The 57671-nt window shown below is 59.9% G+C and carries 52 protein-coding genes, 1 tRNA gene, 1 rRNA gene and 1 pseudogene (1 of these 55 running past the window's edge); 36 read left to right on the top strand and 19 right to left on the bottom strand.

From position 1 onward, the window contains the following. Both HBH25_RS00270 and HBH25_RS00265 read left to right on the top strand, forming a co-directional pair. On the top strand, positions 1 to 621 hold the 3' portion of the coding sequence (locus HBH25_RS00270) for a cyclic peptide export ABC transporter (RefSeq protein ID WP_168080352.1). It extends 1047 nt beyond the left edge of the window; only the last 621 of its 1668 coding nucleotides appear in the window; the start codon falls outside the window, past its left edge; its stop codon occupies positions 619 to 621. 222 nt (positions 622 to 843) lie between these two features. After that, a complete protein-coding gene (locus HBH25_RS00265) occupies positions 844 to 2970 on the top strand; it encodes an ATP-binding protein (RefSeq protein ID WP_168080350.1) in 2127 nt (708 codons plus the stop codon). A 76-nt stretch (positions 2971 to 3046) separates the two neighbouring features. Here the strand turns inward: HBH25_RS00265 and HBH25_RS00260 are convergent. Further along, positions 3047 to 3137 (bottom strand) — tRNA-Ser (locus tag HBH25_RS00260). Positions 3138 to 3370: 233 nt separating this feature from the next. Here HBH25_RS00260 and HBH25_RS00255 point away from each other — a divergent pair. The 6 genes from HBH25_RS00255 (at position 3371) to HBH25_RS00230 (ending at position 6552) form a co-directional block, all read left to right on the top strand. Next, complete coding sequence (locus HBH25_RS00255; RefSeq protein ID WP_168080348.1) at positions 3371 to 4042, top strand: Bax inhibitor-1/YccA family protein; 672 nt, start codon at positions 3371 to 3373, stop codon at positions 4040 to 4042. 133 nt (positions 4043 to 4175) lie between these two features. Next, positions 4176 to 4568 carry a sulfurtransferase complex subunit TusD gene (gene tusD / locus HBH25_RS00250; RefSeq protein WP_168080346.1) on the top strand — a complete coding sequence of 131 codons (393 nt, stop codon included), beginning with the start codon at positions 4176 to 4178 and terminating at the stop codon, positions 4566 to 4568. A gap of 1 nt (position 4569) precedes the next feature. Continuing rightward, on the top strand, positions 4570 to 4929 hold the full coding sequence (gene tusC / locus HBH25_RS00245) for a sulfurtransferase complex subunit TusC (RefSeq protein ID WP_168080344.1): 360 nt from the start codon (positions 4570 to 4572) through the stop codon (positions 4927 to 4929). Beyond that, positions 4929 to 5222, top strand: a complete 294-nt coding sequence (gene tusB, locus HBH25_RS00240) for a sulfurtransferase complex subunit TusB (protein WP_168080342.1) — start codon at positions 4929 to 4931, stop codon at positions 5220 to 5222. The genes tusC and tusB overlap by 1 nt, the downstream gene beginning before the upstream one ends. Beyond that, the gene (locus HBH25_RS00235) at positions 5219 to 5554 is read left to right on the top strand and encodes a TusE/DsrC/DsvC family sulfur relay protein (protein ID WP_168081393.1); all 336 of its coding nucleotides are present in this window, start codon (positions 5219 to 5221) and stop codon (positions 5552 to 5554) included. The genes tusB and HBH25_RS00235 overlap by 4 nt, the downstream gene beginning before the upstream one ends. Beyond that, positions 5551 to 6552 (top strand): glycosyl transferase family protein, encoded by a 1002-nt coding sequence (locus HBH25_RS00230; RefSeq protein ID WP_168080339.1) that lies wholly within the window; start codon positions 5551 to 5553, stop codon positions 6550 to 6552. Before HBH25_RS00235 ends, HBH25_RS00230 begins: the two co-directional genes overlap by 4 nt. On the opposite strand, the gene cysG is transcribed toward HBH25_RS00230, so the two are convergent. From cysG to HBH25_RS00200, 6 genes are read right to left on the bottom strand one after another with little or no spacing between them, the layout of a single operon-like run. Beyond that, positions 6549 to 7934: a siroheme synthase CysG gene (gene cysG / locus HBH25_RS00225; RefSeq protein WP_168080337.1), complete on the bottom strand. Its 1386-nt coding sequence runs from the start codon at positions 7932 to 7934 to the stop codon at positions 6549 to 6551. The two genes, HBH25_RS00230 and cysG, sit on opposite strands and share 4 nt — an antisense overlap. Continuing rightward, positions 7935 to 9215, bottom strand: a complete 1281-nt coding sequence (gene serS / locus HBH25_RS00220; RefSeq protein WP_168080335.1) for a serine--tRNA ligase — start codon at positions 9213 to 9215, stop codon at positions 7935 to 7937. Positions 9216 to 9231: 16 nt separating this feature from the next. Further along, on the bottom strand, positions 9232 to 9606 hold the full coding sequence (gene crcB, locus HBH25_RS00215; RefSeq protein WP_168080333.1) for a fluoride efflux transporter CrcB: 375 nt from the start codon (positions 9604 to 9606) through the stop codon (positions 9232 to 9234). Then, positions 9603 to 10928 carry a replication-associated recombination protein A gene (locus tag HBH25_RS00210; protein ID WP_168081391.1) on the bottom strand — a complete coding sequence of 442 codons (1326 nt, stop codon included), beginning with the start codon at positions 10926 to 10928 and terminating at the stop codon, positions 9603 to 9605. Before HBH25_RS00210 ends, crcB begins: the two co-directional genes overlap by 4 nt. Before the next feature lie 15 nt (positions 10929 to 10943). Then, positions 10944 to 11567, bottom strand: a complete 624-nt coding sequence (lolA, locus tag HBH25_RS00205; RefSeq protein WP_168080331.1) for an outer membrane lipoprotein periplasmic chaperone LolA — start codon at positions 11565 to 11567, stop codon at positions 10944 to 10946. Between the two features lie 51 nt (positions 11568 to 11618). Further along, positions 11619 to 14426 (bottom strand): DNA translocase FtsK, encoded by a 2808-nt coding sequence (locus tag HBH25_RS00200; RefSeq protein ID WP_168080329.1) that lies wholly within the window; start codon positions 14424 to 14426, stop codon positions 11619 to 11621. Positions 14427 to 14848: 422 nt separating this feature from the next. On the opposite strand from HBH25_RS00200, the gene aat reads away from it, so the two are divergent. The 3 genes from aat to infA all read left to right on the top strand — a co-directional run bounded on the left by aat (position 14849) and on the right by infA (position 16612). Next, the gene (gene aat / locus HBH25_RS00195) at positions 14849 to 15529 is read left to right on the top strand and encodes a leucyl/phenylalanyl-tRNA--protein transferase (protein ID WP_168080327.1); all 681 of its coding nucleotides are present in this window, start codon (positions 14849 to 14851) and stop codon (positions 15527 to 15529) included. 57 nt (positions 15530 to 15586) lie between these two features. After that, on the top strand, positions 15587 to 16294 hold the full coding sequence (locus HBH25_RS00190) for an arginyltransferase (RefSeq protein ID WP_168080325.1): 708 nt from the start codon (positions 15587 to 15589) through the stop codon (positions 16292 to 16294). Between the two features lie 99 nt (positions 16295 to 16393). Further along, entirely contained in the window at positions 16394 to 16612 is a 219-nt protein-coding gene (gene infA / locus HBH25_RS00185; protein WP_002553999.1) for a translation initiation factor IF-1, read from the top strand. Positions 16613 to 16710: 98 nt separating this feature from the next. Here infA and clpA read toward each other — a convergent pair whose 3' ends face one another. Beyond that, positions 16711 to 18981, bottom strand: coding sequence for an ATP-dependent Clp protease ATP-binding subunit ClpA (clpA, locus tag HBH25_RS00180; protein ID WP_168080323.1), 2271 nt, complete (start codon positions 18979 to 18981; stop codon positions 16711 to 16713). Positions 18982 to 19011: 30 nt separating this feature from the next. Then, the gene (clpS, locus tag HBH25_RS00175; protein WP_168080321.1) at positions 19012 to 19419 is read right to left on the bottom strand and encodes an ATP-dependent Clp protease adapter ClpS; all 408 of its coding nucleotides are present in this window, start codon (positions 19417 to 19419) and stop codon (positions 19012 to 19014) included. Between the two features lie 225 nt (positions 19420 to 19644). Here clpS and cspD point away from each other — a divergent pair, with 225 nt between their 5' ends. The 24 genes from cspD (at position 19645) to nuoN (ending at position 48426) form a co-directional block, all read left to right on the top strand. Beyond that, positions 19645 to 19896: a cold shock domain-containing protein CspD gene (gene cspD, locus HBH25_RS00170; RefSeq protein WP_168080319.1), complete on the top strand. Its 252-nt coding sequence runs from the start codon at positions 19645 to 19647 to the stop codon at positions 19894 to 19896. A 358-nt stretch (positions 19897 to 20254) separates the two neighbouring features. After that, positions 20255 to 22480 (top strand): NADP-dependent isocitrate dehydrogenase, encoded by a 2226-nt coding sequence (locus HBH25_RS00165; protein WP_168080317.1) that lies wholly within the window; start codon positions 20255 to 20257, stop codon positions 22478 to 22480. A 60-nt stretch (positions 22481 to 22540) separates the two neighbouring features. Further along, entirely contained in the window at positions 22541 to 22981 is a 441-nt protein-coding gene (locus HBH25_RS00160; RefSeq protein WP_168080315.1) for an NUDIX hydrolase, read from the top strand. Positions 22982 to 23049: 68 nt separating this feature from the next. Beyond that, positions 23050 to 24195, top strand: coding sequence for a tRNA 2-thiouridine(34) synthase MnmA (gene mnmA / locus HBH25_RS00155; protein WP_168080313.1), 1146 nt, complete (start codon positions 23050 to 23052; stop codon positions 24193 to 24195). Then, complete coding sequence (gene hflD, locus HBH25_RS00150; protein WP_168080311.1) at positions 24192 to 24818, top strand: high frequency lysogenization protein HflD; 627 nt, start codon at positions 24192 to 24194, stop codon at positions 24816 to 24818. Before mnmA ends, hflD begins: the two co-directional genes overlap by 4 nt. 103 nt (positions 24819 to 24921) lie before the next feature. Continuing rightward, a complete protein-coding gene (purB, locus tag HBH25_RS00145; RefSeq protein WP_168080309.1) occupies positions 24922 to 26292 on the top strand; it encodes an adenylosuccinate lyase in 1371 nt (456 codons plus the stop codon). A gap of 76 nt (positions 26293 to 26368) precedes the next feature. Continuing rightward, positions 26369 to 27535, top strand: a complete 1167-nt coding sequence (locus HBH25_RS00140) for a ribosomal protein uL16 3-hydroxylase (protein WP_168080307.1) — start codon at positions 26369 to 26371, stop codon at positions 27533 to 27535. Beyond that, on the top strand, positions 27528 to 27953 hold the full coding sequence (locus HBH25_RS00135) for a GNAT family N-acetyltransferase (protein WP_168080305.1): 426 nt from the start codon (positions 27528 to 27530) through the stop codon (positions 27951 to 27953). Before HBH25_RS00140 ends, HBH25_RS00135 begins: the two co-directional genes overlap by 8 nt. Before the next feature lie 83 nt (positions 27954 to 28036). After that, on the top strand, positions 28037 to 28777 hold the full coding sequence (locus tag HBH25_RS00130; protein ID WP_168080303.1) for a secretin N-terminal domain-containing protein: 741 nt from the start codon (positions 28037 to 28039) through the stop codon (positions 28775 to 28777). A gap of 477 nt (positions 28778 to 29254) precedes the next feature. Further along, on the top strand, positions 29255 to 30580 hold the full coding sequence (aceA, locus tag HBH25_RS00125; protein ID WP_168080301.1) for an isocitrate lyase: 1326 nt from the start codon (positions 29255 to 29257) through the stop codon (positions 30578 to 30580). A gap of 366 nt (positions 30581 to 30946) precedes the next feature. Next, complete coding sequence (locus HBH25_RS00120; RefSeq protein WP_168080299.1) at positions 30947 to 32986, top strand: M10 family metallopeptidase C-terminal domain-containing protein; 2040 nt, start codon at positions 30947 to 30949, stop codon at positions 32984 to 32986. A gap of 496 nt (positions 32987 to 33482) precedes the next feature. After that, complete coding sequence (locus HBH25_RS00115) at positions 33483 to 33896, top strand: NADH-quinone oxidoreductase subunit A (RefSeq protein ID WP_168080297.1); 414 nt, start codon at positions 33483 to 33485, stop codon at positions 33894 to 33896. 10 nt (positions 33897 to 33906) lie between these two features. Continuing rightward, positions 33907 to 34593 carry an NADH-quinone oxidoreductase subunit B gene (locus HBH25_RS00110; protein ID WP_168080295.1) on the top strand — a complete coding sequence of 229 codons (687 nt, stop codon included), beginning with the start codon at positions 33907 to 33909 and terminating at the stop codon, positions 34591 to 34593. An 86-nt stretch (positions 34594 to 34679) separates the two neighbouring features. Next, complete coding sequence (gene nuoC / locus HBH25_RS00105; protein ID WP_168080293.1) at positions 34680 to 36464, top strand: NADH-quinone oxidoreductase subunit C/D; 1785 nt, start codon at positions 34680 to 34682, stop codon at positions 36462 to 36464. Positions 36465 to 36466: 2 nt separating this feature from the next. After that, on the top strand, positions 36467 to 36964 hold the full coding sequence (nuoE, locus tag HBH25_RS00100; protein WP_168080291.1) for an NADH-quinone oxidoreductase subunit NuoE: 498 nt from the start codon (positions 36467 to 36469) through the stop codon (positions 36962 to 36964). Continuing rightward, on the top strand, positions 36961 to 38328 hold the full coding sequence (gene nuoF / locus HBH25_RS00095) for an NADH-quinone oxidoreductase subunit NuoF (RefSeq protein ID WP_168080289.1): 1368 nt from the start codon (positions 36961 to 36963) through the stop codon (positions 38326 to 38328). Before nuoE ends, nuoF begins: the two co-directional genes overlap by 4 nt. Positions 38329 to 38432: 104 nt before the next feature. After that, entirely contained in the window at positions 38433 to 41150 is a 2718-nt protein-coding gene (gene nuoG, locus HBH25_RS00090) for an NADH-quinone oxidoreductase subunit NuoG (RefSeq protein ID WP_168080287.1), read from the top strand. Further along, complete coding sequence (nuoH, locus tag HBH25_RS00085) at positions 41147 to 42148, top strand: NADH-quinone oxidoreductase subunit NuoH (RefSeq protein WP_168080285.1); 1002 nt, start codon at positions 41147 to 41149, stop codon at positions 42146 to 42148. Before nuoG ends, nuoH begins: the two co-directional genes overlap by 4 nt. Before the next feature lie 11 nt (positions 42149 to 42159). Beyond that, complete coding sequence (nuoI, locus tag HBH25_RS00080) at positions 42160 to 42708, top strand: NADH-quinone oxidoreductase subunit NuoI (protein ID WP_168080283.1); 549 nt, start codon at positions 42160 to 42162, stop codon at positions 42706 to 42708. 9 nt (positions 42709 to 42717) lie between these two features. After that, on the top strand, positions 42718 to 43218 hold the full coding sequence (gene nuoJ, locus HBH25_RS00075; RefSeq protein ID WP_168080281.1) for an NADH-quinone oxidoreductase subunit J: 501 nt from the start codon (positions 42718 to 42720) through the stop codon (positions 43216 to 43218). 3 nt (positions 43219 to 43221) lie between these two features. Continuing rightward, complete coding sequence (gene nuoK, locus HBH25_RS00070; RefSeq protein WP_168080279.1) at positions 43222 to 43530, top strand: NADH-quinone oxidoreductase subunit NuoK; 309 nt, start codon at positions 43222 to 43224, stop codon at positions 43528 to 43530. Further along, complete coding sequence (gene nuoL, locus HBH25_RS00065; protein ID WP_168080277.1) at positions 43527 to 45377, top strand: NADH-quinone oxidoreductase subunit L; 1851 nt, start codon at positions 43527 to 43529, stop codon at positions 45375 to 45377. Before nuoK ends, nuoL begins: the two co-directional genes overlap by 4 nt. A gap of 40 nt (positions 45378 to 45417) precedes the next feature. Further along, positions 45418 to 46950, top strand: coding sequence for an NADH-quinone oxidoreductase subunit M (nuoM, locus tag HBH25_RS00060; protein ID WP_168080275.1), 1533 nt, complete (start codon positions 45418 to 45420; stop codon positions 46948 to 46950). Positions 46951 to 46956: 6 nt separating this feature from the next. Continuing rightward, positions 46957 to 48426 carry an NADH-quinone oxidoreductase subunit NuoN gene (gene nuoN, locus HBH25_RS00055; RefSeq protein WP_168080273.1) on the top strand — a complete coding sequence of 490 codons (1470 nt, stop codon included), beginning with the start codon at positions 46957 to 46959 and terminating at the stop codon, positions 48424 to 48426. Between the two features lie 84 nt (positions 48427 to 48510). Here nuoN and HBH25_RS00050 read toward each other — a convergent pair whose 3' ends face one another. The 9 genes and pseudogenes from HBH25_RS00050 to HBH25_RS00015 form a co-directional block, all read right to left on the bottom strand. Next, on the bottom strand, positions 48511 to 48909 hold the full coding sequence (locus HBH25_RS00050; RefSeq protein WP_168080271.1) for a VOC family protein: 399 nt from the start codon (positions 48907 to 48909) through the stop codon (positions 48511 to 48513). A gap of 37 nt (positions 48910 to 48946) precedes the next feature. Next, complete coding sequence (wrbA, locus tag HBH25_RS00045) at positions 48947 to 49546, bottom strand: NAD(P)H:quinone oxidoreductase (protein WP_168080269.1); 600 nt, start codon at positions 49544 to 49546, stop codon at positions 48947 to 48949. Positions 49547 to 49685: 139 nt separating this feature from the next. Further along, positions 49686 to 51578 carry a penicillin-binding protein 2 gene (gene mrdA / locus HBH25_RS00040; protein ID WP_168080267.1) on the bottom strand — a complete coding sequence of 631 codons (1893 nt, stop codon included), beginning with the start codon at positions 51576 to 51578 and terminating at the stop codon, positions 49686 to 49688. Between the two features lie 69 nt (positions 51579 to 51647). Then, positions 51648 to 52724, bottom strand: a complete 1077-nt coding sequence (locus HBH25_RS00035; protein WP_168080265.1) for an AI-2E family transporter — start codon at positions 52722 to 52724, stop codon at positions 51648 to 51650. A 95-nt stretch (positions 52725 to 52819) separates the two neighbouring features. Further along, positions 52820 to 53575 (bottom strand): methyl-accepting chemotaxis protein, encoded by a 756-nt coding sequence (locus HBH25_RS23630; RefSeq protein ID WP_420708418.1) that lies wholly within the window; start codon positions 53573 to 53575, stop codon positions 52820 to 52822. Between the two features lie 102 nt (positions 53576 to 53677). Next, a pseudogene (locus HBH25_RS23625) lies at positions 53678 to 54499 on the bottom strand (cache domain-containing protein); the annotation flags it as partial. Between the two features lie 47 nt (positions 54500 to 54546). Beyond that, positions 54547 to 55875: an ATP-binding protein gene (locus HBH25_RS00025; protein ID WP_168080261.1), complete on the bottom strand. Its 1329-nt coding sequence runs from the start codon at positions 55873 to 55875 to the stop codon at positions 54547 to 54549. Further along, the gene (locus tag HBH25_RS00020; RefSeq protein ID WP_168080259.1) at positions 55872 to 56540 is read right to left on the bottom strand and encodes a response regulator transcription factor; all 669 of its coding nucleotides are present in this window, start codon (positions 56538 to 56540) and stop codon (positions 55872 to 55874) included. Before HBH25_RS00020 ends, HBH25_RS00025 begins: the two co-directional genes overlap by 4 nt. Next, complete coding sequence (locus HBH25_RS00015; RefSeq protein WP_168080257.1) at positions 56541 to 56846, bottom strand: PepSY domain-containing protein; 306 nt, start codon at positions 56844 to 56846, stop codon at positions 56541 to 56543. 158 nt (positions 56847 to 57004) lie between these two features. On the opposite strand from HBH25_RS00015, the gene queD reads away from it, so the two are divergent. Beyond that, positions 57005 to 57361: a 6-carboxytetrahydropterin synthase QueD gene (queD, locus tag HBH25_RS00010; RefSeq protein WP_168081389.1), complete on the top strand. Its 357-nt coding sequence runs from the start codon at positions 57005 to 57007 to the stop codon at positions 57359 to 57361. 116 nt (positions 57362 to 57477) lie between these two features. On the opposite strand, the gene rrf is transcribed toward queD, so the two are convergent. Further along, positions 57478 to 57593, bottom strand: a 5S ribosomal RNA gene (rrf, locus tag HBH25_RS00005). Between the last annotated feature and the right edge of the window lie 78 nt (positions 57594 to 57671).

Genomic DNA, 57671 nt, shown 5'->3' with positions numbered 1-57671 from the left:
TTTCACCTAGGGCCGATGAACCTGGCCTTTGTGCCCGGTGAACTGGTATTCCTGGTGGGCGGCAACGGCAGCGGCAAAACCACCCTGGCCAAGTTGCTAACCGGGCTGTACGTGGCCGAAGAAGGTGAAGTGCGCCTGAATGGGGTAGCGGTCGATGCCACCAACCGCGATGCCTACCGCCAGCACTTCAGTGCGATTTTCTCGGACTTCCACCTGTTCGACTCGCTGGCCGGGTTGCCGGCTGCAGGCTTGGACCAGTTGGGGAACGAGCTGCTGAAAAAACTGCAGCTGGACCACAAGGTGCAGGTGGTGGACGGGGCGTTCTCCACCCGCGACCTGTCTCAGGGCCAGCGCAAGCGGCTAGCGCTGGTAGTGGCCTACCTGGAGGATCGCCCCTTCTACCTGTTCGACGAATGGGCTGCGGACCAGGACCCCACCTTCAAGGAGGTGTTCTACCAGACCTTGCTGCCTGAACTGCGCGCCCGTGGCAAAACGGTGTTGGCCATCAGCCATGATGATCGTTATTTCCACCTCGCGGATCGGCTGATCAAACTCGAGGACGGGCAGCTGGTAGCGGATGAGACGGTGCAGGGTGTGATGCGTGAGGGCGGCATGGCCTGAGGGGCAGCTAAAAACCTCGGCAGGCGCCTAGAACGACGTGAGCGACTGTTTACGCAGGCTGGCGCCTACCCCCACAGGGCTAGCCCCTAATCACGGCACAGGAACCATTTGTTCAGAAGAGGCTTCAAAATCGGTGTACCGCATGGGTTAAGCTACCTGGTGCGCCTGCCAAGTGTGAGCGCTAACGGCCCTGGCAAGGAAGACCACATAGGCATAGGCTAGATGCAGACACTTGAAGACCCTCACTTCAAAGAAGGTTCCGGCCACCCTGATGAGCCTTACGATCACTATGCCCCTCGCAGCTACAACGTTCAGGTAGTTGCCTGGCTTCTAGCGGCCATACCCATAGCGATTGGCTTTATCACCTGGGTTGAGTGCGCAGCCTCTGTGCATATTCTTGACCAGATAGTGCCGGGCTCGACACGCATGTCGCCGCTTACGGCGCTGGCCCTGATCATCACGGCGCTAGCCCCTCTGCTGTATCCGCGGCGCCGGTTGTGCTGGTTACTTGTAGCGCTTGGATTGACGATAGCCCTATGTGCCTTGTCCTCTCATTTGTTGGTAGGCGAGGACCGGATCAGCCCTGCCCTGGCTAACGTGATGTTAGCCAGCTCCCACGTCCCTATTGGGCGAATGTCGCCGGCTACGGCGACCTGCCTTCTGCTGCTGTCACTGGCGTCTGGCGCTCGGCTCTGCCAGCGACCAAAACCCTGCGACATGCTGGCCACTGCGGCGTTCAGCCTGGCGGGTATTGGCCTGCTGGGGTACGTATATGGTGTAAGAGACCTCTACACGATCCCTATTTTCAGCTTGATGGCGTTCCATACGGCATTGGCCCTGCTTTGCCTGTCCGTATCGATCATGTTGCATCAGGTGAACAAGGGCTGGTTCAGGATTGTCACCTTGAACAACCGAGCGGGCTCAACAACCCGGCGCCAACTGGCCTTGACTGCGGTGTTACCGATCATTGGCTGGTTGCTGCTATGGGCGGTGAACAGTGGCGCCGTGAGCCCTTCTGCTGCCCTCACCTTAGTGGTAGCTACCGTATTTCTGCCGCTAACTGTGCTCATCATAAAGGACGGCCGCGCCAACGATCGCCTCGACCGCCAACGCCATAAACAGCAAAGGCTCGAAGGGACGATCAGGCGGCGCCTGGAACTTGAGCTGGCAGAGAAGCGCGCAGCACTGGAGCAGGAGTCTGCCCAACGCCTAGCTGCCGAACAGGCCATGAACCAGGCCAAACGCCTCGAAGCCATAGGGCAATTGACGGGCGGCATCGCACACGACTTCAACAACCTGCTGATGGGCATCTCCGGCAACCTCGAACTCTTGGAACGCCACGCGGGAGAGGATCAGAAAGCCCTCAAGCATCTACATCGAGCCGCTCTGGCGACTGATAAGGGCATTCGCCTGACCAGCCAGCTTCTCGCGTTCTCCCGTACCCAGCGGCTTAACCTTGTGGCCGTTGAACTCAAGGACAGCATCGCGGCGGCCTTCCATCTGGTGTCTAACGCGCTGGGCCCTGGCATCACCATTGACATGCGGCCACCAGATGAAAACCTGCGGGTTCAAACCGACCCATTGCAACTGGAAATGGCCATCTTGAACCTGGCCTTGAATGCCCGGGACGCCATGCCTGATGGGGGATGCTTCGCTGTCACCTGCACAGCGTCACCTGATACGGCGGGGCTGGTTTCCATCACCGTTAGCGATACCGGTACGGGCATGTCGCCCGAGGTGCTGGCCAAGGCCTGTGAACCGTTCTTCACCACCAAACAACAAGGCCAAGGCACTGGCCTGGGGTTGGCACAGGTGTACGGCCTGTGCGGCCAATGCGGGGGCGAATTGCGTATCAGCAGTACGCTGGGCAAAGGCACTACGTTCGAATTGCGGCTACCTGCTGCCAGCACAGCACCTATCACCCAGCAGGCCCCGGTTAGGCCGACGCTTACGGTTCAAGGCGTGATAACCCGCCCGATTCTGGTGGTAGATGACGATGACATGGTGCGTGCCGTGGTAGCCGATGACTTGCGCGCGCGGGGTTATGACGTACTGGAAGCCAGTGACGGCACCGATGCCCTGGCCAAGATGGAGGCCACAGGCTGCGCCGCCGCCGTGATAGATTTCCTGATGCCAGGCCTAAACGGTGCAGAGGTGGCCAAGGCCGCCAGAGGCATTCAGCCTGACCTGCCGATCGTATTTATCAGCGGATACTCCGACACCCTGCAGCTTGAGGCTATTGACCGTGCGGTACTGGTACGAAAACCCTTCGAACTGGACGAATTGAACGCTACGCTCCACCGCTTGCTGATGAATGAGGCAGTTGGGGACGGCGTGACGGTAGGTTAAAGCCAGACGTGAAGCCTACGGGAGATACCTGTAGGCCTGAACACATGCCTCGGCAATGCCCAAGCACGTAAAAAGATGGCGGGAAACCAGGGATTCGAACCCTGGAGACGCTATTAACGTCCGCCGGTTTTCAAGACCGGTGCATTCAACCACTCTGCCAATTTCCCGTAGGCGCCCGGGCATTCCGACGTTCGGTCCATGTTGGCTGACCGGCGTATGCCCTGTGGTGCGGGCGCCATAATACCCGAATGAAACAACCTGTCAAACTCTGTCGCTGGTGTTGACGCGCAGCTTTGGTATGCTCATTTGCGACTAGAAATTTCAGGGGCGGATATGGCGCTTGCCCCCGGGCCGAAAGGCCTGTTCAATCGCCTCATTCACGACCTAAAGGAGTTTCGCCATGCGCGAACAGGATTACGCCCTTCGACAAGGCGCACAAGGTACTCAGCTGGAAGTCAGCCGAGTGCTCCGCAATACCTATGGCCTGCTGGCACTTACCCTGGCGTTCAGCGCCCTCATGGCCTTCGTGGCACAGCAGATGAACGTCCGTTACCCCAATGTGTTCGTGGTGCTGATCGGCTTCTATGGCCTGTTCTTCCTCACCAACAAGCTGCAGGACTCGGTATGGGGCATCGTGTCCACCTTCGCCCTCACCGGCTTCATGGGCTTTATCCTTGGGCCGATCCTCAATCGTTACCTGGGCATGGCAGGCGGTGCTGAAATCGTCAGTTCGGCGTTCGCCATGACGGCACTGGTGTTCGGTGGCCTGTCAGCCTACGTGCTGATCTCCCGCAAGGACATGTCGTTCCTGTCGGGCTTCATCACCGCCGGCTTCTTCGTGCTGCTGGGCGCTACTGTCGCCGGCCTGTTCTTCAACATCAGCGGCCTGCACTTGGCGATCAGCGCTGGTTTCGTGCTGTTCTCCTCGGTCTGCATCCTGTTCCAGACCAGTGCGATCATCCATGGTGGCGAGCGTAACTACATCATGGCGACCGTTAGCCTGTATGTATCGATCTACAACCTGTTCGTAAGCCTGCTGCAGCTGTTTGGCCTGATGGGCCGCGACGACTGATTCGCGCTGCGTTGCATCGCAACCCCCGCCCTGTGCGGGGGTTTTTGTTTAGGGGCATTAGGGCTGGCGTGTGTAGCGGGCTTTTTTCAACACGAGGGATTAGAATCAGGCCGTTACTCTGATCGAGGCTGTCATGAAATTCGCCATTGCGGTGTTCTCTCCCCCCTATGCTCCAGCCACTCGCAGGGCGTTGCGCTTTACCGAGGCGGCGCTGGCGGCAGGGCATGAAATCGTGCGGGTGTTTTTCTACGGCGAAGGCGTGCATAACGCATCGGCCAACCTGGTGGTGCCTCAAGATGAACAGAACATCGGCGCGCAATGGCAGGCCTTGATACACGCACATGCCCTTGATGGTGTGGTCTGCATTGCAGCAGCCTTGCGCCGGGGGGTGCTAAACACTGAAGAAGCTACCCGCTGGGCGCGGCCTGCCGCCAATGCAGTGGCCACGCTGGAACTGTCGGGCCTGGGCCAGTTGCACGAAGCCGTGCAGGGCGCTGATCGTTTGATGTGCTTTGGAGGCGATTGATATGGCCAGGTCCCTCTTGATGGTTAGCCGTCGTGCCCCCTGGTCAGGCCTTGGCGCACGGGAAGCATTGGACATTGTACTGGCAGGGGGCGCTTATGAGCTTCCTCTGGCCATGCTGTTCATGGACGATGGCGTGCTCCAGCTGGTCAAGGGCCAGGCCCCCCAGCTGCTGGAGCAGAAAAACCTCGGTGCGAACCTGCAAGCCCTGCCCTTGTTCGGCATAGAAGCCCTGTTCGTATGTGGTGCCAGCCTGGCCGAGCGTGGCCTAAGCGCAGAACACCTGGCGCTGGATGCACGCATTCTGCAAGCCAGTGACCTGGCAATGTTGTTCAACCAATACAACGAGGTAATCACCCTCTGATGGCAACCTTGCATGTGGTCTCCAGCCCGCCGTCCACCGATAGCCGCTTGAACAGCTGTCTGCGAGTGCTGGGCCCCGGCGATGCCCTGCTCTTGTGCGGAGAGGCGGTGCAGGCATTGCGTGAGCCTAGCCCTATGGCGCAAACACTGAGTGCCCTGCCCGCTGGCGCCCTGTATGCGCTAGGCGAGGACTGCGACGCGCGTGAGCTTGAGCAAACCCTGGCACACCAAGTGGACTACACCGCCTTTGTGGCGCTGTCATTGGCCTATGACCGTGTAAACACATGGCTATGAACCTGTTGCACTTGGGCGGCCGGGACATTGCTGTCGATAAGCAAGGGTTTCTGCTGGACCTTAGCGATTGGTCCCCGGCGGTTGCCAGGGCACTGGCCGAAGGGGAAGGCATTACACTTACACCTGCCCACGAGGAAGTACTGGACGTGCTCAGGCGCTTCTATGCCGAGTTTCAGCTCTCGCCCGCGACCCGGCCACTGGTCAAGTACGTGGCCCTTCACCTGGGGGCGGAAAAAGGCAACAGCGCTTACCTTAACCATCTCTTCAAAGGCACCCCCGCCAAGCTTGCCGCCAAGCTCGCGGGCCTGCCCAAACCGGCGAATTGCATATGACCACCCTCGAATCCCTTCGCCTCACAACCCCAGAAGAACATCCTTTTGCCGAGTTCGTGCGCATTCTGGGCAAGGGCAAGCGCGGCGCTCGCCCATTGACACGCGAAGAGGCGGCCCGAGCCATGGGCATGGTGCTGGATGGGCAGGTAGAAGCCACCCAACTGGGTGCGTTCCTCATGCTGTTACGCCACAAGGAAGAAAGCGCGGAAGAACTGGCAGGGTTCACCGAAGCCGTGCGCGCACGTGTGGCGGCCCCCGCCTTGAACGTGGACCTGGACTGGCCTTCCTATGCGGGCAAAAAGCGGCACTTGCCGTGGTACACACTGGCCGTAAAGTGCCTGGGCCTGAACGGCCTGCGGATTTTCATGCACGGCGGCGGCGCCCATACGGCCGGCCGGCTGTACACCGAGCACCTGCTGGGCGACCTGGGGATTCCCCTCTGCCGCGATTGGGCCCAGGTAGGCCACGCTCTGGATACCACGGGAGTGGCCTTTGCGCCGCTGTCAGACTGGGCCGGCCCGCTTCAACACATGATCGACCTGCGCAATACCCTTGGCCTGCGCTCCCCTATCCATTCATTGGCACGGGTGTTGAACCCACTGAGCGCACGCTGTGGCTTGCAGAGCATCTTCCATCCCGGTTACCAGCCTGTTCATCGTGAGGCCAGCCGGTTGTTGGGCGACACCTCCATCGTGATCAAGGGCGATGGTGGTGAGCTTGAGGTGAACCCGGACGCGGCCTGCCACCTGTATGGGGCACAGGGCGGGGAAGCCTGGGATGAAGAATGGCCGCAGCTGTCTACCCAGCGCCACCTCAAGCCTGGCTTCCTCGACCCCGCACAGTTAGCCGCCGTATGGCGACGGGAAACCGAAGACCGCTATGGCGAACTTGCCGTGGTGGCAACCATGGCCCTAGCCCTGCGCGGCTTGGGCAGCCCACGTGACGAGGCCTTCGAGACCGCACGTACATGGTGGGCACAACGTGACAGCGCTGCTTAAGCGCTGCCTTCGAACCAGGCCAGTTTTTCCCTGAGCAGGACCACTTCACCCACGATGACCAGCGTTGGCGCATGCACTTCATGGCGTGCGACCAGCGCTGGCAAATCCGCCAGGGTGCCGGTAAACACGCGCTGGTGTGCCGTAGTGCCCTGCTGGATAAGCGCAGCTGGCGTATCAGGCGAACGACCATGCCGGATCATGCCTTCGCAGATAAGCGGCAGCCCCACCAGCCCCATGTAGAACACCACGGTTTGCGCAGGCGCCACCAGGTCGCTCCAGGGCAGGTCTGTGCTGCCATCCTTGAGGTGGCCCGTGACGAAGCGCACCGACTGGGCGTAATCGCGGTGAGTGAGTGGAATACCTGCATAGGCTGCGCACCCACTGGCTGCCGTGATGCCGGGCACCACCTGGAAGGGAATGCCATGTGCTGCCAGCTCCTCGATTTCCTCGCCACCCCGGCCGAAGATAAAAGGATCACCGCCTTTCAAGCGCACCACCCGTTTGCCCTGCTGGGCCAGGTCAACCAGTTGCCGGTTGATCTGGTCCTGGGGTAACGCATGGTCAGCCCGGCGCTTGCCCACGTAGACACGCTCGGCATCACGCCGACACAGGTCCAGAATGGCAGGTGCCACCAAGCGATCGTAGAGCACCACGTCAGCTTGCTGCATCAGGCGTAAGGCCTTGAAGGTGAGCAGGTCTGGATCTCCAGGGCCCGCGCCTACAAGGTAAACCTCACCTGGCGCATGGGGGGGTGCACCTTCCACCCGTTCAGCCAGCATCCGGGCTGCTTCGGTGGCTCGCCCCGCCAATTGCCGCTCGGCGATGGGCCCCTGGAAGACTTCCTCCCAGAACGCACGCCGCTGAGTCACGTCGGGAAAGCGCTGCTTGACCCGGTCTCGAAAACCGGCAGCCAGCTTGGCCAAGGCACCGTAGGTGGGAGGAATCCAGGTTTCCAGCCGGGCACGGATCAAGCGGGCCAGCACGGGCGCGTCGCCTCCGCTGGACACGGCGACCACCAACGGGGAACGGTCGACGATGGCTGGGAAGATCACCGTACACAAGGCCGGCGCATCCACCACGTTGACCGGGATGCAGCGATCCTGGGCATCGGCAGACACCTGGGCATTAAGGGGCGTATCGTCCGTGGCCGCGATGACCAACACACAATCGGCCAGGTCTGCCACGGCATACCCGCGCTCATGCACCTCACCGCCGCTATCCCGTACCAGCACGGCCAAGTGGCTGTCGACCGCCGGTGCAACGACCCGCAGCCGCGCACCCGCTTCGGCAATCAGCCGAGACTTGCGAAGGGCGATTTCGCCCCCTCCCACCACCAGTACAGTTCGCCCGGTGAGCTTGTGAAATAGCGGCAGGTAGTCCATTTAGCCAATGACCTCAAGGCCAGCCATATAGGGTTTGAGCACCTCAGGCACACGAACCGAACCATCGGCCTGTTGGTAATTCTCCAGCACGGCCACCAGGGTACGGCCTACTGCCAGGCCTGAGCCGTTGAGCGTATGAACCAGCTCAGGCTTGCCGGTTTCCGGGTTGCGCCAACGGGCCTGCATGCGCCTCGCCTGGAAATCACCGGTGTTGGAGCAGGATGAGATTTCCCGGTATTTGTCCTGGCTGGGCACCCACACTTCGAGGTCATAGGTTTTGACAGCGCTGAACCCCATGTCCCCGGTGCACAGCGACAATACGCGGTAAGGCAGTTCAAGTGCCTGCAGTACGCGCTCGGCATTGGCTGTCAGGCTTTCAAGGGCCTCCATGGATCTGGCCGGTTCCACCACCTGCACCATTTCCACCTTGTCGAACTGGTGCTGGCGGATCATGCCGCGGGTATCACGGCCCGACGCACCTGCCTCGCTGCGGAAGCAGGGGGTATGGGCGACCAGCTTGAGCGGCAAGGCCTTGGCGTCGAGGATCTGATCGGCTACCAGGTTGGTGAGCGAGACCTCGGCCGTTGGAATCAGGTACAGGTCTGCCTCACCTTCGCGGGCGATCTTGAACAGGTCTTCCTCGAATTTTGGCAACTGCCCGGTGCCTTGCAGCGCCGGCGCCTGAACCAGATAAGGGGTATAGGCTTCCTCATAGCCGTGCTCGGCCACGTGAAGGTTGATCATGAACTGGGCCAGCGCGCGGTGCAGCCGGGCGATAGGGCCCCGCAACACGGCGAAGCGGGCGCCGGAGAGACGCGCAGCACTTTCGAAATCCAGCCAGCCGAAGCGCTCGCCCAGTGCCACATGGTCCTGCACCACGAAATCAAAGGTCGGTGGCGTGCCCCAGCGGCGCACTTCCACGTTGTCGTCTTCGTCCTTGCCCACGGGGACAGAGGCGTCCGGCAGGTTTGGCAGCCCTAGCAGGATGCTGTCCAATTGGGCCTGGATATCATCCAGCTCGCTTTTGCCCTGGGCCAGCTCCTGCGCCATACGCTCAACATCGGCCATTAGCGGCGCAATGTCTTCGCCTCGGGCCTTGGCTTGCCCGATGGACTTGGAACGACTGTTGCGCTCGGCCTGCAATTGCTCGGTGCGGGTCTGCACCACCTTGCGCTGGGCTTCCAGCGCTTCGATGCGCGCAACATCCAGGGCAAAGCCGCGGGTTGAAAGGCGCTCGGCAACATCATGCAATTGGCCGCGTAACAGTTTTGAATCGAGCATGTAGGGTTCTCGTTGATCAGAGTTTTGTCAGGTACAGGCCTGCCCAGGTTGCCAGCAGGCCGCCGAACACACTGGCAACGGCATAGCCGATTGCCAGGGGCACCTGCCCGTTGTCCAGTAGGCGCAATGTGTCCAGGGAGAAGGATGAAAACGTGGTCAGCCCACCCACAAAGCCCACGATCAGCCCGGCTTTGAGGTAAAGCGGCGCATCAGGTCGCGTCAGAAACGCACCATAAAGATAGCCAATGACCAGGCAACCGACGATGTTTACCGCCAAGGTTCCCATGAAAAAATGCCGAGGGTAATGAGCTGTGACCCAATACCCTGTGGCGAACCGTAGCAGGCCACCTAGAATCCCGAAAAGACCTACAGACACGATCACAGGAATCATGGCTTTCTCCGTTGCAAGGGGCTGGCCTGATCTAGTTCGGCAAGGTGCCGAAGCTTTTCACCAATTTTCAGCTCAAGGCCACGGGGCACCGGTTGGTAATAATGCCGTGGCGCCATGCTTTCAGGGAAGTAGTCTTCACCGGCAGCATAAGCATCCGGTTCGTCATGGGCGTAACGGTAGTGCTCGCCGTAACCCAGTTGCTTCATCAGTTTAGTAGGGGCGTTGCGCAAGTGCAGCGGTACTTCCTGGGAACCCAGGGCTGCAGCATCCGCCTTGGCGGCTTTGAATGCCGTGTATACCGCATTGCTCTTTGGCGCGCAGGCCAGGTACACGATGGCCTGGGCCACAGCCAGTTCGCCTTCAGGGCTGCCCAGGCGCTCTTGTACGTCCCATGCCGAGAGGCACAGTGCCAGCGCCCTTGGATCTGCGTTACCGATGTCTTCGCTGGCCATGCGCACTACGCGACGGGCGATGTACAACGGGTCGCAACCACCATCCAGCATGCGGGCATACCAGTACAGCGCGCCATCGGCGTTAGAACCTCGCACCGACTTGTGCAGCGCGGATATCTGGTCGTAGAACGCCTCGCCACCCTTGTCGAAGCGCCGGCGGGTATCCCCCAGCAGGCTCTGCAACAGCTCGGTACCGATTTCTTCACCGTCTTCGACCAAGTCGGAGGCGTTCTCCAGCAGGTTGAGCAAGCGCCGGCCATCGCCGTCGGCCGCAGCCACGAGTAGCAAGAAAGCACTTTCACCGAGGGTAAGGCGGCGGCTGCCCAGGCCGCGTTCTTCAGTTAACGCCCGCTGCGCCAACTGTCGCATCGCGGCTTCGTCCAGGCTTTTGAGCACATACACCCGGGCCCTGGACAGCAACGCATTGTTGAGTTCGAAGGAAGGGTTCTCGGTGGTAGCGCCTACAAAAATAAGCGTCCCATCTTCAACGTAAGGCAGGAATGCGTCCTGCTGAGACTTGTTGAACCGGTGCACTTCATCTACGAACAAGAGCGTGCGGCGGCCGTACTGGGCAGCCTGCTGCCGCGCCATGTCCACGGCGTGGCGTATTTCCTTCACCCCCGCCAGCACGGCGGACACGGTTTCGAAATGGGCGTCGGACACTTTTGCCAGCAACTGGGCCAGGGTGGTTTTGCCCACGCCCGGTGGCCCCCAGAAGATCATGGAATGCAAAGCACCCTGCTCAAGGGCCTCGCGCAAGGGTTTGCCACGTGCCAGCAAATGGCCCTGCCCCACGTACTCATCCAGTGTGCTGGCGCGCAGCCTGGCCGCCAGAGGCTGGGCCGGCGGCGGCGAGCTGAACAGGTCCACCACGACAGCAGTACCTTATTCCTGAATCACGTCGGCACCCTTGGGGGGAACGAACGTAAACTTGCTGGCAGGCACGGGCTCGTTGGCCTTCACATTCATGAACAGAATATTGGTGCGCTGGCCCACCCCATCGATCAACTGCATGTCGTTGATCAAGCCACGGCGGAACGACAAGCGCAGGGAGTCGAACAAGGTATCCTTGGTTTTGGGCTTGAGCACGAAGTCGATCACATCACCGGCTTCCTTATAGGTGATGTCAAAGCTTTGGCTGATTTTCGATACATCACCGGACAGTAACAGCGCAGGGGTTTGTGTCAGCCGCTGGTCCAGGGTTTTGATGGTGACCTGCTCAAGGTCTGGGTCCCAGAGCGACACCTTTTTGCCGTCGGACACCATCAGCTGTTCTTGGGGCGCATCGGTGTGCCAATTGAACAGGCCAGGGCGCTGAAGGGCCATTTCGCCGCTGGTTTCCTGCAACTGCGTGCCGCCGCCGTCGAGGGTGAGCTGAGAGAAACGCCCGGTCAGGGTTTGGGATTTTTCCAGTAGCTGAGTCAGGGACTTCACTGCCTGGTCATCTGCCAAGGCAGACAGGCTGGTCATGGCCAGCGCAGATACCAACAACATGCGAATCAGGCGCATGGTAATCCTCGTGTCAGGTAAGCGAACCGGCGCCCTTACAGGCGCCAGTGATCAGTCGCGGGACGGGCCGGGCGCAATGACGTCACGGCTGCCGTTGGTATTCATGGGGGTTACCACCCCTGCCATTTCCATGGCTTCGATCATACGGGCAGCACGGTTATAGCCGATCTTGAGCTTGCGTTGAACGGAGGAAATTGACGCCCTGCGGCTTTCCAGTACGAAAGCCACGGCTTCGTCATACAGAGCATCGCTTTCGCTGTCATCTCCATCGCCACCGCCTGATCCCTCAAACCCTGCACCACCGCCCTCCTCGACACCATTGAGGATGTCGTCGTTATAGTCCGGGGTGCCGCGCTGTTTCCAGGCTTCCACTACCCGGTGGACTTCATCGTCGGACACAAAGGCGCCGTGTACCCGGATCGGCAAGCTGGTGCCTGGCGGCATGTACAGCATGTCCCCATGACCAAGCAATTGCTCGGCCCCACCTTGATCGATAATGGTCCGGGAATCGATCTTGCTCGACACCTGGAACGCCATACGGGTAGGGATGTTGGCCTTGATCAGGCCAGTGATCACGTCCACCGAAGGGCGCTGGGTCGCCAGGATGAGGTGAATACCGGCTGCCCGCGCTTTCTGTGCGATACGGGCGATCAGCTCTTCCACCTTCTTGCCCACGATCATCATCATGTCGGCAAATTCGTCCACGACGACCACAATGGTCGGCAGGGTCTTCAGCAAGGGGGCTTCGTCTTCCATGCTTTCACGACGGTAGAGGGGATCGCCCAATGGGTAACCAGCCTCCTCGGCATCCTTGACCTTGCGGTTGAAGCCCGCCAGGTTACGTACCCCCATGGCCGCCATCAGCTTGTAACGGCGCTCCATTTCCGCAACGCTCCAGCGCAGGGCATTGGCGGCGTCCTTCATATCGGTAACGACTGGGCACAATAGGTGCGGAATGCCTTCATAGATGGACAATTCCAACATCTTGGGGTCGATCATGATCAAACGGGCGTCTTCAGGCGACGACTTGAACAGGATCGACAAGATCATCGCGTTCACACCCACGGACTTACCAGAGCCGGTCGTGCCCGCCACCAGCAGGTGTGGCATCTTGGCCAGGTCGGTAATGACCGGTTTGCCGCCGATGTCGTGCCCCAGGGCCAGGGTAACCGGTGAGGGCGCCTCATCGAACTGCGGTGTGGACAACACCTCCGAGAAGCGCACGATCTGGCGATCCTCGTTGGGAATCTCGATCCCTACGGTAGTTTTGCCAGGGATGACTTCAACTACACGAACGCTGGTCACTGCCAGGGAGCGTGCGAGGTCTTTCGCCAGGTTGGAGATCCGGCTCACTTTCACGCCAGCCGCCGGCTGAATTTCATAGCGGGTGATCACCGGACCAGGGTGTATCGAATCCACCAGCACCTCGACACCGAATTCCTTGAGTTTGATCTGAAGGAGCTGGCCTACGCCCGCCAGGGACTCGGGTGAATACTGGACTTCCTTCTTCTGTACCGGGTCCAGAATGGACAGCGGTGGCAGCGTGCCCTGCAGGGTCGCGTCCACCTTCGTGGGCTCAGGCTTGTGAAGGAAAGCCGGCCGTGGCGGCTCGACCCTGGGGGCCGGTGGCGCAACGGCAGGCGGGTGAGCCGAAGGCGCGACAATGGGTGGCATCGCCGGGGCGGCCACTTGGGCAGGCATGCGCTCGGCTACTACGCGGGGTGCTTCAAGCACAGGGTCCCGGTCTGTAGCCGAGAAACTTTCGAACGTTTCGTCCTCGTCTTCGTCGTCCCATGGCATGCGCGAGGCAACGACCGGGGCATGGTGCTGAATGGCAGACGGCACGGGCGTGGGCGCTTTGACCGCTGTCGCAGGCACGGCCGCTGGCGTGAAAGCGGGCACGGGTACAGGCGCTGGCGGCGGCACGGGTGCGGACACCACAGGCGCAGGGGCAACGACAGAAGGCGGTGGAACGATGACCGGCGCACGTACCGTGGGAGGTGGCGCTTGGAAGCGTGGCTGATACACCGGTTCCTGGCGCGCAGGAGTAGCCGTTGCAGGCACTGCCGCCGGTGAAGGTTTGGCGTCTACACGGGGCTCCATACGGGGCTCCATTCGGCCCTCGTTGCGAGGTGCTGCAACCTCATCAGGCGCTTCAGGCACGTAAGCCGTTTCCTTGGGACGCAACCGCGCCACAAGCTTGCGCTGCTCGGTACGTTCAGCCCACCAGCGGCTGGCAGCGCCCGTTACCAGCTCGAACAGGTCGAGGGTGATCTTGCCCGTGGTGTCCATGACCCGAAACCACGACAGGTCTGTAAATACGGTAAGGCCGAACAGGAACAAGGCAATGAACAGCAATGTGCTGCCTTGGACGTTCAAGGCATTACGCGCCAGGTCGCCCAGGCTCTCGCCCAGGGCACCCCCTGACGACGCCGGCAGGTTGGTGGCTGAATGGAAGTGCAGGTGCGCCAGCGCAGCGCCGGAAAGCACCAGGAACACCAGGCCGATCAGCCGCCAGGAAAACAGCCAGCCACTCCACTGCCACGCCTGATGCCGCTCCCGAAAGATCTGCCAGGCCTTCACGCCAAGCAGTAATGGGAAAATATAGGCAAAGTAGCCTAGCACCATGAACAGGATATCCGCAGCGTACGCGCCGGCGCGGCCTGCAGCATTCTGCACCTGGTCCGCACTGGTGGCAGTGTGGCTCCAGCCGGGGTCACCCTGGTCATAGGTAAGCAGTGCCATCCACAAATAGAGGCACAACGCTGCTATTGCGATGAGCGCGCCTTCCTTCAAGCGGTAGTTGATCTGCTGCCGCCAGAGAGGCACGGGGACGGGTTTTACAGTGGACTTCTTCAAAACGCATTCTTTCCTGCGCGGGGCGCGCGATCAGAGGGCTGTATCGCGGCCGGTTCCGTTCATGGCCGACTATTGTACGGATTTACAGTACCAATGTCATAGGGTGGCCATTGGCTACCTCACAGGCGCGCTGACGGGCGTTCAGCCCAGGGCGTAAGCCACTTTACAAGGCAATGAGGTAGGCCTCGATTTCACCACGCTTTACCTGTGCTGACAAAGGCTTAAGTGAATAAATTGCGCAACTGCGCGAAGCTTCATGGACTTGTTTCATCCGGCCCGGTTCCCTGTGCCTTCCGGCCATGCAAAACAGCCGCCCCTTAGCACCTCTCGATGCTCACCCGGCAAATGGCCACCGTCGACGCTGGCACTTGGTTGGCGCAATACTGCCCTCCTCCCTTGTCGACCATTGTTACAGCCCCACCATGCTGACCTGGCTTACCCGAGACGATCTTACCTTTCCTCCCCTTGATCGCGCCCTGCGCGACCCAAACGGCCTGCTGGCCGCTGGAGGTGATCTAAGCCCTGAGCGCCTGATAGCGGCCTATAGACATGGCTGCTTCCCTTGGTATGAACAAGGCCAGCCGGTGTTGTGGTGGTCCCCAGACCCACGCATGGTGTTGCTGCCGGAAGCGCTCCACGTATCGCGCAGCCTGCGAAAGGTAATACGCGAAGAACGATTCAAGGTGACACTTGATAAGGACTTCCCCGCCGTGATCCGTGCGTGCGCTGCGCCACGCGCCTATGCTCAGGGCACCTGGATTACACCTGCCGTTGAACAGGCCTACGTAGACCTGCATGGGCGCGGGATCGCCCATAGTGTAGAAGCCTGGCAGGGCGATGAATTGGTGGGAGGGCTGTATGGCATCGCCATGGGGCGGCTGTTTTTTGGAGAGTCCATGTTCAGCCGAGTAACGGAGGCTTCGAAAGTGGCTTTCGTTACGCTGGTGGAGCATCTTCAACAGGCCGGCTTTGTATTGATCGACTGCCAGATGCATACCCGTCACCTGGAGAGCTTGGGTGCAAGGGAAATCAGCCGCTCAGCATTCGCACAGTACCTCGATACCTATCTTGATGCTCCAGCCGCGGTCTGTTGGGCCAGGTAGGCGAGTTGCTCTGCGCTGGCTTACACTCCACCTGTAAGCTCATAAAGAGGGTTGGCCATGACCGAGTTGGCGCGCTTGAAGTTTTATGCCACTCAACCTCACACCTGCAGCTACCTGCCGGATGAACAGGCAACCACATTGTTTCTGGACCCCAGCCAGCCGATGGACACGGGCCTGTATGCCGACTTGTCGGAGCTCGGCTTCAGGCGAAGTGGGGACCACCTGTACCGCCCTCACTGCCAGCGCTGCAATGCCTGTGTTCCTGCCCGCATCCCGGTCGTGCGCTTTCAGCCCAGCCGCCAGCAAAAACGTATTTTCAAACGTAATGCCGACCTTCAAGTGACGGCTGCCCGCCCCCGGTACACAGAAGAGTATTTCGACCTGTACAGGCGCTATATCGAGCAGCGCCATTCGGACGGAGACATGTACCCGCCTAGCCGTGATCAATTTGCGACGTTCCTGGTGCGCGACCTGCCTTTTTCCCGCTTCTACGAGTTCCGTGCAGGTGAGCGCCTGCTTGCAGTGGCCGTCACTGACCTCTTGCCCAATGGGCTGTCGGCGGTCTACACCTTCTACGAACCTGAGGAGGAACGCAGGAGCCTTGGGCGTTTCGCCATTTTGTGGCAAATCGGTGAAGCGCTACGCCTGGAATTGAATGCTGTGTACTTGGGGTATTGGATCAAGAACTGCAAAAAAATGAATTACAAGACCCAATACCGGCCTATCGAGCTGCTGATAAATCAAAGGTGGGTGCTGCTGAACTGAAGCCCGTGGCGCACGGTCTGTTTTTCGGGCACACTATGCGCCGGTTTTGCCTGGCGCAGTTGCACCGGGCCACTTACTGGATACCGAGGGCTTTACTGCATGTCGAAAGAAGACAGCTTCGAAATGGAAGGCACTGTCGTCGACACCCTGCCCAACACCATGTTCCGCGTGGAGTTGGAAAACGGGCACGTCGTTACCGCGCATATTTCTGGAAAAATGCGCAAGAACTACATCCGAATCCTTACTGGCGATAAAGTCCGTGTGGAACTTACCCCCTACGATTTGAGCAAGGGCCGGATCACCTACCGCGCTCGCTGACACGCTCAAAAACGAAAAAGCCCGGCAATAACAGCCGGGCTTTTCGTTTGCACCTGGAAAAAGTACAGGCGCCGGAGTAAACCTCCAGCGCCTGTGGGTCAGGCCATTTCCACCGTTGTCTCGAAGTCGAAGGTCATTTCGCCTTCCTTGACATCGATGTGAACAACACCCCCATGCTCTGCAAGCTCACCGAACAGGATTTCCTCGGCCAGGGGCCGCTTGATCTTGTCCTGGATAAGCCTTGCCATTGGGCGAGCACCCATCTGAACATCATAGCCACTGGCAGCCAGCCAGCTACGAGCAGCCTCAGAGACCTCCAGCAGTACCCGCTTGTCTTCCAGCTGGGCTTGAAGTTCGGTAAGGAACTTGTCAACGATGCTTTTGATAACCTCGTGACTCAAGCGGCCAAACTGAATGATGGTATCCAGGCGGTTGCGGAACTCAGGTGTGAAGCTCTTGCGGATCACTTCCATGGCATCGGAAGAATGATCCTGGTGGGTGAAGCCAATGGACGCCCGTGCAGCCGTTTCGGCGCCCGCGTTGGTGGTCATGATCAGGATGACGTTACGGAAGTCCGCCTTGCGGCCGTTGTTATCCGTGAGCGTGCCGTGGTCCATGACCTGCAGCAACAGGTTGAACACTTCCGGGTGAGCCTTTTCGATCTCATCCAACAGCAACACACAGTGAGGCTGCTTGGTGATGGCTTCTGTCAAGAGGCCACCTTGGTCGAACCCTACATAACCCGGCGGGGCACCAATCAGGCGTGACACTGTATGGCGCTCCATGTATTCAGACATGTCGAACCGCACCAGCTCAATCCCCAGCGCCTTGGCCAACTGGCGTGCCGCTTCCGTCTTGCCCACACCGGTCGGGCCTGCGAACAGGAACGAACCGACAGGCTTGTCAGGTGCCTTGAGGCCGGCCCGAGAGAGCTTGATGGCGGTCGACAGCGAGTCGATGGCCGCATCCTGACCGAACACGGTCAACTTCAGGTCACGCTCCAGGTTGCGCAACAATTCTTTGTCGGACGTGCTGACGTGTTTTGGGGGGATGCGTGCAATCTTGGCAATGATGTCTTCAACCTGCGCTACGTCGATGCGCTTGACACGCGCCTCCACCGGTTGCAGGCGCTGGTAGGCACCCGCTTCATCGATAACGTCGATGGCCTTGTCAGGCATGTGACGATCATTGATGTAGCGCGAGGCCAGCTCTGCAGCAGCGCGAAGGGACTCATCGCTGTACTCGATGCTGTGATGCTGTTCGAAACGGTTCTTGAGCCCCCGCAGGATGCCGATGGTGTCTTCAACCGAAGGCTCGCTGACGTCGACCTTCTGAAAACGGCGTGCCAGTGCGCGATCTTTTTCGAAGATCCCACGGAATTCCTGGAAAGTGGTTGAACCGATGCAACGGATTTCACCCGATGACAGCAGCGGCTTGAGCAGGTTGGAGGCATCCATTACCCCACCCGAAGCAGCACCCGCGCCGATGATGGTGTGAATTTCATCGATGAACAGGATGGCTTGAGGGCGTTTGCGCAACTCGCCCAGCAAGGCCTTGAAGCGCTTCTCGAAATCGCCGCGGTATTTGGTGCCGGCAAGCAGCGCGCCCAGGTCAAGGGAGTACACCACGCTATTGGCGAGCAGGTCTGGCACCTGGCTGTCTACGATGCGCTTTGCCAGGCCTTCGGCAATGGCGGTTTTACCCACCCCCGCCTCGCCCACCAGCAGCGGATTGTTCTTACGCCGCCGCGCCAGGATCTGTGCAACGCGTTCAACTTCGGTTTCACGGCCCACCAAGGGGTCGATACGGCCCTGACGAGCCAGCTCGTTCAGGTTGCTGGCGTAGGCATCGAGCGGGTTGCTGGATGACGAAGACTCTCCACCTTCCTCATCCTGCATTTCCTGCTCACCCTCGGACTGTTCACCATGCCCAGGCACCTTGGAAATACCGTGAGCGATGTAATTCACAACGTCAATGCGAGCAACGCTCTGCTGCTTGAGCAGAAATACGGCTTGGCTTTCCTGCTCGCTGAAGATGGCGACAAGCACGTTGGCGCCAGTCACTTCCCGCTTGCCGGAGCTCTGAACGTGGAACACTGCACGCTGAAGCACGCGCTGGAACCCCAGCGTGGGCTGGGTTTCGCGATCTTCATCATGAACAGGGATCAATGGCGTGGTGGAGTCTATGAACTCCTGAAGGTCATGCTTGAGCTTATCAAGGTTGGCACCGCATGCCCGTAACACGGTAGCGGCGGCTTCATTGTCCAATAGGGCCAGCAAAAGGTGCTCGACCGTCATGAATTCATGACGTTTCGACCGAGCTTCCTTGAAGGCCAGATTGAGGGTGACTTCGAGCTCGCGGTTTAACATTGCTTCACCTCATAACCCAAGTGGCCGGATTCAACCGTCCTTCTCGATTTCACAGAGTAGCGGATGCTGGCTGTCCCTGGCGTGTTGATTGACCTGCATGGCCTTCGTTTCCGCGATGTCCCTGGTGTACAGCCCGCAGACTGCACGCCCTTCCGTATGTACCGCCAGCATCACCTTGGTCGCCAGCTCGCGATTCAGGTTGAAGAACAGCTCCAGCACCTCTACCACGAAATCCATCGGGGTGTAATCGTCGTTGAACAGCACCACCTTATACATCGGCGGCGCCTGCAGCGCCGGCTTGGACTCCTGCAACGCCACGCCTGCTGAATCATCATCCAGAGGAGCAGCGTCGTCCGGGCCGAGCCTGCCTGACCGAGGCTGATCAAGGCCTGGCCGTTCCTGCTTGAAGGTTAGTCGAATATGATTGATTGCATGCATTTCGGAAGTGTTCGTCGTTAGGCGAGTGAAGGTGTGTGGTTAGACGTGTGTCCAGAATGATACTCGGCCGCCGCATGACCTTGACTATCGGCAAAACGGTGTTACAAACAGTAGAGCCCACATTGGGTAAGAAAGGTCCGCACAGTCAAATTAATTTTTCGGCCGATGCGTGAACCGCGGTGGATGATACTCCAGAGATGGGGTCCTTTGCAGAGGGATATGAGTATGGCAAGCGGTAAAGTCAAGTGGTTCAACAATGCTAAGGGGTTCGGGTTCATCATCGAGGACGGGAAGGACGAGGATCTGTTCGCCCATTTCTCGGCCATCAAAATGGAAGGCTACAAAACGCTCAAGGCAGGGCAACCCGTTAAATTCAATATCATTCAAGGTCCCAAGGGCATGCACGCCGTGGACATTTCATCGGTAACCGAGACGGCTACCCTCTCCACCCCCGCGTCTTCAACTTCGCACGCCTGACGCAGCGCCTTACCCGGTGACTGGTTACCCCTCCGGGGTGGCCAGTCCTTCTTCGCTTTCCCCTCCCTGCCCCCCCCTCCCAGGCACTGTGCCGAACCTAGGTGCGCCTTTCCACGGGTTTGATATACTCCGCCGGTGACCATGGAGTCATAGCGGCGCCTTACCCTATGCAAGTGTCGCCACCGGTAAACGTGAACCCGTTCGGGCCCGTACCTTGGCCCGGCCGTTTGACGCTCGACTGATGCACCCAACATCACCGCACGGCCTCTCGACTTTCGTCGCATCACTTACGCCGAAAGCGCCTATCCCGCGCAACGAGATGCTTAGCATGCTCAGCAAAACAGAGAGTTAACCCCACATGCCCACCCGATCCAAGATCATCTATACCTTCACCGACGAAGCCCCTGCCCTCGCCACCTATTCCCTGCTGCCTATTGTCGAGGCGTTCACCAAGACCGCCGACATCGCGGTGGAAACGCGCGACATTTCGCTCGCTGGCCGCATTCTCGCGGCATTCCCCGAGCGCCTTGGAAAGCAGGCCGTCGCTGACGACCTCGGTGAACTTGGCACCCTGGCCACCACGCCAGAGGCCAACATCATCAAGCTGCCGAACATCAGCGCTTCGGTGCCGCAGCTGAAGGCCGCGATCAAGGAACTGCAGGCCAAGGGCTTCGACGTCCCGGACTACCCGGATGCCGCCGACAGCGACGACCTCAAAGACATTCGCAACCGCTACGACAAGATCAAAGGCAGCGCCGTGAACCCGGTGCTGCGCGAAGGCAACTCCGACCGTCGCGCACCGCTGTCGGTCAAGAATTATGCCCGCAAGCACCCACACAAAATGGGTGCCTGGGCCAGCGACTCCAAGGCCCATGTGGCCCATATGGACAACGGCGACTTCTACGGCAGCGAAAAAGCAGCCTTGATCGGCGCCGATGGCGCTGTTCGCATCGAACTGGTCGGCAAGGACGGCAACACGACTGTCCTGAAGGAAAAAACTACCGTTCAGGCCGGTGAGATCATCGACAGTGCCGTGATGAGCCGCAAGGCCCTGCGCGCATTCGTCGCAGCCCAGATCGAAGATGCCAAGGCTCAGGGCGTACTGTTCTCGGTCCACCTGAAGGCCACCATGATGAAGGTCTCGGACCCAATCATGTTCGGCCAGTTCGTGGAGGAGTATTACAAGAGCGCATTGACCAAGCACGAGGCTGTGCTGGCGGGCGCCGGCTTCAACAGCGGTAACGGCATCGGCGACCTGTATGCCCGCATCAAGTCGCTGCCTGCCGAGAAGCAGGCAGAGATCGAAGCGGACATCCAGGCCGTATACGCCGCGCGCGCTGCGGTGGCCATGGTCAACTCCGACAAAGGCATCACGAACCTTCACGTGCCTAGCGACGTGATCGTCGATGCCTCGATGCCGGCCATGATCCGTGATTCGGGCAAGATGTGGAACGCCGAAGGCCAGCTTCAAGATGCCAAGGCTGTGATCCCGGACCGCTGCTACGCCACCATCTACCAGGCCGTGATCGAGGACTGCAAGGCCCATGGCGCCTTCGACCCAACGACCATGGGCAGTGTGCCTAACGTTGGCCTGATGGCTCAGAAAGCCGAAGAATACGGCTCCCACGACAAGACCTTCCAGGTGAAGGCCGATGGCGTGGTGCGCGTAGTGGCCGCCGATGGCGCTGTGCTGATGGAGCAACCGGTCGAGGCCGGCGATATCTTCCGCATGTGCCAGACCAAAGACGCACCGATTCGCGACTGGGTCAAGCTGGCGGTCAACCGTGCCCGTGCCAGCAGCACCCCGGCCATTTTCTGGCTGGACGCTGCCCGCGCCCACGATGCCGCACTGATCACCAAGGTACAGGCCTACCTCAAGGACCACGACACCAACGGCCTGGATATCCAGATCCTTACGCCGGTCGAGGCCATGAAACTGTCCCTGTCACGCATCCGTGAAGGCAAGGACACCATTTCGGTCACAGGCAACGTGCTGCGCGACTACCTGACCGACCTGTTCCCCATCATGGAACTGGGCACCAGCGCCAAGATGCTGTCCATCGTGCCCCTGATGAATGGCGGTGGCCTGTTCGAAACCGGTGCTGGCGGTTCTGCTCCCAAGCACGTTCAGCAGTTCAACGAAGAAGGCTTCCTGCGCTGGGATTCCTTGGGCGAATTCCTGGCCCTGGCAGCGTCGCTGGAGCACTTGGCGACCACTTACGGTAACGCCAAGGCACAGGTACTGGCCGACACCCTGGACCAGGCCACCGGCAAGTTCCTGGACACCAACAAGTCGCCTTCTCGCAAGGTGGGCGGTATCGACAACCGCGGTAGCCACTACTACCTGGCGACCTATTGGGCCCAGGCCCTGGCCGAGCAAACCACCGACAGCGACCTGCAGGCACGCTTCAAGCCGCTGGCCGAGACCCTTACTGCCCAGGAATCGACCATCGTCGACGAACTGAACAGTGCTCAAGGGGCGCCCGTGGACATCGGCGGCTACTACTTCGCGACACCGGAGCTGGCCAGCAAGGCCATGCGCCCAAGCGCGACGCTCAATGAGGCCATCGCTTCGCTGAAGTAAAACGCGTTTCAGCCCCGGCCCAGGCCGGGGTTTTTTATTTTCCAACCTTTTGGATTTCTTATGACCTGGCAACCCCATATCACCGTTGCGACGGTAATCGAAGACGACGAGGGGCGCTTCCTTTTCGTGGAAGAACATAAAGGTGGCCGCTTGGTGCTCAACCAGCCCGCTGGCCACTTTGAAAAAGGCGAAACCCTGCGCGAGGCGGCGTTGCGCGAAACCCGTGAGGAAACCGCCTGGGAGGTCGAGCTAACCGGTGTTGTAGGCATTTACCTGTATACGGCCCCCCACAACGGTGTGACCTACCAACGCGTCTGCTTCAGCGCCCGCCCGTTGCGGCGGCACGATCACCCGCTGGACCGCGATATTACTGCCACCCATTGGCTGACTCGGGATGCAGTGGCGGCAGACCCGGCCCGCTGGCGCAGCGACCTGGTGCTGCGCTGCCTGGACGATTACCTGGCAGGCCCGGTTTATCCGCTGGACGTTGTTCGCGACTAACACCCTTTTCCCAGCGCGGCCCGGGCCTGCTAGAATGTCGCGCTTTTCACCAGAATGTTCCCAAGCCCATGCGTGAGCCTGCCCTCTCCGATCCCTACAAGGATCCTCGTAATACGCGCGTGATCGTCGGCATGTCCGGCGGCGTCGATTCGTCCGTTTCCGCCCTGCTTCTGCTGCAACAAGGTTTTCAGGTAGAAGGCCTGTTCATGAAGAACTGGGAAGAAGACGACGGTACCGAGTACTGTACTGCCCGCGAGGACCTGGCCGATGCCCAGGCCGTGTGCGACAGGCTCGGTATCGCGCTGCATACCGCCAACTTCGCAGCCGAATACTGGGATAACGTGTTCGAGCACTTTCTGGCCGAATACAAGGCAGGGCGCACCCCTAACCCGGACATCCTCTGCAACCGGGAAATCAAGTTCAAGGCCTTCCTGGACTATGCCCTGAGCCTGGGCGCAGACCTGATCGCCACGGGGCACTATGTGCGGCGACGGGATCGGGACGGCGTGACCGAGCTGCTCAAGGGCCTGGACCCGAACAAGGACCAAAGCTATTTCCTCCATGCTGTAGGCGGCGAGCAGATTGCTCGCACGCTGTTCCCGGTGGGCGAGCTGGAAAAACCCGAGGTTCGTGCCATTGCCGACCTGCACGGGCTGGCCACCGCAAAGAAAAAGGATTCCACTGGTATCTGCTTTATAGGCGAGCGCCGCTTCAGCGATTTCCTCAAGCAATACCTGCCTGCGCAGCCTGGCGAGATCAAGACGACCGCCGGGGACGTGATCGGCCGCCATCACGGGTTGATGTACCACACCATTGGCCAGCGGCAAGGTCTGGGCATCGGCGGCCTTCAAGGTGCAGGCGATGAGCCCTGGTACGTGCTGGCCAAGGACTTGTCCACCAATGAGTTGATCGTAGGCCAAGGCAACGACCACCCTTGGCTGTTTGCAGAATCATTGCAGGCGTCGGCTATTTTCTGGGTCAACCCTGTGGACCTTTCCAGCCCCCGCCGCCTCACGGCCAAGGTGCGCTACCGCCAGGCCGACCAGCCTTGCACACTGACGCTGGGCGCCCATGGCTACACCGTAACCTTCGATGAGCCACAGCGTGCGGTCACGCCCGGCCAATCGGTAGTGTTCTATGACGGTGAGATTTGCCTGGGTGGCGGCGTGATCGAAACGGTTCAGTCTGCCGCACAGCAGAGTGCGGCAGCATGAGCAGCCGCCAGGAACAACTCATGGCGCTGGGTGCGGTTTTCCAGGCCGCCGTGCTGGTGGACCGCCTGGCGAAAACCGGGCAGATCACCGAAGGCGAACTGGGCGGCATGCTGGGTACCCTGCTAGTGCGCGACCCGAAAGACACCCTTGACGTGTTCGGCGGCAATGACAGCCAGCTACGTGAAGGGTATCGCGCCCTGGCGGCAGCCCTCGAACGGGACCCTGCCAGCCTGCAGCGCGAACCCTTGCGCTACGCCTTGTCCATGGTGACCCTGGAACGCCAGCTGGAAAAGCGCCCTGCCATGCTGGAGGTCATCGGCAAACGCCTGCCGCAGATCCAGGCACAGGTCGAGCACTTCGGCATCGCCCACGAAAACGTGGTAGCCGCCAGTGGTGCCCTGTACCAGGACACGCTGAGCACCTTGCGCCAGCGCATCCAGGTACAAGGTGACATGCGCCACTTGCAGCAGCCCAACAACGCCTCGAAGATCCGCGCTCTGCTGCTGGCTGGCATCCGTTGCGCACGGCTGTGGCGCCAGTTGGGCGGGCATCGCTGGCAGCTGCTGTTTTACCGGCGCAAGTTGCTCAGCGAGCTGTACCCTTTGCTTCGCGGCAACGACTGATTGTAACGGCCACAGCGCCCACTGGCGGATCCGCCAGCGGGCCTGATGGTTTTTCATGTATGCTATGCGCCCTTTTCGTTGCCCGACTGCCCGAGAACACCCCATGCAGCTTTCTTCGCTCACTGCGGTTTCCCCTGTTGACGGCCGCTACGCCGGCAAAACCGAGGCCTTGCGCCCCATCTTCAGCGAATACGGCCTTATTCGTTTTCGTGCCCTCGTCGAAGTACGCTGGCTGCAGCGCCTGGCTTCCCATGCGCAAATCCCCGAAGTGCCGCCGTTTTCAGAAGGTGCCAATGCCCTGCTGAACGAACTGGCCACCGGCTTTGCCGTGGAGCATGCCGAGCGTGTGAAAGAGATCGAACGCACGACCAACCATGATGTGAAAGCCATCGAGTATTTGCTCAAGGAGCAGGCCGAGCGGTTGCCAGAGTTGGCCAAGGTCAGCGAATTCATCCACTTTGCCTGCACCAGCGAGGACATCAATAACCTGTCCCATGCGTTGATGCTGCGTGAAGGCCGCGATACCGTGCTGCTGCCCCTCATGCGCCAGATCGCCGGTGCCATTCGCGAGCTGGCCCACCGTTTCGCCGACGTGCCAATGCTGTCACGCACTCACGGCCAGCCCGCCTCCCCCACAACGCTGGGCAAGGAACTGGCGAACGTGGTGTATCGCCTGGAGCGGCAAATCACTCAGATCGCTGCCGTTCCGCTGCTGGGCAAGATCAACGGTGCCGTGGGCAACTACAACGCCCACCTTTCGGCCTACCCGGACATCGACTGGGAAGCCAACGCCCGTGCCTTCATCGAGGGCGAACTGGGGCTGGTGTTCAACCCCTACACCACTCAGATCGAGCCGCACGACTACATCGCCGAACTGTTCGACGCTATCGCCCGCTTCAATACCATCCTGATCGACTTCGATCGTGACGTGTGGGGCTATATCTCCCTGGGTTACTTCAAGCAGCGCACCATCGCCGGCGAGATTGGCTCCTCGACCATGCCGCACAAGGTCAACCCCATCGACTTCGAGAATTCCGAAGGCAACCTGGGCATCGCCAATGCGCTGTTCCAGCACCTGGCCAGCAAACTCCCGATTTCCCGCTGGCAGCGCGACCTTACGGACTCCACCGTGCTACGCAACCTGGGCGTGGGCTTTGCCCATAGCGTGATTGCCTACGAAGCCAGCCTCAAGGGCATCGGCAAGCTGGAAATCAACGCCCAGCGTATTGCTGCCGACCTGGATGCCTGCTGGGAAGTACTGGCAGAACCCATCCAAACGGTGATGCGCCGCTACAACATCGAGAACCCTTACGAGAAGCTCAAGGAGCTGACCCGTGGCAAGGGTATCTCTGCCCAAGCCTTGCAGGAGTTCATCGAGGACCTGGACATGCCAGACGCTGCCAAGGCAGAACTCATTCGCCTGACGCCCGCCACCTATATTGGCAATGCAGCAGAACAGGCACGCCGTATCTGACCTGTACGGCTCGAGAGCGCCCGGCCTGGCCGGGCGTTTTTTATTCAATGTCTCTACTTTTTTCAAAGAGTTAACCATGGCTTCCAATAAACCACTTCAACTGCTGGGCGGCCTGACCGCGCAGGAATTCCTTCGCGACTATTGGCAGAAGAAGCCTTTATTGGTGCGCCAGGCGTTTACGGACTTTGAAAACCCCATCAGCCCTGATGAGTTGGCAGGCCTGGCGCTGGAAGACGAAATCGAGTCCCGGCTTGTGCTCGAACACGGTGAGCACCCTTGGGAGCTGCGCCGCGGGCCCTTTGCAGAGGATGCCTTCGCCACCCTGCCCGCCAAGGACTGGACCCTGCTTGTGCAGGCCGTGGACCAGTTCGTACCAGAGGTGAGCGCCCTGCTCGAACCCTTCCGTTTCCTGCCCACCTGGCGCATTGACGACGTGATGATCAGCTACGCGGCACCCGGCGGTGGCGTAGGCCCGCACTTCGATCACTACGATGTGTTCCTGTTACAGGGCCTAGGCCAGCGTACCTGGCGTGTGGGGCAGATGTGCGACTCGGACAGCCCTTTGCTTGAGCACGCCGACCTGCGCATCCTCGCAGGCTTCGAGGAAACCGACAGCTGGACGCTCGAACCAGGCGACATGTTGTACCTGCCCCCAAGGCTGGCTCACTTTGGCACGGCAGTGGATGATTGTATGACCTACAGCATCGGCTTCCGCGCCCCTAGCGCCAGTGAGGTACTGACCCACTTCACCGATTTCCTGAGCCAGTTCATCCCTGATGACGAGCGCTACAGTGATGCCGATATCGCACCGGCGGCCGACCCCAACCAGATTCAGCACGATGCGTTGGACCGCCTGAAAGGCCTGCTGGCCCAGCACATGAGCGACGACCGCCTGCTGCTCACCTGGTTTGGCCAGTTCATGACCGAGCCTCGCTATGCCGAACGGGTGGCCGGCAGCGAATTGGCCGAAGACGAGTTCCTTGATGCCCTGGCCCAGGGTGCCGTGATCATTCGTAACCCGAGCGCACGCCTGGCCTGGTCGGAAATGGGCAGCGAGCTGATGCTGTTTGCCAGCGGACAAAGCCGTTTGCTGCCCGGCAACCTGCGGCCTCTGCTGCAATTGGTGTGCTCTGCCGACGCCTTGCACCAGACCAACCTGGGGCCATGGCTGAAAAACGACGAAGCGGTGACGCTGCTCAACCAGTTGATGATACAGGGCAGCCTGGGGTTCGCCGATGAATGACCTACGTGTGCGCCTTGCAGACTGGCACCGCGACTATGCCGACATTCACCGCATCCGCGAAAGCGTATTCGTGGCTGAGCAAGCCGTAACGCCAGAGCAGGAATGGGATTCGGAAGACGACTCGGCCCTGCACTTCCTGGCCGAAACCGGTGGCTTTGCCATCGGGACCGCCCGGTTGTCCGCTGAGGGGTATATCGGCCGCTTGTCAGTGCTCAAGGATTGGCGTGGCCTTCACGTGGGCGATGCCCTGATGCAAGCCGTGATCGCCCAGGCCCAAGGCCGTGGCATCGGTGCACTCAAGCTCACGGCGCAGGTGCATGCCACGGCGTTCTACCAGCGGTTCGGCTTTGAAGTGGTCAGCGACGAATTCGTCGAAGCAGGCCTGCCCCACGTCGATATGCTTCGCCCCGTCACCTAAGAGGCTGGGATTCAACGGCTTCATCACCCGCAAGGCACAGCCGTGAGTCATACTCGTGGCCTAACCTTGCGGAGTAACTAGCCATGCCGCTACGCCCCTTGCTTCTCCTCCTATTGCTTGTATTCACCCCCCTTACACAAGCAGCCACCCAAGTGCTGGAACTGCATTACCGCACCAGTGACGAACTGCTGCCGCTGGTGCGCTCGTTTTTAGGCAACCAAGGTACCGTTAGCGCCCTAGGCAACCAATTGGTGGTGAATGCAGACCCTAGCAAGCTGGATGAACTCAGCGCCCTACTGGGGCGCATCGATGCCCCAGCACGAAGGCTGCTCATCAGTGTGGATACCAGTGACAGCAACCACAGCAGTGGCGCCGGCGCAGGCAATGGGCGGGTGATTCGCTACGGCACGGCCAACAGAACGGGCGGTGTGCAGCAGGTTCAAGCCAGCGAAGGCTCGCCAGCCCTGATACAGATTGGCCAGAGCGTCCCTTTGACTACCGGGCAGACGGACAGCTATGGCCGGCTGCAGACCCAGACCGAATACCGCAATGTCACCCAAGGCTTCTATGTGACCGCCAGTGTCACAGGCGAGACGGTTCATTTATCCATTAATACCAATAACGACCACATGAGCCAGGAGCGCCCGGACGTCATCAATGTTCAGAGCACCGGCACCCAGGTAAGCGGCCCCTTGGGCCAATGGATTACGGTGGCGGGTATTAACAGCCAGAGCCAGGCCGAGCGTAACGGCAGCACACGTTACTACGGTACCGCTGGCCGGGATGACATGACCCTCCGGGTAAGAGTGGACGCCCTGCCTTGAAAGGCCGACTCCAGAGCCTTTTAGTGACTTGCCAGTTCTGAATTATCAAAATTTGTAGTGCTTTATAAAAAGCACTACAAATCGTTTGACGCCTTATTTGCCCCTAGGCATGATGGCCTCGCTCCCGCTAATCAACGACCTTAAATAGAGATCTCCGGTACGTGCCCTTCCTATGCGAAGGGCCGTGCGTGCATCAGTACGGCCTAAAAAGGCATTTTTGTAGGTTGTGATGAAAGGGGCAGGCCTGAAAGGACACGTTCAGTCGCTGACAGGTTAGCCGGATGATGCAGTTTTGGAGTGAGCATAGAGCTGCACTACATGCCGCCTGTACCACGCCTTTTCCCGCGTTGACCGTAGCCTGGCCAAATGCATCTTTCGTTACACCTTGGCATTAGCCTGCTGTGCTGGTGGTGATTGGCGCCTGCCTTTCTGGTGGAGCTGGACATCCCCACAAGACCTATGCAAGAGGCTTACCCCATGGCACAGACACGCGAACAACAGATTGCAGCCCTTGAACAGGATTGGGCGCAAAACCCACGTTGGAAAGGGGTGAACCGAACCTACACGGCTGCTGATGTGGTACGCCTGCGAGGTTCGGTGCAGCCCGAGCACACCCTCGCCCGCCTGGGTGCTGAAAAGCTGTGGAAACTGGTGACCCAGGGTGCCCACCCGGCCTTTCGCCCAGACAAGGATTTTGTGAATTGCATGGGAGCACTCACAGGCGGGCAGGCTGTACAGCAGGTCAAAGCCGGCATTCAGGCCATCTACCTGTCCGGCTGGCAGGTAGCGGCCGACAACAACAGTGCAGAGGCCATGTACCCGGACCAATCCCTGTACCCAGTGGATTCGGTGCCAACGGTTGTCAAACGCATCAATAATGCGTTCCGGCGGGCAGACCAGATTCAATGGAAGGCGGGCAAAAACCCCGGCGACGAGGGCTATATCGACTACTTTGCACCCATCGTGGCCGATGCCGAAGCAGGCTTTGGGGGCGTACTCAATGCCTATGAATTGATGAAAAACATGATTGAAGCCGGTGCCGCCGGTGTTCACTTCGAAGACCAATTGGCGTCGGTGAAAAAGTGTGGGCACATGGGCGGGAAGGTGCTGGTGCCCACCCAGGAAGCCGTACAGAAACTGGTCGCCGCACGCCTGGCCGCAGACGTGGCCGGGGTGCCGACCATCATCCTGGCGCGCACTGACGCCAATGCGGCAGACCTGCTGACCTCGGATTGCGACCCTTATGACCAGCCTTTTGTCACAGGTACTCGCACACCCGAGGGCTTCTACAAGGTGCGTGCAGGCCTGGACCAGGCCATTGCTCGCGGCCTAGCCTACGCGCCTTACGCCGACTTGATCTGGTGCGAGACCGCCAAGCCGGACCTGGCAGAGGCCCGTCGCTTTGCCGAAGCCATCAAGAAGGAATACCCCGACCAGTTGCTCTCCTACAATTGCTCCCCTTCCTTCAACTGGAAGAAAAACCTGGACGACGCCACCATCGCCAGCTTCCAGCGCGAGCTGTCTGCCATGGGCTACAAGCACCAATTCATCACCCTGGCCGGCATTCACAACATGTGGCACGGCATGTTCTCGTTGGCCCACGACTATGCCCGTCATGACATGACTGCGTACGTGAAGCTTCAGGAGCAGGAATTTGCCGATGCCGCTAAAGGCTATACCTTTGTGGCGCACCAGCAGGAAGTAGGCACCGGGTATTTCGACGACATGACCACGGTGATCCAGGGCGGCGCCTCGTCCGTTACAGCCCTTACCGGGTCGACCGAAGAAGAACAGTTCCACTGAATCATGCCTGCCCTTGGTGTATAGGAATTTCAAACTTTCCTACACACCAAGTGAAGGCGCCCACCCTGGCGTAGCACTCTTCAGCGCCTCCCTACACCTTCGCCAGGCACTGCCCGCAGACCCGGCTGGCCAAAAGCCCAAAGTACCGGATCATCCGAAACTGCTTTTTCAGAGTGGGCAGCAGGTCATGTGAAAAAGCTGACCGTTACTCGGATACCGTTGCGCTTATATGGCCTTGGGCCGTAAAGGGGCTAACTGTCAGCTACAGTGGGTGCTCCAACAGCACTTTCAAAGGATTCGATCGTGGCAACCTCTCCAAGCAATACAGTAACGACCCCAATTACGCGCACTGCTCCCGGCAGCATAATGGTCCAGCTCAGCGGCATTGGCGCCCCTAATGAAAGCCTGAGTATTCAAGCCGACGGCAAGGTATTGGTGGGGGGTTATAGCAGCTACGTTGACGAGGGTTATGTCGGTGGCCCAGGGGAGTATCCGTATTCCATCGCGTTGGAACATTCGGTCATCCGGCTGAACGCCGATGGCACCTTGGATACCCATTACGGCACAGGTGGCGTCGATATTTTCGACCCCGCCAACGGCGATAAGGTGCCCTATGACTCGGATTATGGCCCTGAAGCTAGGGTGGCCGTACAAGCCGACGGCAAGGTGCTTTCAGTCTACAGCAGTAGGGATGGCTTGACGGTGGAGCGTTACAACGGCGACGGCAGCCTGGATACCCGCTTCGGCCAGGGCGGCGTATTGACCTTGGACGTGCCCCATGTGTATGACGGTTACGGGTTGACCATCAATGCCGATGGCACCTTCTACGTCACGGCCCGCAGCGAGACCCAAGCCACCGTGACCAAGGTCAGCGCAAGCGGAGCGCTGATCGATGGCTTTGGAAATCACGGCGAGCTGAGCATCAGCTCCTCGGAAACGTACTACAGCGGCGATGTCAGCAGCCATGTACTGCCCGATGGCGGGGCGTTGCTGGGCAGCACCCTCTATGTAGGGGGCTACACCAACCCTGATAGCGGCGTGACTATCACCGGCGACCCGCTGTACAGCCTGGAACGCTTCAAGGCCGATGGCAGCGTGGATACCCGGTTCGCCGACAACGGCGTGTTGCATTTCGACAAAGCCCTGGGCCTGAACTACTTCTCAGCCGTGACGGTGCAGGCCGACGGCAAGATCCTGGTGGTCGGGGACAGCTCCAACTTTCGCGTGCCAAACATCATTCGCCTCAATGCCGACGGGTCTTTCGACGAAAGCTTCGGCAACCACGGCATCGCCGGGTTCTCGGTATTGCCCAACGGTTCCAATACCGCGACTGCGGTCACGGTGCAAGCGGATGGGAAAATCCTGGTGGCCGGGCAAAGCACCGATAGAGGCGTTACCGGCGCCAGCATTATCCGCCTCAACGCCGATGGCAGCATAGACACCACCTTCGGCAGCCAGGATGGCAAGGCTCACTTGGACGGCTATGCTGGCAACGATACCTTGTTAGGCACGGACAGCGCCGAGATCATCCACGGCCAGGCTGGCAATGACGTGCTGCAAGGCAATGGCGGCCGCGACATATTGCTGGGCGGGGCCGGCGCGGACATCTTCCGCTTTACTCAGGTCAGCGACAGCTACCGTACCGCGACTCAGAACGCCAGCGACCTGATCCAGGACTTCGATGCCACCCAAGACCGCATCGATCTGATCGACCTGGGCTTCACCGGCATTGGAGATGGCCGTCACGGGACCTTGGCCATTCAAGCGAACGCCGAGGGCACCCGCACTTACCTCAAAAGCTTCGAGGCGGATGCTTCTGGCCACCGTTTCGAACTGGCCCTGGACGGCAACCTGGTGGAGCAATTGAACACGAGCAACCTGGTGTTCACCCCGCCGACCATCGAAGGCACAGCCGGGCGTGATGTGCTGACGGGCAGCGCGCTGGCGGAGATTCTTGTGGGCGGTGCGGGTAACGACCGTATCGACGGCGGCGCCGGCAATGACGTGCTGATCGGCGGCAGCGGTGCGGACTGGCTTACCGGCGGCGAGGGCAAGGACGTCTTCCGCTATACGTCCACCGACGACAGCTATCGCACCGCCAACCAAAGCTTCGTGGACCTGATCGACAGATTCGAGGAACGCCAGGACAGTATCGACGTCTCGGCGCTGGGCTACACCGGCTTTGGGGACGGCACCCAGGGCACTTTGAAGCTGGTCTATGACCGCGAGAACGACCGCACCTACTTCAAGGACCTGAACGCCGATGCCCAAGGCCATCGGTTCGAAATCGCGCTCACTGGCTATTGGCTGAACGACCTCCACAAGGAAGAGGTAGTGTTCGCCCAGCCGCAGGTTACGTTGGTCGGGGTGGCACAGGACGCGGAGCAGCACCAGTTGGCCGGGTAGCACCCTTTGATTCACGTATCGGGTGTAGCTGGCAGTCTCAAACGGGGGGCTTTATGCATCCCTGTTTGAGTACGTTCAAACCGCCCTCGGGCGGTTTTTTATTTGTCAGAGGCATGAGCCGTGTTGGAACCCGGCAAAACATTGACCCAGGCCCTTATGCCGAAATGAAATCGGCCTACACTCAAACAGGGACTATAGTGATTTGGAGAAGATAAAACGCTGTACGGGTGCTTAATTGAGATCAATTATCATTCACATAGTTTGTTACCGCTAAAAAGAAACAGTGTTTGCCAAATAGCCCCAAGACCCAGCTTTCCGGGGGTTACAAGGCCATAGAGAGGCTCTTGCATAAGGATTGGTCGAATTAATTTGATATAGCAAATTTACTTGCTGCGGGTTTGCCCATAAAATCCGCCGATCCTATGGCTGCGACATTTAGTCACTGCTTTACCCTTCTTCGATTCAGAGCGTTGCGGCTCTGTTAAGGACTGCCAGCATGACCCCAACAGCAGGACTCATTGCCCATAACTGGGGCTTTGCCATCTTCCTCCTGGGTGTAGTAGGGCTTTGTGCCTTCATGCTTGGCCTGTCCAGCCTCCTGGGCGGCAAGGCCTGGGGCCGCAGCAAGAACGACCCCTTCGAATCCGGCATGCTGCCCGTCGGTAGCGCGCGCCTGCGGCTGTCCGCCAAGTTCTATCTGGTCGCGATGCTGTTCGTGATCTTCGATATCGAAGCCCTTTTCCTGTTCGCCTGGTCCGTGTCCGTCCGCGAAAGCGGCTGGGCGGGCTTTGTCGAAGCGCTCGTTTTCATAGCAATTCTGTTGGCAGGTCTTGTCTACCTTTGGCGAGTGGGGGCGCTCGATTGGGCACCCGAAGGTCGTCACAAGCGGCAGGCGAAGCTGAAACAATGAGGCTTTGGCAATGCAATACAACCTTACCAAGATTGACCCGGATGCTCCTCAGGATCCGGAACAGCGCTATCCCCTGGGCAAGCAAGGTGTCGTTGATGACAAGATGCTTGAAGACCAGGTGCACCGCAGCGTCTTCATGGGCAAGCTCGAAGACGTCCTGAGCGGTGCGGTCAACTGGGGTCGCAAAAACTCCCTCTGGCCCTATAACTTCGGCCTGTCCTGCTGCTATGTGGAGATGACCACGGCGTTTACCGCGCCTCACGACATCGCCCGCTTCGGTGCAGAAGTGATCAGGGCGTCGCCTCGCCAGGCAGACTTCATGGTGATTGCGGGCACGCCGTTCATCAAGATGGCGCCCGTGATCCAGCGCCTCTATGAGCAGATGCTCGAACCCAAATGGGTAATTTCCATGGGTGCCTGCGCCAACTCCGGCGGCATGTACGACATCTATTCGGTAGTACAGGGCGTGGACAAATTCCTGCCCGTGGATGTGTACGTGCCGGGTTGCCCTCCCCGGCCTGAGGCATTCCTGCAGGGCTTGATGCTGCTGCAGGAATCCATCGGTCAGGAACGGCGCCCCTTGTCCTGGGTGGTGGGTGATCAAGGCGTGTACCGCGCCGAGATGCCGTCCCAGAAAGACGTGCGCCGCGAACAGCGTATCCAGGTCACCAACCTGCGCAGCCCAGACGAAGTCTGATCCGGGGCCTGCCCTGCCCGCGTGGGCTAGGCAGGCTTGTGGCCTTCATTCTTTGACGTTGACCGAAAGCGAAAGCGACCGACACCATGACAACAGCGGACACCGCTCTGTATATCCCGCCTTACAAGGCCGACGACCAGAATGTGGTCGTTGAACTGACCCAACGCTTTGGCCCCGAATGCTTCACCGCGCAGCTTACCCGTACCGGCATGCCGGTACTGTGGGTGGCACGGGCGCAGATCAAGGAGGTGTTGGCCTTCCTGCGTAACCTGCCCAAGCCCTATGTGATGCTGTACGACCTGCACGGCGTGGACGAACGGCTGCGCACCCAGCGCCGCGGCTTGCCGGATGCGGATTTCACTGTCTTCTACCACCTGATGTCCATCGAGCGTAACAGCGACGTGATGCTCAAGGTCGCCCTCGACGAAGCGGACCTGAACCTGCCCACCGTTACCGACATCTGGCCCAACGCCAATTGGTACGAGCGTGAAGTCTGGGACATGTTTGGCATCACGTTCACCGGCCACCCCAACCTGAGCCGGATCATGATGCCGCCGACCTGGGAAGGTCACCCGCTGCGCAAGGATTACCCTGCACGCGCCACCGAGTTCGACCCCTACAGCCTTACGCTGGCCAAGCAGGCCCATGAAGAAGAGGCTGCACGCTTCCGCCCTGAAGACTGGGGCATGAAGCGTGGCACCGCCAACGAGGACTTCATGTTCCTCAACCTTGGCCCGAACCACCCTTCGGCCCACGGTGCGTTCCGTATCATTCTGCAGCTGGACGGCGAAGAGATCGTCGACTGCGTGCCCGACATCGGCTACCACCACCGTGGCGCCGAGAAAATGGGCGAGCGCCAGTCCTGGCACAGCTACATCCCTTACACCGACCGTATCGACTACCTGGGCGGGGTGATGAATAACCTGCCCTACGTGCTGTCGGTGGAAAAGCTGGCCGGCATCACAGTGCCAGACCGGGTAAACACCATCCGCATCATGATGGCCGAGTTCTTCCGGATCACCAGCCACCTGCTGTTCCTGGGCACCTACATCCAGGACGTGGGCGCCATGACGCCGGTGTTCTTCACCTTCACCGACCGCCAACGTGCCTACACGGTGATCGAAGCCATCACAGGTTTCCGCCTGCACCCGGCCTGGTACCGCATTGGCGGTGTGGCGCATGACCTGCCACGCGGCTGGGAAAAGCTGGTCAAGGACTTCATTGACTGGATGCCCAAGCGCCTGGACGAATACACCAAGGCGGCCCTGAAAAACAGCATTCTGATCGGCCGTACCAAGGGCGTGGCCGCCTACAACACCCGCGAAGCCCTGGAGTGGGGTGTGACCGGCCCTAGCCTGCGTGCTACCGGCTGCGACTTCGACCTGCGCAAGGCGCGCCCTTACTCTGGCTATGAAAACTTCGAGTTCGAAGTGCCCCTGGCTTCCAGTGGTGACGCCTATGACCGCTGCCTGGTACGCGTTGAAGAAATGCGCCAGAGCCTTCGTATCATCGAGCAGTGCATGCGCAACATGCCGGCCGGCCCGTACAAGGCGGATCACCCGCTGACCACGCCGCCGCCCAAGGAACGCACCCTGCAACATATCGAAACCCTGATCACTCACTTCCTGCAGGTCTCGTGGGGCCCGGTAATGCCGGCCAACGAGTCTTTCCAGATGATCGAGGCGACCAAGGGCATCAACAGTTACTACCTGACGAGCGACGGCGGCACCATGAGCTACCGCACCCGTATCCGTACCCCCAGCTACCCGCACCTGCAACAGATCCCTTCGGTGATCCGTGGCAGCATGGTCGCCGACCTGATCGCGTACCTGGGCAGTATCGACTTCGTCATGGCCGATGTGGACCGCTAAGCATGAACACTACGCTGATCCAGACTGACCGTTTCGCCCTCAGCGAAACCGAACGCTCGGCCATCGAGCATGAGTTGCACCACTACGAAGACCCGCGTGCGGCGTCGATCGAAGCGTTGAAGATCGTGCAGAAGGAACGGGGCTGGGTACCTGACGGTGCCCTCTATGCCATTGGTGAACTGCTCGGTATTCCGGCCAGTGATGTGGAGGGTGTTGCCACCTTCTATAGCCAGATCTTCCGCCAGCCCGTAGGCCGTCACATCATTCGGGTATGCGACAGCATGGTCTGCTATATCGGCGGGCACGAATCGGTGGTGGCGCAGATCCAACAGGAACTGGGCATTGGCCTGGGCCAGACCACGGCCGATGGCCGTTTCACCCTGCTGCCGGTGTGCTGCCTGGGCAACTGCGACAAGGCACCGGCCCTGATGATCGACGACGATACCTTTGGCGACGTGAAACCTGACGGCGTCAGCGGCCTGCTGGAGGCCTACGTATGACCCTGACTTCCTTTGGCCCGGCCAACCGCATTGCCCGCGCGCCTGAAACCCACCCTCTCACCTGGCGCCTGCGTGATGATGCCGAGCCGGTGTGGCTCGAAGAGTACCAGCGCAAGGACGGCTATACGGCGGCCCGCAAGGCCTTGGCACAGCTGTCCCAGGACGAGATCGTTCAGACGGTGAAAGATTCAGGGCTCAAGGGCCGTGGCGGTGCCGGCTTCCCTACTGGGGTGAAGTGGGGCCTCATGCCCAAAGATGAGTCCATGAACATCCGTTACCTGCTGTGTAACGCCGATGAAATGGAACCCAATACCTGGAAAGACCGCATGCTCATGGAGCAGCAGCCCCACCTGCTGATCGAAGGCATGTTGATCAGTGCAAGGGCATTGAAGGCCTACCGCGGGTACATCTTCCTGCGGGGCGAGTACACCACCGCCGCACGGCACCTGAACCGTGCGGTGGAGGAAGCCAAGGCGGCGGGCCTGCTGGGCAAGAACATCCTGGGCAGCGGTTTTGACTTCGAGCTGTTTGTGCACACTGGTGCAGGCCGTTACATCTGCGGCGAAGAAACCGCCCTGATCAACTCTCTGGAAGGCCGCCGTGCCAACCCGCGTTCCAAGCCGCCCTTCCCGGCCGCCGTGGGCGTGTGGGGCAAGCCGACCTGCGTGAACAACGTGGAAACCCTCTGCAATGTGCCTGCCATCGTCGGCAACGGCGTGGACTGGTACAAGGCCCTGGCACGCGAAGGCAGCGAAGACCACGGCACCAAGCTGATGGGCTTCTCCGGCAAGGTGAAGAACCCGGGCCTGTGGGAGTTGCCGTTCGGCGTGACTGCACGCGAGCTGTTCGAAGATTATGCCGGTGGCATGCGCGATGGCTACACCCTCAAATGCTGGCAGCCTGGGGGCGCGGGTACGGGGTTCCTGCTACCCGAGCACCTGGAAGCCCAGATGTATGCCGGCGGTATCGCCAAGGTGGGCACCCGTATGGGCACCGGCCTGGCCATGGCCGTGGACCATACGGTGAACATGGTGTCGCTGCTGCGCAACATGGAAGAATTCTTTGCCCGTGAATCCTGCGGCTTCTGTACGCCCTGCCGGGATGGCCTGCCATGGTCAGTGAAGCTGCTGCGCGCACTGGAAAACCGCCAAGGCACCCAAGGGGACATCGATACCCTGCTGGGGCTGGTGGGCTTCCTGGGCCCAGGCAAAACGTTCTGCGCACATGCACCTGGGGCCGTCGAGCCTTTGGGCAGTGCCATCAAATACTTCCGCGAGGAGTTCGAGGCCGGTATCGCCCCCACGGGAGCGGCGAACCTGGCACCGGGCTTTGGTCAACCACGGCCGATCCCTGCGGGCGCCTGATCCATGAGCCGAGGGCAAGGCTGCCTTGCCCCGGCCAAACAGGCATAGAACAAGATTTCCATTAGCCACGCCCGGGTAACCGGGCCAACGAAGACCTTTGAACCATGGCCACTATCCACGTAGACGGCAAAGCGCTCGAAGTCGATGGCGCAGACAACCTGTTACAGGCCTGTCTGTCCCTGGGCCTCGACATCCCCTACTTCTGCTGGCACCCGGCGTTGGGCAGCGTCGGTGCCTGCCGCCAGTGTGCGGTAAAGCAGTACACCGACGAAAACGACACCCGCGGCCGCATTGTGATGTCGTGCATGACCCCTGCCACCGACAACACCTGGATCTCCATCGACGACGATGAATCCAAGGCCTTCAGGGCCAGCGTGGTGGAATGGTTGATGACCAACCACCCGCACGATTGCCCAGTGTGCGAAGAAGGTGGCCACTGCCATCTGCAAGACATGACTGTGATGACCGGCCATAACGAGCGCCGGTACCGTTTCACCAAACGCACCCACCAGAACCAGGACCTTGGCCCGTTCATCGCCCATGAGATGAACCGCTGCATCGCCTGCTACCGCTGTGTTCGCTTCTATAAGGACTACGCGGGCGGTACCGACCTGGGCGTGTATGGCGCCCATGACAACGTGTACTTCGGGCGCGTTGAAGACGGCGTGCTGGAGAGCGAGTTCTCGGGCAACCTGACCGAGGTATGCCCAACGGGTGTATTCACGGACAAAACCCACTCCGAACGTTACAACCGTAAATGGGACATGCAGTTTGCCCCCAGCATCTGCCACGGCTGTTCCAGCGGCTGCAACATCAGCCCGGGCGAGCGCTATGGCGAGCTGCGCCGTATCGAGAACCGCTACAACGGCTCGGTGAACCATTACTTCCTGTGCGACCGTGGCCGCTTCGGCTATGGCTACGTGAACCGCAAAGACCGCCCCAAGCACCCCATGCTTGGCCAGGAACGCGCCATGCTGGGTGTGGACGCCGCGTTGGACAAGGCCGCTCAGTTGCTAAGCGGCCGTAACATCGTGGGCATAGGCTCGCCACGCGCCAGCCTTGAAAGCAACTATGCGTTGCGCGAACTGGTCGGTGCGGACTGGTACCACACCGGCATTGAAGCCGGTGAACTCCGCCGTATCCACCTGGCCCTGGACGTGCTGAACAACAGCCCTCTACCGATCCCGAGCCTGCGCGACGTGGAAGACCACGATGCCGTGTTCGTGCTGGGCGAAGACCTTACCCAGACCGCTGCGCGCATGGCACTGGCCCTGCGCCAATCCGTGAAGGGCAAGGCCGAGGCCATGGCTGAAGCCATGCGCGTACAGCCTTGGCTGGACGCTGCCGTAAAGAACATCGGCCAGCACGAAATGTACCCGCTGTTCATCGCCAGCGTGACTGCTACCCGCCTGGACGACGTGGCTGAAGAATGCGTTCATGCCTCGCCCGAAGACCTGGCTCGCATCGGCTTTGCTGTGGCCCACGCCATTGATGCCAGCGCCCCGGCGGTCACCGGGCTGGACGACGAAGCCTTGGGCCTGGCCCAGCGCATTGCCGAAGCGTTGATTGCCGCCAAGCGCCCGCTTGTGGTTTCCGGGACGTCCCTGGCGTGCGATGCGCTGATCGAAGCGGCCGCCAACATTACCAAGGCACTGGCCCTGCGTGCCAAGGCCGGTTCGCTCAGCCTGATCGTACCGGAGGCCAACAGCCTGGGCCTGGCCATGCTGGGTGGTGATTCCCTGGATGCGGCCCTGGACGCCTTGATCGAAGGCCGTGCCGATGCGCTGGTGGTGCTGGAAAACGACCTGTACACGCGCGCGCCGAAAGCCAAGGTGGATGCCGCTTTGGCCGCCGCCAAGGTGATCATCGTGGCCGACCACCAACAGACCGCGACCACCGACCGTGCACATTTGGTGTTGCCAGCGGCCAGCTTCGCCGAGGGCGATGGCACCCTGGTGAGCCAGGAAGGCCGTGCCCAGCGTTTCTTCCAGGTGTTCGATCCCAATTACCTGGACCCGCAGAACTTCACCCATGAGGGCTGGCGCTGGCTGCATGCGCTACGCGCTACACTGCTTGAGCGCAAGGTCGACTGGACTCAACTCGACCATGTGACAGCGGCCTGTGCTGCCAGCGCGCCACAACTGGCCCGCATCGTGGAGGCAGCCCCTTCGGCGGCATTCCGCATCAAAGGCTTGAAACTGGCCCGCGAACCCCTGCGTTATTCAGGCCGTACGGCCATGCGCGCCAACATCAGCGTTCACGAGCCTCGCACCAGCCAGGACAAGGACACGGCGTTTGCGTTCTCCATGGAAGGCTACTCCGGAAGCAAAGAGCCACGCCAACAAGTGCCGTTCGCCTGGTCGCCAGGCTGGAACTCACCGCAGGCCTGGAACAAGTTTCAGGATGAAGTCGGGGGCCACCTGCGTGCGGGTGACCCTGGCATACGCCTGATCGAGACCCGTGGGGACAACCTGAACTGGTTCACCCGCATTCCAGCTGCCTTTGCACCGGCACGTGGTACCTGGACAGCGGTCCCCTTCCACCACTTGTTCGGTAGCGAGGAAATGTCCTCACGTGCCGCCCCTGTGGAGTCTCGTATTCCCGCCCCGTACGTCGCCCTGGCCAAAGCCGAGGCGGATCGCCTGGGTGTGAACGAAGGCGCATTGCTCAGCCTTTCGGTAGCCGGTGTGGACCTGCGCCTGCCGTTGCGTGTGGATGATCAATTAGCCGCTGGCCTGGTTGCCCTGCCCAAAGGTATCGCCGGAATCCCGCCGGCCTTTAGCGGGCAAACCGTGGAACGCCTGCAGGAGGCTGCGCAATGACCTGGTTTACCCCTGATGTGATCGACATCATTGTGTCGGCACTGAAATCCATCGTCATTCTGCTGGCCGTGGTGGTCTGCGGTGCGCTGCTCAGCTTCGTGGAGCGGCGCCTGCTGGGCTGGTGGCAAGACCGCTACGGCCCTAACCGCGTCGGCCCCTTCGGGATGTTCCAGATCGCGGCCGACATGCTCAAGATGTTCTTCAAGGAAGACTGGAACCCGCCGTTCGTGGACCGTGCGATCTTCACCCTGGCCCCCGTGGTTGCCATGAGTGCGTTGCTGATTGCGTTCTCGGTGATCCCGATCACCCCTACCTGGGGCGTGGCAGACCTGAACATCGGCGTGCTGTTCTTCTTCGCCATGGCGGGCCTGTCGGTGTATGCGGTGCTGTTCGCTGGCTGGTCCAGCAACAACAAGTACGCGTTGCTCGGCAGCCTGCGGGCCTCGGCGCAAACAGTGTCCTACGAAGTGTTCATGGGCCTGGCCCTGATGGGCGTGATCGTTCAGGCTGGCTCGTTCAACATGCGCGACATCGTGGAGTACCAGGCGCAGAACCTATGGTTCATCATTCCGCAGTTCTTCGGTTTCTGCACCTTCTTCATTGCTGGCGTAGCCGTGACACACCGTCACCCCTTCGACCAGCCGGAAGCGGAGCAAGAACTGGCTGACGGTTATCACATCGAGTATGCCGGCATGAAATGGGGCATGTTCTTTGTGGGCGAATACATCGGTATCGTGCTGATCTCGGCGCTGCTGGTCACGCTGTTCTTCGGTGGCTGGCATGGCCCGTTCGATATCCTGCCGCAGGTCCCGTTCCTGTGGTTCGCCCTCAAGACCTGTTTCTTCATCATGCTGTTCATCCTGCTGCGGGCGTCGATTCCGCGGCCGCGCTATGACCAGGTGATGGATTTCAGCTGGAAGTTCTGCCTTCCGCTGACCCTGATCAATTTGCTGGTCACCGCCGCGATCGTGTTGTTGAACACGCCGGCCGGTGCTTGAGGACAGACCTGATGTTCAAATATATCGGCCATATCGCCCATGGCACCTATACCCAGCTGCGCAGCCTGATCATGGTGTTCGGCCATGGCTTCCGCAAGCGTGACACCCTTCAATACCCTGAGGAGGCGGTGTACCTGCCGCCCCGCTACCGTGGCCGCATCGTGCTGACCCGCGACCCCGATGGTGAGGAACGCTGCGTGGCGTGCAACCTGTGCGCCGTCGCGTGCCCAGTAGGCTGCATTTCGTTGCAGAAAGCTGAAACCGACGATGGTCGCTGGTACCCGGAGTTTTTCCGCATCAACTTCTCACGCTGCATTTTCTGCGGCTTGTGCGAAGAAGCATGCCCCACGACCGCCATTCAGCTTACGCCTGATTTTGAAATGGCCGACTACAAGCGTCAGGACCTGGTGTACGAGAAGCATGACCTGTTGATCTCGGGCCCCGGCAAGAACCCGGACTATAACTTCTATCGCGTCGCAGGCATGGCCGTGGCCGGCAAGCCGAAAGGCGCCGCGCAGAACGAAGCCGAGCCGATCAACGTGAAAAGCCTGCTGCCTTAAGGATAAAAGATGGAATTCGCGTTCTATTTCGCCTCTGGCGTTGCGGTGCTGGCGACCCTACGGGTAATTACTGGCACCAACCCGGTTCACGCTTTGCTGTACCTGATCATTTCCCTGATCTCGGTAGCCATGACCTTCTTCGCACTGGGTGCGCCCTTTGCCGGTGCACTGGAGGTTATCGCCTATGCCGGGGCAATCATGGTGCTGTTCGTGTTTGTGGTGATGATGCTCAACCTGGGCACCGAATCCTCGCATCAGGAACGGGAATGGTTGAAACCTGGTATCTGGGCAGGCCCTATGCTGCTGGCTGTGCTGCTGCTGGTGGAGCTGATGTATGTGCTGTTCTCCGGCCCTGGCGACATTCCAGTGGGTGCAACCACCGTTGGGCCTAAGGCCGTAGGCGTCAGCCTGTTCGGCCCTTACCTGCTGGTGGTGGAGCTGGCCTCCATGCTGCTGCTGGCTGCGGCCATCACGGCCTTCCACATTGGCCGCAACGAGGCGAAGGAGTAACCCATGCCAGCCATTCCTCTAGAACACGGCTTGGCCGTGGCCGGCGTACTGTTCGTACTTGGCCTTATGGGCCTGTTGGTCCGCCGCAACATTCTTTTCGTACTGATGAGCCTGGAAATCATGATGAATGCCTCGGCTCTGGCGTTCATTGTGGCAGGCAGCCGCTGGGCGCAACCGGATGGGCAGATCATGTTCATTCTGGTGATCAGCCTGGCAGCCGCTGAGGCCAGCATTGGGCTTGCCATCCTGATCCAGTTGTATCGCCGCTTCCATACGCTCGATATCGACGCTGCCAGTGAGATGCGCGGATGAACCTACTCTTTCTGACTTTCGTCTTTCCCCTGCTGGGCTGGCTGGTGCTGTCATTCTCCCGCGGCCGCCTTTCGGAAAACACCTCGGCGTTGATCGGCGTGGGCTCCGTTGGCCTGTCGGCGATCGTAGCGGCCTATGTGATCTGGCAATTCAACGTGGCCCCGCCACCGGGCGGCGTGTACACCCACCTGCTCTGGACCTGGATGTCGGTAGGCACGTTCACGCCTACCTTTACCCTGTACCTGGACGGGCTGTCCGTGACCATGTTGGGTGTGGTGGTAGGGGTTGGTTTCCTTATCCACGTGTTTGCCTCCTGGTACATGCGCGGTGAGGACGGCTACTCGCGCTTCTTCTCCTATACCAACCTGTTCATTGCCAGCATGCTGTTCCTGGTGCTGGGCGATAACCTGTTGTTCCTGTACTTCGGGTGGGAAGGTGTAGGCCTGTGCAGCTACCTGCTGATCGGTTTCTATTACAGCAACCGCAACAACGGCAACGCTGCACTGAAGGCGTTCATCGTTACCCGCATCGGTGACGTGTTTATGGCCATCGGGCTATTCATCTTGTTCCACCAGTTGGGCACGTTGAACATTCAGGAACTGATGGTCCGGGCACCTGAGCATTTCCAGGTAGGCGATTTCTGGATCGTTCTGGCCACGCTGATGTTACTGGGCGGCGCGGTGGGGAAATCCGCTCAGCTTCCGCTGCAGACCTGGCTGGCTGACGCCATGGCGGGCCCCACGCCCGTCTCGGCGTTGATCCACGCGGCGACCATGGTCACGGCTGGGGTCTACCTGATTGCTCGTACCCATGGCCTGTTCACCCTGGCGCCTGAAATCCTGCACCTGGTAGGCATTGTCGGTGCGGTGACCTTGGTGCTGGCGGGCTTCGCGGCGTTGGTACAAACCGACATCAAGCGGATTCTGGCCTACTCCACCATGAGCCAGATTGGTTATATGTTCCTGGCCCTGGGCGTAGGAGCCTGGGATGGTGCCATCTTCCACCTGATGACCCATGCGTTCTTCAAGGCCCTGCTGTTCCTGGCTTCCGGCGCCGTAATCATCGGGTGCCACCATGAGCAGAACATCTTCAAGATGGGCGGCCTATGGAAGAAGCTGCCACTGGCCTACGCCTGCTTCATCGTGGGGGGTGCCGCACTGTCTGCGTTGCCCATCGTGACCGCCGGTTTCTACTCCAAGGACGAGATCCTCTGGGAAGCGTTTGCCAGCGGCCATGAGTACCTGCTGTACGCGGGCCTGGTCGGTGCCTTTATGACCTCGCTGTACACCTTCCGCCTGATCTTCATCACCTTCCATGGCGAATCCAAGACCGACGCCCATGCGGGCCACGGGATCTCCCACTGGCTACCTCTGGGTATCCTGCTGGTGCTGTCTACGTTCGTCGGCGCCTGGATTCATCCGCCACTGGCAGGCGTACTGCCGGAAAGTGCTGGCCATGCTGGTGGGGAAGCCAAGCACAGCCTGGAAATTGCCTCGGGCGCCATCGCCCTGGCTGGCATCCTGCTGGCGGCATTGCTGTTCCTGGGCAAGCGCCGGTTCGTCACTGCTATCGCCAACAGTGGCCTTGGGCGCGTGCTGTCAGCCTGGTGGTTTGCCGCTTGGGGCTTTGACTGGATCTACGACAAGCTGCTGGTGAAACCGTACTTGTGGATCAGCCATGTGCTGCGCAGGGACCCAATGGACCGCGGTATCGGCCTTGTGCCTCGGCTGGTGAAGGGTGGCAACGCCGCCATGAGCCGCACCGAGAACGGTCAGTTGCGCTGGTATGCCGCTTCCCTTGCCTTCGGCGCCGTAGTGGTGCTGGGCATTGTGGTAATGGGCGCCTGACTATGAACCTTGCGACTTTGCGAAAGGAAACGAACCCGTCATGATTTTGCCTTGGCTGATCCTGATTCCCTTCATTGGCGGCCTTCTGTGCTGGATGGCTGAGCGCGGAAGCGCCACCCTGCCCCGCTGGATCGCGTTGCTGACCATGTCCCTGGAACTGGCGTTAGGGCTCTGGCTCTGGTCCCAGGGCGATTACTCCCTGGCGCCTGCGCCAGGGGCCGACCCGGTATGGGCTGTCGAATTCAAGCTGGCGTGGATTCAACGGTTCGGCATCAGCGTGCACCTGGCCCTCGACGGCCTGTCGTTGCTGATGATCCTGCTGACCGGCTTGCTGGGGGTACTGTCGGTACTGTGCTCCTGGAAAGAGATCCAGCGCCACGTGGGTTTCTTCCACCTCAACCTGATGTGGATTCTGGGTGGCGTGATCGGCGTGTTCCTGGCGCTGGACCTGTTCCTGTTCTTCTTCTTCTGGGAAATGATGCTGGTGCCGATGTATTTCCTCATCGCGCTCTGGGGCCATAGCTCGTCGGACGGAAAACGCACCCGGATCTACGCCGCCACCAAGTTCTTCATCTTCACCCAGGCCAGCGGCCTGATCATGCTGGTAGCCATCCTGGGCCTGGTACTGGTCAACTTCAACAACACGGGCGTGATCACGTTCAACTACAGCGATCTGCTGAAGGCGAACCTGCCAGCCGGCACGGAATACCTGCTGATGCTGGGCTTCTTCGTCGCCTTCGCTGTGAAGCTGCCGGTTGTTCCAGTGCACTCCTGGTTGCCTGACGCTCACGCCCAGGCCCCTACTGCGGGCTCGGTGGACCTGGCCGGTATTCTGTTGAAGACGGCAGCATACGGGCTGCTGCGCTTTGCCCTGCCGCTGTTCCCCAACGCTTCGGCCGAATTTGCGCCCATTGCCATGGGGCTGGGCCTGGTGGGCATCTTCTACGGTGCCTTCCTGGCGTTCGCACAAACCGACATCAAGCGCCTGATTGCCTACTCCAGCGTGTCCCATATGGGTTTTGTGCTGATCGGCATCTACTCCGGCAGCCAGCAGGCACTGCAGGGCGCTGTGGTACAGATGGTGGCCCATGGCTTGTCGGCCGCTGCCCTGTTCATTCTCAGCGGCCAGCTGTATGAACGCCTGCACACGCGTGACATGCGTGAAATGGGTGGCCTGTGGTCGCGCATCGCCTACTTGCCCGCTATCAGCCTGTTCTTTGCAGCAGCTTCGCTGGGCCTGCCGGGCACGGGTAATTTCGTGGGTGAATTCCTGATCCTGCTGGGCAGCTTCAACGTGGCGCCATGGGTGACCACCATCGCGACCTTCGGCCTGGTGGTGGGCTCGGTGTATGCCCTGATCATGATCCACCGGGCGTATTTCGGGCCTGCCAAGTCGGACACGGTATTGCAGGGCATGGACGGTCGCGAGCTGGCGATGATCCTCTTCCTGGCGGTATTGCTGGTGCTGCTAGGCGTGTACCCGCAACCCATTCTGGATACGTCTGCGGCGACCATGGCGGGCGTGCAGCAATGGTTCGGCACGGCTTTCTCTCAACTTGCATCGGCCCGGTAACCTGTAATGGAACTGACCTCTCAACACTTTCTGGCAATGGCGCCGCTGCTGATTACCAGCGTCACCATCGTGGTGGTGATGCTGGCCATCGCTTGGCGCCGCAACCATTCACAGACCTTCCTGCTGTCCTGCGCCGGCTTGAACCTGGCATTGCTGTCCATTTTGCCCGTGCTCAAGATCACACCCTTGAGCGTGACCACGCTGTTGCAGGTGGACAACTTTGCAGCGCTGTACATGGCGCTGATTCTGATTGCTACATTGGCATGCGTGACCCTGGCCCACGCTTACCTGGGTGAAGGCGGTACGGGTTACCCAGGCAACCGTGAAGAGCTGTACCTGCTTATTCTGCTGGCGGCGGCTGGCGGCATGGTGCTGGTATGCGCCCAGCAGCTCTCTGCCCTGTTCATTGGCCTGGAGCTGCTCTCCGTGCCGGTGTACGGCCTTGTGGCCTATGCCTACTTCAACAAGCGCTCTCTGGAAGCCGGTATCAAGTACATGGTGCTGTCGGCAGCCGGCTCTGCGTTCCTGCTGTTCGGTATGGCGCTGTTGTATGCCGATGCCGGCACCTTGAGCTTCGCAGGGATTGGCACCGCGTTGGCCGCTACAGGTATGCCTAGCCTGCTGGCGCAACTGGGCCTGAGCATGATGTTGGTGGGCCTGGCCTTCAAACTGTCCCTGGTGCCCTTCCACCTCTGGACCCCAGACGTGTACGAGGGTGCTCCGGCTCCGGTAGCCGCCTTCCTGGCCACCGCCAGCAAGGTAGCGGTGTTTGCGGTGATCGTGCGGTTGTTCCAGCTCTCCCCTGTGGCAAGCAGTGGCGTACTGAGCACAGTGCTGAGCTTGATTGCGGTGGCCTCCATCGTGGTGGGCAACCTGCTGGCGCTGAACCAGACTAACCTCAAGCGTTTGCTGGGTTACTCGTCCATTGCCCACTTCGGTTACCTGCTGATCGCGTTGGTGGCCAGCAAGGGCTTGGCCATGGAAGCCATCGGCGTGTACCTGGTGACCTACGTGATCACTAGCCTGGGCGCGTTTGGCGTAATCACGCTCATGTCCTCGCCTTATAACGGCCGGGATGCCGACGCGCTGTATGAGTACCGCGGCCTGTTCTGGCGCCGGCCATACCTGACTGCCGTATTGACCGTGATGATGCTGTCCCTGGCAGGGATTCCGCTGACCGCCGGCTTTATCGGCAAGTTCTACGTGATGGCGGCAGGCGTCGAGTCCGGCCTGTGGTGGCTGGTCGGCGCGTTGGTACTGGGCAGCGCCATCGGCCTGTTCTATTACCTGCGCGTGATGGTCACGCTGTACCTGATGGAGAAGAACCTGCGTAAGCATGATGCACCCATGAACTGGGAACAGCGTACCGGTGGCGTGATACTGCTGGCCATTGCGATCCTGGCCTTTGTGCTAGGTGTATACCCCCAGCCCTTGGTGGACCTTGTGCAACACGCCGGGATCAGCCTAGTGGGTTGAGCCGGTTGCCGTAATGAAAAAACCTCGCCCGGGTGCACCTGGCGAGGTTTTTTTATAGGCCCGTTGGTAGGCTGACGCCCTCACCTAAAGCGTGTTGGCATGCACGAAACACAGCTTGTTGCCCTCAGGGTCCCTGCAATACGCACCGTAGTAATCCGGGTCGTAGTGGGCACGCACACCAGGCGAACCTTCATCGGTGCCCCCATTGGCAAGGGCAACAGCCCAGGCAGCGTCCACCTGCGCTGGGCTGGCACAGGCAAAGCTGACCTGAGTGCCATTGCCTGCAGCGGCTGGCAAGCCATTGAACGGCTGCTGGATATAGAACTGCGGCCAACGTGTGCCTGGCCGATGCCAGCCTTTCCCCGCCGGACCACCGTCGTCCTCATCTGGCATCAATACCAGGCCTATCGCTGCCAACACGGGCGTGTAGAACCGTGTCATCCGGTCCAGATCCCGGGCACCTACGATGATGTGTGAAAACATGGCCGCGGGCTCCCGGAAAGGACGTAAGGGATAACTGTCAGCTGAACAGCTTGGCTGCGGTCTTGGCTACCAATTCACCTTGATGACGTGCGCCACCCAGGTCGATTTCGCTAGGTTGACGCGAACCATCGCCCGCTGCCAGCGTGGTTGCGCCATAGGGCGAGCCGCCAACAATTTCGCTCATGTCCATCTGGCCCTGGTAGCTGTAGGGCAGGCCCACGATCACCATGCCGAAGTGCATCAGGTTAGTGATCAGCGAAAACAGTGTGGTTTCCTGGCCGCCGTGCTGGCTGGCAGTTGAAGTAAAGGCTGCACCGACTTTGCCATTGAGAGCGCCCGAAGCCCACAGGCCACCAGCTTGGTCCAGGAACGCAGCCATCTGGCTGCTTACACGACCGAAGCGCGTGGGGCTGCCCAGGATGATAGCGTCGTAATTGGCCAGCTCCGCTACAGTGGCCACTGGCGCAGCTTGATCAAGCTTGAAATGAGCTTTTTGGGCCACGTCCAAGGGGGCGGTTTCCGGTACACGCTTCACGTCCACCGTGGCACCCGCCGCACGGGCGCCTTCAGCGACCGCATTGGCCATGGTTTCGATGTGCCCGTAAGTGGAGTAATACAACACAAGTACTTTAGCCATGAAAACGCTCCTGACAGTGCCGCGCCCCAATGGCGCGGACTCGCAAACTTCGCACACTCGCCTGCAACATAAAAACAGGTTGATTCGAACGGTTTGATCGAAACCCTGAATCAACCCTGGCGGTCAGTGTAGCCGGGTGTCAGGTGGCCGGTGATTTCACGGGTACGTTGGGGCTGGCGTACTGGGGCTTGAGGTGCCCGCTCTGGTCAAGGAGCCAGGCATCGAGCACTTCACGCACAACGGGCCCTGCCACCCGGCCACCCGCCTCTCCGTTCTCGATCATGACCGCCACCACGATCTTAGGGTTCTCTGCCGGTGCAAAGCCCACGAACAAGGCATTGTCACGGTTGCGCTCCAAGGTTTTGGCACGGTTGTAGCGTTCGCCCTGGCGAATGGCGACCACCTGTGCGGTACCGCTCTTGCCCGCGATGCGGTACTGGGCCCCCACAGCGGACTGGCGCGCAATGCCGCGTGGGTCGTGCAAGACGGCCTGCATACCGCGGTTGACGAGTGTCCATTCGTTACTGTCGTGGAGCACGATGTCAGGCATAGGGTTTGTGTCGACCGGCGGCTCCCCGCCTACGGTTTCAGCCAAGTGGGGGCGATGCCACACGCCTTTACTGGCGATCAGCGACGTGGCCTGGGCCAATTGCAAAGGCGTGACTTGCATGTAGCCCTGCCCGATCCCCAGGATCAGCGTTTCCCCTGGGAACCACGGCTGGCGTCGGGTCGCCCGCTTCCACTGCTCCGAGGGCATCAGGCCCGGGGCTTCCTCCAGCATATCCAGCGAGACCTTCTGGCCAATGCCGAAGCGGCTCAGGTAGTCATGCAAACGGTCGATGCCCAGGCGGTGGGCTGTATCGTAGAAATAGGTGTCGTTGGACCGCATGATGGCCGCGTACATGTCCACCCAGCCATCCCCACTGTGGTTCCAGTTTCGGTACTTATGGTCGTAATTGGGCAACTCGTAGTAACCAGGGTCAAACACACGTGAACTGGGGGTGATCACACCACTGTCCAGGCCGGCGATGGCCACTTCAGGCTTGATGGTAGAACCCGGCGCGTACAAGCCACGCAGTACCCGGTTGAACAGGGGGCGGTCGATCGAATCCCGCAGCGCCGTGTATTCCTTGAAACTGATACCGGTCACGAACAGGTTAGGGTCAAAGCTGGGCTCGCTGACCATGGCCAGTACATCGCCATTTGCCGGGTCCAGTGCAACAATGGCCCCGCGTCGCCCGTTGAGGGCTTTTTCCGCCGCCACTTGCAGGTTGGCGTCCAGCGTGAGGGTGATGTTCTTGCCGGCGACAGGGTCTGTGTGGCGCAGCACCCGCATGACACGCCCCTGCGCGTTGGTTTCCACTTCCTCAAAGCCCACATGCCCGTGCAGTTGAGGCTCGTAGAAGTGTTCCACGCCCGTTTTCCCTACCGACTGGGTGCCTCGGTACTCCACAGGGTCCAGCACCTTGGCCTCGCGTTCGTTGATGCGCCCTACATAGCCTAGCGAATGTGCAAACTGCTCGCCCAACGGGTACTCACGAACGAACTGAGCCTCTACATCAAGCCCTGGAAGCTTGAACTGGTTGACGGCGATCAGCGCAATCTGGGCCTCGGTCAGCTCATACATTAGGGTAACCGGCTCAAACGGATGTCGCGCGCGGCGCATGTCTTTGTCGAATTGCCGACGTTGTTCATCGGGCAACTGAAGAATCTGGGCCAGGGTGTCCAGTACCTGCGCACTGTCACCCGCCCGCTCACGGGTGAGGGTAAGGTTGAAGCTAGGACGGTTGCTGGCCAGCACCACACCGTTGCGGTCGTAGATCACGCCCCGTTCTGGCGGTATGGGCAACACGTGTACGCGGTTGTTTTCAGAAATGGTGGAGTGGTAGTCGTACTGTATCACCTGCAGGAAATACAGCCGGCTGACCAGTGCAAAGGCCAGGCCTATTACCAGGACCGCACACGCAATCAGGCGGCCGTTGACCAGGCGTCCTTCTTTGTCGTGGTCTTTTAAGGGAATCGGATCAGGCATTGGCACGGCTCACAGGTACAGATCGAAGCGCCCCCGACCTGCGAGGCGCTCGATCGATACATCATGCGGTCACGTCTTCAGATCGGGGGGCAGTTGTATGGTAGGACGGTCCCCTACGAACAGGCTCCAGCTGGAAATGAACAAGGCTGCGATCAAGGGCCCGATCACGAACCCGTTGAGCCCGAATACTGCCAGGCCACCCAATGTAGAGATCAGCACCAAGTAGTCAGGAAGCTTCGTATCCTTGCCCACCAGAATGGGGCGCAGCACGTTGTCTACCAGGCCGATCACGAACACACCGAACAACGTGAGCACAACGCCGCGCCACATTTCGCCATCGAGCATGAAGTAAACCGCCACCGGCGCCCATACTACCCCGGCACCCACCGCAGGCAATAATGAAAGAAAAGCCATCAATACGGCCCAGAGCAATGCACTGGGTATATCCAGCGCCCAGAAGATGAAACCACCCAGCGCCCCTTGGGAAATGGCAACCAGCATGTTGCCCTTCACGGTGGCACGCACTACCCGTGTGAATTTCAGTTGCAGGCGGCGCTTCTGGTGCTCGGCCAAGGGTACGGCCTGGCGAATCTTGCGCACCAGTTCTGGACCATCGCGCAGGAAGAAGAACACCAAATACAGCATGATGCCGAAGCTGACGATGAAATCCAGGGTGCCCTGGCCAAAGCTAAAGGCCTGCGATGTAAGGGCTTCGCTGCCTTGCATGGCGCGGGCCGTGACTTTTTCACGCAGCCCGTCGAGGTTACCCATGCCCAGGCGGTCCAGCAGATGCTGCATGGACTCCGGCAGTGCATGCTTGAAATGGCTTACATAGCCTGCGACATCTAGGTTGCCACTTTGCACGCCTTTGTAGACGTTGGTGCCCTCCTGCACCAGCAATGCGCTGATGATGATGACAGGCAGTACCGCCACTATCACGCAAATGGCGAGTGTGGTGATGGAGGTAAGGTTGCGAGACCAGTGATAGCGCTGTATCAGCTTGCGTTGCAGGGGCGCAAAAAGGATGCCGAGGATGACGGCCCAAAACACAGCACCGTAATACGGCAGCAGAATCCAGATAAAAGCGAGTGTGACCAATACAAGCAGCAGGAGCAGGGTCTTGTATTGAAGGTTGGTTTCGTTCATGCGCGTTCCATGTCGGCTAGCCTTAAGCGCTCCGTATGGAGCGCCTGAAGGTTAGTCCGGCGGCACTGGGGGAAGTGCCGTACCAATGACACGGATCAGGTACGGAATTGCGCAACCAGCTTGCCCAGGCCTTGGCCCAGTGCTTCAAGCTTGCGAGAGGTTTCGGCACCGTGGCGGGTTTCGTCCGCGACCTGGTCCACTGCGCTGGCGATCTGGTGCACGCTGCGGTTGATCTCTTCTACAACGGCCGTCTGCTCCTCGGCGGCTGTGGCGATCTGGGCGTTCATGTTGCTGATCGTCGCAATCAGGCTACCCATGGCATCCAGCGATCGGCCTGCTTCGTTAGCCCGCAGGCTAGTGCCCTCACCCGCCTCGCTGGAGCGGCGCATGGCGTCCACCGCTTCATGGGTCCCCTTTTCGAGACGATCGATCATGCCCTGGATTTCCTGGGTGCTTTGCTGCGTGCGGCTGGCCAAGGCCCGTACTTCGTCAGCGACTACTGCAAAGCCACGGCCCGCTTCACCCGCGCGGGCTGCTTCGATGGCGGCGTTGAGTGCCAGCAGGTTGGTCTGCTCGGCAATGGAGCGGATAACCCCCAGTACGCTCACAATGGAGCGGACGTCGGTCTGCAATGTGTCCAGGGAGTTGCCACTGAGGCGGATATCAGCCAACAGCGCATGAATCTGGGTCACGCTGCCGTCGACCACACGTTTGGCCTGACGCCCCTCTTCGTCTGTCTCCTGAGCGGCGATAGCGGCGCCTTGAGCACTGCGCGCCACTTCCTGAGCAGCCCCTGACATTTCATTCACGGCGGTAGCGACTTGGTCTGTCTCCTGGCGCTGGCGTTCCATGGCACGTTCCGAGCGCTGCGCCTGATCATTCACGTCGCTGACCAGGCCCGTTAGCTCATGGGTCATGGTTGCGATCTGCCGAACCAGGGTATGGATTTTCTCGGCAAAGCGGTTGAATGAGCCAGCAAGGTCGCCCAACTCGTCCTGGCTGGTTACCGGCAAGCGCCGCGTAAGATCACCTTCGCCCGCAGCGATGTCATCCAGGCTCTGTTTCATCAGGGTTAACGGCCGCAGGATATTCCGCGCAAGCACTAGGCCAACCGCACCGATCACTAGCAGCAGCACGACGGCAATGCCCACGATCGTCATCAACATGTCGAGGGTACGGGCATGAACGGCCTCGCGTACTTCCGCCAGTTGCGCATCAATACCATCCAGGTTGACGGCCGTGCCGATCACCATGTCCCACTTAGGCAAGTACTCGGTATACGCCAACTTGGGGACAAGTGCCTGAGTACCTGGCAACGTGGAGGAGTAGCTCACGAAGTGGGTACCGTTTTTACCCACGTTCACCAGTTCGCGGTTCACGTACACACCATTAGGGTCCTGGGCATCAATGAAGCTTTTCCCTATACCCTCAGGGCTATTGCCTTTGAACAGGCGTACGGCCTTGGAGTCGTAGCCGAAAAAGTAGCCATCCTTGCCGTAGGTCACTTTGGAAAGCATCTGGATGACCTGCGCACGGGCAGCGTCATCGCTGGCACCGGCCGCATCGTAGATTGGCTTTACCGTGCCTAGGGCGACCGCGACATAGTTCTGCAAGGACGTACGAGCGTCCACCAGGTAGCGCTCTCGCGTGTCCTGAACGTCCTGTGCGGCTTGCTGGCGCAGGATATACAGCGTGCACAGGCTAATAATGAGCGCAAAGAGCACTACGGGCAGAATGGCAACGGACAGGACCTTGCCCTTTAAGCTTAGTCGCATGGGGAAATCTCATGAGCAAGAAAAGAGTACCCGGCTTATCGGCCATGCTACTGTAAAGTTGAATTAGCACCGCGAACAGGCAGCCGAACCTCGACACGCAGCCCGCCCAACGGGCTCTCGGTCAGGCTCAACTGGCCATGGCAGGCCTCGATGATGTCCTTGACGATGCCCAACCCCAGCCCATGCCCCTGAGCCTGTTCATCCAGGCGCTCCCCCCGGGACAACACATGCTCACGGGCATGGGCGGGAATGCCGGGGCCATCATCGTCCACCAGCAGAAGGTAGATGGCCGGTTGAGCGGCCACGGTCAGTACAACGTGGCTGTCTGCCCATTTGCAGGCGTTGTCTAACAGGTTACCTAGCAATTCCAGCATGTCTTCGCGGTCCCAAGGGAGCACAACGGGCTCGGCAAGCTGCCATTCTAATTGCAGGTGCCCACCGTGCACGGTTTGCAGAATAGCGAAGAGTGAAGATAGCTCGGTGGCGCAGTCAAAAGGCGTACCAGGCAAGGCATCGCCGGCCAAACGTGCCCGTGCAAGCTCCTTGTCCAGCCTGGCTTGTATGTGGTGCAACTGCTCTAACAAGGTATCCCGTACGGCCGGTGCTTCACTCAACCGGGCGCTGTTGGCCAGGCTTAGCAGTACAGCAAGGGGTGTTTTGAGGGCATGCCCCAGGTTACCAATGCCTGTGCGGGCTTTTTTAAGGCTGTCCTCGGTATGTGCCTGTAGATGGTTGATCTGGGTCACCAAAGGCTCCAGCTCCAAAGGCACCTCCACCTGGAGTTGAGAGCGTTGACCCTGCTGGAGTTGTGCGACCTGTGCCTGGGTAGCCTCCAGGGGTTTAAGTGCACGCTTGACGATCCAGCGCTGCAACATCAGAACCGCCAAAAGCAACAACGCCCCAAAGCCCAGGCCCCACCGCCTGAGTTGGGAGAAGCTTTCTCGGATAGGCGTGTAATCCTGCGCCACAGTTATATCGATTGCCGTACCAAACCGTCGATAATCGGACCTGAGCACAATCAACTGTTGCCCATCAGGCCCTTCTGCTCGTGTTAAGCCTGGTGCCTGAAGCAGAGGCAACTGAGCATCCCACAGGGAGCGTGAACGCAGTTGCCGGTCTGGTAACGTGACTTGAAAGTAATAGCCTGACAAGGCGCGCTGGTAGGCAGGCAGCACACGGTCTTCATTGAGTTCGATTTTTAGGGGCTTCTTGCTCAAGGCCAACAGCAGGGTCTCACTCTGGCTGCGCAGGTTGCTTTCCAGATAGCCCTCGACGCCGCGCTCGAACAGCCATAGTCCTGCCTGTGCGAAAACCAACCCGCCGATAACAAGAACGCTTAGCAGGCCAACGCTCAATCGCCCCTGCAATGACTTCACGTTACCTGCCCACCGAACCGGTAGCCCTGCCCGCGCCGGGTCTCGATAATGGTTTTGCCAAGTTTGCGCCTGAGGTGGTTCACATGCACTTCCAGAACGTTGGAATCGCGCTCGGTTTCACCATCGTACAAATGCTCGGCAAGGTGCCCCTTGGACAGGATTTGCCCAGGATGGAGCATGAAGTAACGCAACAAGCGGAATTCAGCGGCCGTAAGGCTGACGAGGTCTGAACCGCTGGCAACGCTTTGGGTGGACTCATCCAAAGCCAGCCCGCCTGCCTGCAGTTGGGGTTGGTTGGCAACACCCTTGGAGCGACGTACTAACGACTGTATGCGCAGCAGTAGCTCTTGCGGGTGAAATGGTTTGCCAAGGTAGTCATCTGCCCCTGCTTTCAAGCCTTCGATGCGTTCAGCCCATGAGCCACGCGCCGTCAGGATCAATACAGGTGTGCTCAGCCCGGCTTGCCGCCACTGCTCCAGCACATTCAGCCCCGGCAAGCCTGGCAGCCCCAGGTCCAACACTACGCAGTCATAAGGCTCTGTCTGCCCTTGCACCAAGGCATCTCGGCCATCGGCCAGCCAGTCGACGGCATAGCCATTGTTGATCAGCAACGCGAGCAGTTCATCTGCCAAGGGTACCGAGTCTTCTACAAGTAGCAGGCGCATTTAGTCGTCTTCCTTGTCTTTAAGCAAGTCACCACCTGTTGCATCGAATTCAAGCTCGCGTACCTGCCCACCAGGTAGCACAAGCTCAATTTCATAGACATAACGACCGTGCTCTTTTTCCAGCTCCACTTCAAGCAAAGTGGCGCCCGGATGACGGGCCAACGCTTGCTCCGTCAATTGAGCCAAGGGCAGGATGATCCCCTGCTCGCGGAGGTGCAAGGCCTCGTCCTGGGTCAGATCATGGGCAGCCGTTTGTGTAGCCCACAAGAAGACCATTAACCAGCCAACTGTATGTAATACACGCATGCCGGATCCTCTAATGGGTCAAGGCGAGCAGGCCACATTAGCCTGTAGAGCGTATAGCAGCGTACCGGTGTGGCCTTAAACCAAGCTGAACAGGTGGGCGTGTGGTACGACGTGATGCTGGTAGAATGGTTTCTTTGGTATCTGCAATGGGTAAGCCTGTGGAAATTTTCAAGGAATTCACGTTTGAATCGGCGCATAAACTGCCGAATGTGCCAGAGGGACACAAGTGCGGCCGCTTGCATGGCCACTCTTTCAAGGTAGGGATTCATTTGTCCGGCGCCGTGGACCCCCACACTGGCTGGATCCGCGACTTTTCGGAAATAAAAGCTATTTTCAAACCGATCTATGAGCAACTGGACCACAATTATCTAAACGACATACCCGGCTTGGAAAACCCAACGAGCGAGGTATTGGCCGTCTGGATATGGAAGGCACTCAAGCCATTGCTGCCCGAGCTTAGTAAGGTTCGCATTCACGAAACCTGCACCAGCGGGTGCGAATACACCGGTGACTGAACGCTGAAAACCTTGCCGAACCGTGACTCTCGTTACGGTTCAGGGCAGCTTTAAAGGCACATGCTGGAAAAGACAAAACCCCTGATCGCAGAGCGACCAGGGGTTTTGGGTTTGAATCTTGACGATGACCTACTCTCACATGGGGAAACCCCACACTACCATCGGCGATGCATCGTTTCACTACTGAGTTCGGGATGGGATCAGGTGGTTCCAATGCTCTATGGTCGTCAAGAAATTCGGGTTGCGGCTTCGTGTTCACGGCTGTGTTCACGCAGCTGCAGATCTGGGTATGTGATGTGTGAGTGTGCGT

The sequence above is a fragment of the Pseudomonas quercus genome, assembly GCF_012033695.1.
GTDB lineage: Bacteria > Pseudomonadota > Gammaproteobacteria > Pseudomonadales > Pseudomonadaceae > Aquipseudomonas > Aquipseudomonas quercus.
The sequence above is the reverse complement of the archived record's forward strand: the minus strand, read 5'-3'. Positions and strand labels throughout refer to the sequence as shown.

Excerpts from the sequence above, each read along its gene's own strand:
- HBH25_RS00265 (WP_168080350.1), top strand. The coding sequence starts at position 844 with ATGCAGACACTTGAAGACCCTCACTTCAAAGAAGGTTCCGGCCACCCT.
- HBH25_RS00255 (WP_168080348.1), top strand. The coding sequence starts at position 3,371 with ATGCGCGAACAGGATTACGCCCTTCGACAAGGCGCACAAGGTACTCAG.
- tusD (WP_168080346.1), top strand. The coding sequence starts at position 4,176 with ATGAAATTCGCCATTGCGGTGTTCTCTCCCCCCTATGCTCCAGCCACT.
- tusC (WP_168080344.1), top strand. The coding sequence starts at position 4,570 with ATGGCCAGGTCCCTCTTGATGGTTAGCCGTCGTGCCCCCTGGTCAGGC.
- tusB (WP_168080342.1), top strand. The coding sequence starts at position 4,929 with ATGGCAACCTTGCATGTGGTCTCCAGCCCGCCGTCCACCGATAGCCGC.
- HBH25_RS00235 (WP_168081393.1), top strand. The coding sequence starts at position 5,219 with ATGAACCTGTTGCACTTGGGCGGCCGGGACATTGCTGTCGATAAGCAA.
- HBH25_RS00230 (WP_168080339.1), top strand. The coding sequence starts at position 5,551 with ATGACCACCCTCGAATCCCTTCGCCTCACAACCCCAGAAGAACATCCT.
- cysG (WP_168080337.1), bottom strand. The coding sequence starts at position 7,934 with ATGGACTACCTGCCGCTATTTCACAAGCTCACCGGGCGAACTGTACTG.
- serS (WP_168080335.1), bottom strand. The coding sequence starts at position 9,215 with ATGCTCGATTCAAAACTGTTACGCGGCCAATTGCATGATGTTGCCGAG.
- crcB (WP_168080333.1), bottom strand. The coding sequence starts at position 9,606 with ATGATTCCTGTGATCGTGTCTGTAGGTCTTTTCGGGATTCTAGGTGGC.
- lolA (WP_168080331.1), bottom strand. The coding sequence starts at position 11,567 with ATGCGCCTGATTCGCATGTTGTTGGTATCTGCGCTGGCCATGACCAGC.
- aat (WP_168080327.1), top strand. The coding sequence starts at position 14,849 with ATGCTGACCTGGCTTACCCGAGACGATCTTACCTTTCCTCCCCTTGAT.
- HBH25_RS00190 (WP_168080325.1), top strand. The coding sequence starts at position 15,587 with ATGACCGAGTTGGCGCGCTTGAAGTTTTATGCCACTCAACCTCACACC.
- infA (WP_002553999.1), top strand. The coding sequence starts at position 16,394 with ATGTCGAAAGAAGACAGCTTCGAAATGGAAGGCACTGTCGTCGACACC.
- clpA (WP_168080323.1), bottom strand. The coding sequence starts at position 18,981 with ATGTTAAACCGCGAGCTCGAAGTCACCCTCAATCTGGCCTTCAAGGAA.
- clpS (WP_168080321.1), bottom strand. The coding sequence starts at position 19,419 with ATGCATGCAATCAATCATATTCGACTAACCTTCAAGCAGGAACGGCCA.
- cspD (WP_168080319.1), top strand. The coding sequence starts at position 19,645 with ATGGCAAGCGGTAAAGTCAAGTGGTTCAACAATGCTAAGGGGTTCGGG.
- HBH25_RS00165 (WP_168080317.1), top strand. The coding sequence starts at position 20,255 with ATGCCCACCCGATCCAAGATCATCTATACCTTCACCGACGAAGCCCCT.
- HBH25_RS00160 (WP_168080315.1), top strand. The coding sequence starts at position 22,541 with ATGACCTGGCAACCCCATATCACCGTTGCGACGGTAATCGAAGACGAC.
- mnmA (WP_168080313.1), top strand. The coding sequence starts at position 23,050 with ATGCGTGAGCCTGCCCTCTCCGATCCCTACAAGGATCCTCGTAATACG.
- hflD (WP_168080311.1), top strand. The coding sequence starts at position 24,192 with ATGAGCAGCCGCCAGGAACAACTCATGGCGCTGGGTGCGGTTTTCCAG.
- purB (WP_168080309.1), top strand. The coding sequence starts at position 24,922 with ATGCAGCTTTCTTCGCTCACTGCGGTTTCCCCTGTTGACGGCCGCTAC.
- HBH25_RS00140 (WP_168080307.1), top strand. The coding sequence starts at position 26,369 with ATGGCTTCCAATAAACCACTTCAACTGCTGGGCGGCCTGACCGCGCAG.
- HBH25_RS00135 (WP_168080305.1), top strand. The coding sequence starts at position 27,528 with ATGAATGACCTACGTGTGCGCCTTGCAGACTGGCACCGCGACTATGCC.
- HBH25_RS00130 (WP_168080303.1), top strand. The coding sequence starts at position 28,037 with ATGCCGCTACGCCCCTTGCTTCTCCTCCTATTGCTTGTATTCACCCCC.
- aceA (WP_168080301.1), top strand. The coding sequence starts at position 29,255 with ATGGCACAGACACGCGAACAACAGATTGCAGCCCTTGAACAGGATTGG.
- HBH25_RS00120 (WP_168080299.1), top strand. The coding sequence starts at position 30,947 with ATGGTCCAGCTCAGCGGCATTGGCGCCCCTAATGAAAGCCTGAGTATT.
- HBH25_RS00115 (WP_168080297.1), top strand. The coding sequence starts at position 33,483 with ATGACCCCAACAGCAGGACTCATTGCCCATAACTGGGGCTTTGCCATC.
- HBH25_RS00110 (WP_168080295.1), top strand. The coding sequence starts at position 33,907 with ATGCAATACAACCTTACCAAGATTGACCCGGATGCTCCTCAGGATCCG.
- nuoC (WP_168080293.1), top strand. The coding sequence starts at position 34,680 with ATGACAACAGCGGACACCGCTCTGTATATCCCGCCTTACAAGGCCGAC.
- nuoE (WP_168080291.1), top strand. The coding sequence starts at position 36,467 with ATGAACACTACGCTGATCCAGACTGACCGTTTCGCCCTCAGCGAAACC.
- nuoF (WP_168080289.1), top strand. The coding sequence starts at position 36,961 with ATGACCCTGACTTCCTTTGGCCCGGCCAACCGCATTGCCCGCGCGCCT.
- nuoG (WP_168080287.1), top strand. The coding sequence starts at position 38,433 with ATGGCCACTATCCACGTAGACGGCAAAGCGCTCGAAGTCGATGGCGCA.
- nuoH (WP_168080285.1), top strand. The coding sequence starts at position 41,147 with ATGACCTGGTTTACCCCTGATGTGATCGACATCATTGTGTCGGCACTG.
- nuoI (WP_168080283.1), top strand. The coding sequence starts at position 42,160 with ATGTTCAAATATATCGGCCATATCGCCCATGGCACCTATACCCAGCTG.
- nuoJ (WP_168080281.1), top strand. The coding sequence starts at position 42,718 with ATGGAATTCGCGTTCTATTTCGCCTCTGGCGTTGCGGTGCTGGCGACC.
- nuoK (WP_168080279.1), top strand. The coding sequence starts at position 43,222 with ATGCCAGCCATTCCTCTAGAACACGGCTTGGCCGTGGCCGGCGTACTG.
- nuoL (WP_168080277.1), top strand. The coding sequence starts at position 43,527 with ATGAACCTACTCTTTCTGACTTTCGTCTTTCCCCTGCTGGGCTGGCTG.
- nuoM (WP_168080275.1), top strand. The coding sequence starts at position 45,418 with ATGATTTTGCCTTGGCTGATCCTGATTCCCTTCATTGGCGGCCTTCTG.
- nuoN (WP_168080273.1), top strand. The coding sequence starts at position 46,957 with ATGGAACTGACCTCTCAACACTTTCTGGCAATGGCGCCGCTGCTGATT.
- HBH25_RS00050 (WP_168080271.1), bottom strand. The coding sequence starts at position 48,909 with ATGTTTTCACACATCATCGTAGGTGCCCGGGATCTGGACCGGATGACA.
- wrbA (WP_168080269.1), bottom strand. The coding sequence starts at position 49,546 with ATGGCTAAAGTACTTGTGTTGTATTACTCCACTTACGGGCACATCGAA.
- mrdA (WP_168080267.1), bottom strand. The coding sequence starts at position 51,578 with ATGCCTGATCCGATTCCCTTAAAAGACCACGACAAAGAAGGACGCCTG.
- HBH25_RS00035 (WP_168080265.1), bottom strand. The coding sequence starts at position 52,724 with ATGAACGAAACCAACCTTCAATACAAGACCCTGCTCCTGCTGCTTGTA.
- HBH25_RS23630 (WP_420708418.1), bottom strand. The coding sequence starts at position 53,575 with ATGGAACGCCAGCGCCAGGAGACAGACCAAGTCGCTACCGCCGTGAAT.
- HBH25_RS00020 (WP_168080259.1), bottom strand. The coding sequence starts at position 56,540 with ATGCGCCTGCTACTTGTAGAAGACTCGGTACCCTTGGCAGATGAACTG.
- HBH25_RS00015 (WP_168080257.1), bottom strand. The coding sequence starts at position 56,846 with ATGCGTGTATTACATACAGTTGGCTGGTTAATGGTCTTCTTGTGGGCT.